Here is a 57131-nt window from a genome sequence, read left to right on the forward strand (position 1 = left end):
CGGGACCTCCCAAACCTCACATGTGGCACTACCATTGCACCCCCAAGGACCCTCGCAGGCCACAGGAGCCGCCAATGGCAACCCACGGACCTGTGAAACAGAAGGCCCCGGCCCCTCATCCTCCCGGCTGAAACTGGCCGTCCGGGATAAGGGCCGCCACCGCCGGGACCAGGTCCGGCAGCGCCAGTATGCGCGTCGGGGCGGCCGAATCACCTCAAAGCCGGCGCTGCAGGACCGCCCGGCGATAATGGACCGCTCCGGACGGGCAGGTAACCCGTCCCACTTCATATCGTCTAAGGCGCGGCCTGCGCCGGCGCGACCCCGCAAGCGCATCCCCGCAAGCGCGCCACCGGCCTGCGCAAAAACCCCGGATAATCCTGCAAATCCACGGGAGTAGGCTGAGGGTATGACACATGTCAACGATCCGGCAGTCATTGACCGGCTGATGCGGACCAAGGGCCGTTGGGCCATCGTGGGCCTCAGCACGAACGAGTGGCGCTCAGCGTACGAGGTATCCCTTTACATTCGCGACAAGATGGGCATGGACATCATCCCCATCAATCCGCGGGGTGAAGACGTGCACGGCGAAACTGGCTACAAATTCCTCGCGGACGTGCCGTTCGAGAAGCAGCCCATCGACGTTGTCGATTGTTTCGTGAATTCCGCTCGCGTAGGCGCGGTGGTGGACGAAGCGATCGCCGTCGGCGCGAAAGCCGTGTGGCTGCAACTCGGGGTCATCGATGAAGAAGCGGCGGCACGCGCCAAAGCTGCGGGCCTCGACGTCGTAATGAACGCTTGCCCGGCACAGGTCGGCTGGCGGATCGGGATCTAGCAGCGTCCTGCAGCGAGGCTTTGGCGCTAGTCTCGCTACATGGACGCTTCGACGCTTCGCGATATTTGCCTGAGTTTCCCGGGAACCTACGAAGACTTCCCTTTCGGTCCCGAGACGTCAGTGTTCAAGGTGCGGCCCAGTGGCGCATCGGGCGGGAAGATGTTCGCCGCGTCGGCCATGGATCCGGCGAACTGGTATGTAAGCCTCAAATGCGATCCCCTCTTGGCTGTCCAGTTGCGATCGGCACATCCGGAGATCACCGGGGCGTGGCACATGAACAAGACGCATTGGAACGGCGTTCGACTTGATGGCGGCTTGCCGGATGCGATGGTCCGGGACATGGTGGAGGATTCCTACGACCTGGTGGTGTCGTCATTGACGCGGAAACAGCAGGAACAATTGGGCTGGTCACGCCTCGCCCGGGAATGAAACGCTGAGCCTGTCTGCCGCTTCGGTTAGATTGTGAGTGCACAGACACCTTCCAACGCCTCGACGCAGTCAGGAGGAGCCAGATGCTGGAACAACAAACCCTTGATGAGCTGTGGGCTTTTGAAGATCCCGCGCTGTCCGAAGCCCGTTTCCGGGACGCTTTGACGGACCCGGCCTACGACTCCTTCGAACGCGCGGAGCTTGCCACCCAGCTTGGCCGGGCGATCGGCCTGCAGGGGCGTTTCGAGGAAGCGGACGCGCTCCTGGACAGTATCGACGCCGAAGAGGAGCCAACCGTCGCAGTGCGGATCCTCATTGAGCGGGGACGCCTGCTCAATTCCGCGGGCCACCCGGCCATGGCAGTCCCGCTTTTCGAGCAGGCAGCCGAGCTGGGGGACTTGCTCGGCGAGGCTTTCCTCGCCGTCGACGCCCTCCACATGCTCGCCATTTCGGACTCCGGCCACCAGGAATCGTGGACCCGCAGCGCGCTTGAGTACGCGTCCGCCGTCGACGATCCGCGCACCAAGCGGTGGATGGTTTCGCTGCACAACAACCTTGGGTGGGCGATGTACGACGACGGTCGCCGCACCGAGGCTTTGGTGGAGTTCCAGTTGGCTGAGCAGTGGGCGGAACGAGTGGGTACTGAACAACAGCGGCAGTGGGCGCGCGAAGCCGTCACGAAGTGCGCGGAAGCCTTGAATTTGCGCGGCTAGGAGCCTGAAAACACACCTCTGGCAGTGCCTCGTTGGCACATCACATTTTGACAAAAGTTGATTGAAACTGCCCTGAAATATTGCATTTCAATCATTCGTAGTGAAGTATGTCACACGAAGGGTGCGTCCTAGCGGCGGTGCCCGGACCGATTGATTGCCGGCAGAGACGCCGTCAGCGTCGGCACTACGAGTCTCTGGAGGGTTTTAGGATGAACATTCAGCAGCAGTCCTTCGCACGCCGTGGTTTCCTCCGCGGCGCGCTCGCCGCAGCAGTTCTTGTTCCCATCGCGGGATCGATGTCCTCTTGCGCGGGCGGTGGCGGCGGAACCACTACCGGCCCCACGGGAACGGTCTCCGACACGAACCCCTTCGGCATGGCTGACAAGTCCACGGTGGATGCTGTGATCTTCAAGGGCGGCTACGGAATCGACTACGTCGAGTTCGCGGGCAAGGGCTTCGAAAGCGCGCATTCCGGTTCGACGGCCAAGATTTCCCCGTCCACGGACATTGCCCAGGAACTGCAGCCGCGGTTCGTCGGCGGCAACCCGCCGGACCTGATCGACAACTCGGGCGCCAAGGCGATTGGTTTCAGCACCATCCTGTCCCAGCTTGAAGACCTCACGAGCGTCGTCAACGCCAAGAACCTCGAAGGCAAGGTCATCAAGGACACCTTGTATGGCGGCGTGCTGGCTCCGGGAACTTTCGACGGCAAGCTGGCTGCCTTGAACTACGTCCTCACCGTCTATGCAATGTGGTACTCCGACTCACTTCTCAAGGCGAACGGCTGGTCCGTGCCTAAGACGTGGGACGAGATGTACGCGCTCGGCGAGCAGGCCAAGGCAAAAGGCTTGTATCTTTTCGTGTGGGGCAAGGAAGCTGCCACGTATTATCAAGAGATGGCCATCGCCTCCGCAATCAAGGAAGGCGGGCAGGACGTCCGGCTAGGGCTCGAGAACCTCAAGGCGGATTCTTGGTCCCACCCGGCCATCCAGAGCGTCTTCACTGCCTTGGACAAGATCGTCAAAGCGGGTCATTTCAAGCCGGGTGGCTCCGGCACCCAGTTCACGGCAGCACAGGCGCAATGGAGCAACGCGCAACAGGCGGTGTTCTACCCGTCCGGCTCGTGGATCGAAAACGAGATGAAAGACCAGACGAAGTCCGGCTTCCAGATGACCGGAGCTCCCGTCCCTTCCGTGACTACCAGTCCCAAGCTGCCCTACACCTCGCTGCACAGCGCGGCTGGCGAGCCATACGTGGTTCCTTCCCAAGGCAAGAACGTGCCCGGTGGCAAGGAACTGCTCCGCATCATGTTGTCCAAGGACGCAGCCACCAACTTCGCCAAGACCAAGCTGGCCCCCACTATCGTGAAGGACACTGTCCCGGCCGATGGCTTCGGGTCCACCGCTCTGGTCTCGCAGACCAAGCTGCTCAGCGACGCCGCGGACAACATCTATACCTGGAACTTCATCGACCTCTATGGCACCAACAAGGACCAGTTGGTCGTGTGGAACACGTTCCTCGACGGAAAGTCGGACGTCGCCACGCTGACGTCGGACTTGCAGAAGATCACCGACAAGGTCCGCAACGACAGCTCGGTCAAGAAGATTGAAGTGAAGTGACTTTAGTGAAGCAAAAGACACTCCGGCTCGACGGCGGCCTTCCCGCCGTCGTCGTTCCGGACGCACCACCACTCGCCTCGAAGAGGCGGCGCAAGCCCCTGACGCTCGACAAAGTCAGTTTTTTCGCGGTATTCCTCGGAGTTCCGTTGGCCATCTACCTCTTGTTCGTGATCTGGCCATTCCTGCAGGCCTTCGCCTATTCCTTGACCGACTGGAGTGGATTCTCGCCCGATCAGAACTTCATCGGGCTGGAGAACTACCGGCGGATCTTCACGGACGATATCTTCATGAAGGCCATGGGGAACAACATCCTCCTGGTCATTTGCCTGCCGATCATCACCATCATCCTGAGCCTGGTCCTGGCGACGTTCGTCACCGTGGGCGGAAGCAGCAAAGGGCAGATCAAAGGCCTGCGGAACTCAAGCTTCTACCGCGTTGTCTCCTTCTTCCCGTACACCATCCCGGCGATCGCCATCGGCATCATGTGGGGCCAGATCTACGATCCCTCCGGCGGCCTCCTCAACGGCATTCTCACATCCCTCGGGTTTGACCAGTTCAAGTCCTACCCTTGGCTCGGCGACAAGAGCACCGCCATGATCGCCACCATGTTCGTGATCGTCTGGGGCTTCGTTGGTTTCTACATGGTGCTTTTCGTCGCGGGCATCAAGGGCATCCCGGCCGAGCTGTTCGAAGCGGCCAGGATCGACGGCGCCGGGCGTTTCCGTACCGCCGTCTCCATCACCATTCCCTTGATCAGGGACAACATCCAGACCGCCTACATCTACATGGGAATCCTCGCCTTGGACGCATTCGTCTACATGTCCGCACTCAATTCCGGCGGCGGCCCGGACAACTCCACCCTGGTAATGTCCCAACAGCTCTTCTTCACCGCTTTCAGCAAAGGCCAGTTCGGACTCGCCAGCGCCATGGGCGTCGTTCTCGCCATCACCACCCTGATCTTCTCCGGCCTCGTGTTCCTGGTTAACCGGCTCACGGGCGGCGGAAAGGATGTGTCCCTCTGATGACTACCAAGCTCGCCTCGCCTGAGATGAAGTCCTTGCACTTCAATCCCCGCAAACCCGCCACGACCCCTGGAGACAAAGTTGTGGGCGCGGTATCGCACACGGCTTTGACCATTTGGTCGCTCATCGTGATCCTGCCCTTGTTGTGGACCTTCATGTCCTCTTTCAAGACGTCCAGCGAGATCTTCGCTTCGCCGTTCGCCTTGCCCTCGCAATGGCGCTTCGACAACTATGTCAAAGCGTGGACCGAAGCCGGCATAGGAAGCTACTTCCTGAATTCCGTCATCGTGGTGGGCTCCGCGCTCGTGATCGTCATGGTGCTCGGTGCCATGTGCGCCTACGTCCTGGCCCGCTTCAAGTTCTTCGGCAGCCGGGCTGTCTACTACCTCATGCTGGCCGGCTTGACCTTCCCGATCTTCCTCGCCATGGTGCCGCTGTTCTTCGTCATGAAGAAGATCGGCCTGCTGAACACACTGCCTGGACTGACCCTGGTGTACGTGGGCTTCGCCCTTCCGTTCACCGTGTTCTTCCTCTTCTCCTTCTTCAAGTCCCTCCCGTACGAAATCGGCGAGGCTGCTTCCTTGGATGGAGCGGGCGAATGGCGGACGTTCTTCCAGGTCATGTTGCCCATGGCCAAGCCAGGACTCGCTTCCGTGGCCATCTTCAACTTCCTGGGCTTGTGGAACCAGTTCCTGATTCCGGTGGCCATCAACGCGGCCGGCCCGCGCGTCTTGTCGCAAGGGCTCGCGGCCTTCGCGGGGCAGATGGGCTATGCCGTGGACTTCGGTGCCTTGTTCGCGGCTGTCACCGTCACCGTGGTTCCGGTCCTCATCGTCTACGTGATCTTCCAGCGCCAGCTCCAGGGCTCGGTGTCGCAAGGCACTTCTAGATAGCACAAGCAAGCTAAATAAAAGCCCGACGGCGACTGCCCCCTTCCGGTGGGTGCCGCCGTCGGGCTCTTGCGTGTTAAAGCGGCGCTACAAGCGCTGGTATCGCGAGCGGAAGAGCGAAAAAATACCGTACGCGATCAGTCCGACGCCCACTCCCGCTAGCACCACCACGCCGAAGGGCTGGGCACGGAACGCTTTCAGGGCCGCGTCGAGGCCCCCTTGTTGGGAGGGGTCGTGGGCGAAGGTTGCAACCAAAATCAGCAAACCGACGGCCCCCAGGGCGACCCCCTTGGCGCAATAGCCCACCACCCCGAGCACGGTGAACGTATTACCGAGGGCCCCATGCGGCCGTCCGCGAAGGTTCTTTTCGTACTTCCGGGTGATTCCCAAGATCCCGTAGGTCACGGCGGCGCCGATCAGGGCCGCACCAATGACCACCAGGAGTACCGCGCCCACAGGGTTGGACATCAGTCCGGCGCTGACCGTCCGGGATTTTTCGCTGCTGTTGCTTGGGTGTCCTACCGCGAAACTGCCGAAGGTCACCGCGGCTACCGCGAACACCACTGCTTGGCCGGCTGCCCGAATCCTCTTTCCAAGTTTCTTGGAGGTACGGCTTCCGCTCCACCCCATCACGGCATCGCTCGCCATGTAGAGCGCCAGCGCCCCACAAGCTATCAAACCGGCCCACAACAGGACGCCGCCCACCGGCGTCGCCGCCATTTGGCCCACCGCGCCGCTCTGGTCGGCCTGCCCCGATTCGCCCAGCGCAATCCGAAGGGCGATGATCCCGATGAGCACATGGATGGTGCCCACAGCAACGAAGCCGGCCCGCGCGACCGCCCGGACGGCCGTGGATTCCCTGGCGTCGTCAACAGCATCGCCAACGGCATGGGCGCTGTCCGACGCGGCCTCCGAAATCTTGTCCGTACGATCCCCTTCGCCCACGGCTCTCCTTCGTTTGCCCCCATCTTGCCACCGTCCTTGACGGCTCCGTAAGGGCGGAATTCAAGCGCTCGCGGGCCCGACGGTTGATAATGGGCGAATGTGGATCGGGTGGATCGAATTCGACATCCTCCTCGGCGACGTACACAGCCTGAAGGAGAAACGTTCCTTCGTGCGGCCGCTCATCGCCGAGCTGAAAAGGCGCTTCGAGGTGTCAGCCGCGGAGGTTGGCGACCAGGACCAGTACCGCCGGGTCCGGCTCGGCGCAGGCCTTGTTGCAGCGGACCGGGCGCACCTCGTCGAGGTGCTCGACGCCGTCGAACGCTTCGTCGCCGCCCGCCCCGAACTGGAATTGCTCAGCGCCCGGCGTCGGGACCTCCACAGCGAAGACTAAAAAACACAACGCGGGGTCACTTACGGCCCATCCCGAGGGGATTTTTGGGCCGTAAGTGACCCCGCGTTGGGGTACGAGCGTTAGCCGAAGTACTTCGGCAGCGTGCCTTCGTAGGCTTCGTTGAGGGCATCCAGGGACAAGGTGTCCACGCCGTTGATCTCCAACGTTCCACCGGCTGCGTCCACGACGCCGATCCGGAGGTGCGCGAAGCCGCGGGCGGTGCACATGTCCTTGAAGCGGACTTCCTCGGAGCGCGGAACGGACACGATGGCCCGGGCCTGGGACTCAGAGAACAAAGCTGTGAAAAGGTCCACGCCGTCGCGCTCCAGGAGTTCCTCCAGCGCGATCCGGGCGCCGACGCCGTAGCGCAGCGAGGATTCCACCAGAGCCGCGGCGAGGCCGCCCTCGGAGAGGTCGTGAGCGGTGTCGATCATGCCGTCGCGCGAAGCGTTGATGAGGATCTCGCCCAGCTGGCGCTCCAGCGAAAGGTCAACCTTCGGCGGCAAGCCACCGAGGTGCCCACGCAGGTTGGACCATTCCGAACCGTCCAGCTCAGCGGCGGTGGTGCCGAGCAGGTAGATGGCCTGGCCGTCTTCCTTCCAGCCCGACGGCGTGCGGCGCGCGACGTCGTCGAGCTTGCCCAACACTGCCACAACGGGGGAGGGGTGGATCGGAACGGTGCCGGTCTGGTTGTACAGCGAAACGTTGCCGCCCGTGACCGGGACACCCAACACCATGCAGGCGTCCGAGAGACCGCGAATGGCCTCGGCGAGCTGCCACATGACGTCCGGGTCTTCGGGGGAACCGAAGTTCAGGCAGTCGCTGACGGCCATCGGCACCGCGCCGGAAGTGGCGACGTTGCGGTAAGCCTCCGCCAGTGCGAGCTGGGCGCCCTGGTAAGGATCGAGGTAGGTGTAGCGGCCGTTGGCATCGGTGGCCAAAGCAACGCCAAGGCCGGATTCCTCGTCAACGCGGACAACGCCGGCGTCGTCCGGGAACGCCATGGCAGTGTTGCCGCCGACGTAGCGGTCGTACTGCTTGGTGATCCAGGCCTTGCTGCACATGTTCGGCGAAGCAATGAGCTCGGTGACAGCGGCGGCAAGTTCCCCGGAGGTGGAAGGACGGCCGGCGTCCTGCACGGAACCCGTGAACGTGTCCGCCTGAACGGAGTCCTGCCAGGCGGGACGCGCGAACGGGCGGTCGTAGACCGGGCCGTCGTGGGCAACGGTACGCGGGTCGACGTCGACAATGACTTCGCCTTCCCACGTGATGATCAGGCGGCCGGAATCGGTCACCTCGCCGAGCCAGGAGTATTCCACGGCCCACTTGTCCATCACAGCTTCGAAAGCGGCGACGTTTTCGGGCGTGACCACGGCCATCATGCGTTCCTGCGACTCCGACATCAGGATTTCGCCCGGGGTCAGGGTGGGGTCGCGCAGCAGGACGGAGGTCAGTTCGACCTGCATGCCGCCGTCGCCGTTGGACGCGAGTTCGGACGTCGCGCAAGAGATACCCGCGGCACCGAGGTCCTGGATACCCTCAACCAGCGAACCCTTGAAGAGCTCCAGGCAGCACTCAATGAGCACCTTTTCGGCGAACGGGTCGCCCACCTGGACGGCGGGACGCTTGGACGGCTTGGTGTCGTCGAAGGACTCCGAGGCCAGCACCGAGGCGCCGCCAATGCCGTCGCCACCGGTGCGCGCACCGAAGAGGACCACCTTGTTGCCCTTGCCGGAAGCGTTCGCGAGGCGGATGTCCTCGTGGCGCATGACGCCGACTGCCAAGGCGTTGACCAGCGGGTTGCCCTGGTACACGGAATCGAAGACCATTTCGCCGCCGATGTTCGGCAGGCCGAGCGAGTTGCCGTAGCCACCGATGCCGGCCACGGCACCGTGCATGACGCGGGCGGTGTCCGGGTGGTCGATCGCACCGAAACGCAGCGGATCCATCACGGCAACCGGACGGGCGCCCATGGAGATGATGTCGCGGACAATGCCGCCGATGCCGGTCGCGGCGCCCTGGTAGGGCTCCACGAACGACGGCGAGTTGTGGGACTCGATCTTGAACGTCACGGCCCAGCCGTCGCCCAGGTTGGTCACACCGGCGTTTTCGCCGATGCCCACCAGCATGTCCTTCTTCATCTCGTCGGTCACCTTCTCGCCGAACTGGCGCAGGTGGTTCTTCGAGGACTTGTAGGAGCAGTGCTCGCTCCACATGACGGAGTACATGGCGAGTTCGGCGCCGGTGGGGCGACGGCCCAGGACCTTGATGATTTCCTCGAACTCGTTCTGCTTCAGGCCGAGTTCGGCCCAGGGGAGTTCGGTGTCCGGCGTCTTGGCTGCGTTCTCGACGGTGTCGATGTTGAACTTCTTGCCGACGGTTTCAGCTGAGGTGGTCACTGTGCGCCTCCCACGATCTTGTTCAGGACGGAGGTGAAGAAGCCCAGGCCATCAGTGCCGGCGTTGGTCTCCGGACCGAATCCGGGCTCCACCGCGTGCTCGGGGTGCGGCATGAGGCCCACCACGTTGCCCGCGGCGTTGGTGATGCCGGCGATGTCGCGGCGCGAACCGTTCGGGTTGAAGCCGACGTACCGGAACGCCACGCGGCCTTCCGCTTCCAGCGCGTCGAGGGTCTTCTCGTCCGCGATGTACTGGCCGTCCTGGTTCTTCAACGGAACGGTGATTTCCTGGCCGGCCTCGTAATCGGAGGTCCACAGGGTGGTGTTGTTCTCAACGCGCAGCACCTGGTCGCGGCAGAGGAACTTCAAATGGTCGTTCTTGATCATGGAACCGGGCAGCAGGTGCGATTCAGTCAGGATCTGGAAGCCGTTGCAGATGCCCAGGACAGGCAGCTTGGCGTCCGAGTTGGCGGCATCGATGATCTTGGACATCAGCGGAGCGAAGCGCGAGATCGCACCGGCGCGCAGGTAGTCGCCGTAGGAGAATCCACCCGGAATGACCACGGCGTCGACGTCGCCGAGTTCGGTATCGCCGTGCCACAGTGCGACGGCGGTGCCGCCTGCGAGGCGGACGGCACGGGCGGCGTCGCGGTCGTCAAGCGTGCCCGGGAAAGTGACGACGCCAATCTTGGCCCCGCTCAATTGGGGTTCGACGGCCACAGGGGCTCCGCCGATCAAGGGAAGTTCAGTCATGTCAGGCCTCGACGACCTCGACGTTGACGACGTCTTCGATTACCGGGTTGGACAGGAGGGTCTCCGCGGCTTCGCGGGCTTGGGCGAGGATGGCGTCGGTCACCTCACCGTCGACGGTCAGTTCGAAGCGCTTGCCTTGGCGGACTGCGCTAAAGCTGGTGAAGCCGAGCCGGGGCAGCGCACCCACGATGGCTTTCCCCTGCGGGTCCAGAATCTCGGGCTTGGGCATGACGTCGACGACGATCCGGGGCATCCGGTAACTCCTGTGCGTGAGCGTTGGTTGAACCTTGGTTAAAAGGCTGCCGCGGAGTGGTGCCGTCTCACGCCGGAACTGCTGTTAAACAAGGTTCAGCGACAGTGCTTAACAGCAGGGTTTACGGAATGGTTGGGCGCTCCGCGAGCTTGCAAGCCCATTCTACCGGCCATCACGCTACATACCCTATTTGGCGGGAGCCTGTGAAGAGGCCGCGCCGGTTCGGCGCAATTCGCGGCAGCCGCCCGCCGTCGTCGGGGTTTCAGCGCCCGACGGCGGTACTCGCCCAAGCGCCCGACGCCGGCTCTGGGCAGCGCCCGACGCCGGCTCTGGCCGGGGGTGCCTCCCGTCACTAAGATTGCCGCATGGCCGAGAACGCTAAGTCGATGGTGTTGCCCGTGGTGCTTGCCGCCGTGGTCGCGGGCGTGGGGAGGGCAGTCTTCCTCAGGATCATGGCGGAACGTGCCGCGAGGGAGAACCGGATCACCGTGACGCTCGACGAATCGACACTGGCCAGGATCAGCGAGGCATTGCGGGGGACCAAGCTATAGCGGCAGTGCGCTGATGTTCGCATTCGTCCAATACGGTACGGACAAATGCTCTAATCAGCCGGGTTAAAAGCGTTGCTGCGGGAGTAGTTTGGAAATTGCCGTGAAGGAAATTCCCCGTCCTGCAGGAGGAGCAATGACCGAACATGTAGCCGAAGTATCCGCGTGCAGCGTTGGCAGTTGCGGATTCAACCATGACGGCTGTACCGCTTTTGGAATCACGATCGGCGGAACCAGGGACCACGCATCCTGTGCAACGTTCATCGATACCACGCACATGGGCGGGCTGCCTAAAGTCCTGGCCCATGTAGGTGCTTGCCAACGCGAGGAATGCAAGCACAACAACAACCTGATGTGCGAGGCCCACGACGTCCGTGTCGGCCCCGGCGCCGAGGCTGCGGACTGCTTGACCTACGAACGCGCCTGAGTCCAAGACCGTATTTCTCAGGAAAACTCCGAAATATTCAGTACAAAACCAAGACGCTGGGCGCGTTCCCTTCCCGGGAACGCGCCCGGCGTCTTTTGGCCGGTATGGTGACAGCGCGCGACAAGTAATAGAACGCGAAAAGTGTCCTATGTCATATTCTGCTATCGATCTGTACGCTATGAATCGGCTGGACTTTACCGCATTAGAAGGTCTGTTAATCGGTTGCCAACCTGAATTTTGTTCCCGTCACGATCGCTACGACCGCCGGAAAGGTGCAATCACTCGTGAATTTGCAAGGAAAGAGCTTCATGGGAAGCGGGGGGCTTCGAAAAGCTGCGGCATTAGCCGTCGGGCTACCGGTCCTGCTCTCCTCCGTGGTCTTGGCTCCTGCCCAAGCCGCACCCTCGTCTGGATCGACGGTTGCCGGGATTGCCCGGAAAAGTTTGGACACCAAGACATACCAAGATGGCCGCTATGTAGTTGTCCTGGCAGAGAAGCCGGTGGCTACGTACGACGGCGGAACTCCCGGCTATGCGGCGACGAAGCCGGAAACCGGTAAGAAACTGGACGTCGGCAAGGCAGAAGTGAAGCAGTACCAGGCGCACTTGCAGCAGGGCCAGCAAGACGTGGCCAAGCAGCAAAACGTGAGCATCAAGCAGGACTATACGACTGCCATCAATGGCTTCAGCGCTTCCCTTACCGCAGCGCAGGCCACCAACCTGGCGAAGAACCCTAAGGTCCTCCTCGTTGCTCCGGACACGCAGTTCTCACCTGATTACTCCACTACCGACTTCCTCAAGCTGAGCGGTCCGAACGGTCTCTGGAACACCCAGTTCGGCGGCCAGGACCAGGCTGGCAAGGGCACGGTTGTCGGCGTCATCGACACCGGTTACACACCCGGCAGCAAGTACTTCGCAGGCGATCCCGTCCAGCCGCTGCAAGGCCAACCGCAAGTAGGCGTCCCTTACCGCACAAGTGACGGACAGATCGCCATGCTGAAGGCCAACGGCGACACCTTCGTTGGCGAGTGCCAGAAGGGCGTCGACACGGGGGCATCCTTTGACGGCAGTGCCTGCAACTCGAAGGTCCTCAGCGCCCACTACTTCCCTGATGCGTTCCTCGAGAGCGTCCCTCCGGCGCATCGGTTGCCGCAGGAACAGCTCTCACCGGTAGACGTGCAGAGCCACGGCACCCACACGGCAAGCACCGCTGCCGGTAACTCCGGCGTGGACGCCGTGGTTGACGGCCGTAGCTTCGGCACCACGAGCGGCATCGCACCGGCCGCCAAACTGTCGATCTACAAAATCTGCTGGGAAGACGATAATCCCAACTCCGGCGGTTGCTACGGCTCGTCCGCCATCGAGGCCATTGACCAGGCCATTGCCGACGGCGTTGACGTCCTGAACTACTCCATCTCCGGATCTACGGACACCACCACTGATCCCGTCTCGCTGGCGTTCCTTTCCGCGGCTTCCGCCGGCATCTTTGTCGCAGCCTCCGCCGGCAACTCGGGTCCGCAGGCCAGCACCGTCAACCACGGCGCGCCATGGATGACCACTGTCGCCGCGACGTCGTTCTCCCAGGAACTCCAGGGAACCGTCGAATTCTCCGACGGCAGTAAGTACCGCGGCGCCAGCATCATGAACCACCAGGTGATCGGGGCCGGCGTCGTACTTTCCGCGAACGTAGCCTCGGGCACCGGCAACGCGGCGCTGTGCGCGCCGGGGTCCTTGGACCCGGCGAAGATCGCCGGCAAGGTCGTGGTGTGTGACCGCGGCGTGGTTGACCGCGTGGCCAAGAGCGCCGAAGTGGCGCGGGGTGGCGGTGTCGGCATGATCCTGGTGAACCTCACCGATTCCTCGTTGGACACGGACAAGCATGCCGTCCCCACCGTGCACGTGAACCCGCCGGCCAGCCAGGCGATCAAGGACAAGGTGGCGGCGAACCCGACCATCACGGTTTCCTTGATTGACCACGACACCACGGGCCTTCCGCTCGAGGCACAGCCGCAGATCGCCGGATTCTCCTCGCGGGGTCCGCTCCTCGCCACCGATTCGGACCTGCTCAAGCCGGACATTTCCGCTCCGGGCGTTGCCGTGTTGGCCGGTGTCTCGCCCATTGGCAGCCAAGGTGACCAGTACGGATTCCTGTCCGGTACATCCATGGCTTCCCCGCACATCGCCGGTTTCGCGGCCTTGATCAAGTCGAAGAACCCCGATTGGTCTCCTGCGGCCGTCAAATCGGCCATGATGACCACTGCGAGCGATGTGAAGATGGCGGATGGAACCAAGAACCAGGACGTCTTCGCTACGGGTGCCGGGGAAATGAACCCGGCGAACGTGAATGACCCGGGCCTGATCTACGACGCAACAACCGAGGATTACCTCAAGTTCATCCAGGGGACCGGCGTCGACCTCGGCATTCCGGGCCTTGGCTCCACGTTGCCGCGCGACATGAACCTTCCCTCGTTCGCCCTCGGAAACCTGGCGGGCAAGATCGAAGTGACCCGCACGGTCACGGCCCTCACCCCGGGCCTGTACCGCGCAACCGCCACGGTCCCTGGCGTCGACGTCAAGGTCACCCCGTCCGTGCTCAACTTCAGCAAGGCCGGGCAGTCGAGGACCTTCACGGTGACTTTCGAAAACAAGACTGCCGCGCTGGGCGCGTTCGCTATGGGATCGCTGAAGTGGGAAGGCGCCGGCAAGTCGGTGGTCTCGCCCATCGCGGTCCGCCCGCAGTCCGTCGTGGCCTCGCAGAACGTCGCCTTCTCGACGCAGCAGTCGAACGGTTCCGCGGGTATCGACTTCGTCTCCGGTACCGATTCGTCGACTGCCGTGACGATAGATGGCCTCTCCAAGGCGGACTCGTCGCCCGCCCAGCTCGTTCCCGGGCCGGTCTCCATTACGAGTGACGCTTCGAACTTCGTCAAGACGGCAACTGTTCCCGCCGGGACGTCGTTCGCGAAGTTCGCGGTGATTTCTTCCGACCCCGCCGCCGACTTCGACCTCTACGTGTTGTCGCCGAGCGGTCAGTTGTTTACCGCGGCAACACCGAGCGCCAGCGAGTCCCTCTCGCTGGACAACCCGGAGCCGGGGGTATACACGATCATCGCGAACCTGTTCGCCAGCCCGAACAACCAGCCCACCAAGGCCAGCGTCGATGCCGCGATCCTTGGCCCGAACCAAGGCAATGCGACGGTCACGCCTAATCCGATCACCCTGAAGAACGGCAAGGACGGGACCCTGAAGTTCGCGTGGAAGGGCCTGACCCCGGGCTCGTACATCGGACGGTTGACGTTTGCCGGAACCAGCTCACCCACGTTCGTCTCGGTACTGGTTTCCGACGCCGGTTCCGTCTCGGTTGCTCCGCAGGACGACCAGGGCAGCGGGCACGGCAAGAAAGGCAAGCTCCGGGACGAAGGGGACGATCAGTCGAATAACGCCCAGTGACGAACTGATTGGTTGACGCGAAAGCAGGGCCGGCGGGATTCCCGCCGGCCCTGCTTTTCTGCTTTTGTGCGGGTCAGGTGTTTCCCGTGGAGCCGGCGACGCCACCCAGAAGTGCCGCCATGGTGTGCCAGCGGGCAATCTCGCAGCCATCGGTCCGGCTGAACCGGCTGTTGACCGCCCGCCCGCGGAACATGCCCCTGACGACGGCCACTTGTGGTCCGCCGTATTGCTGGGTGCAGATCCGGTCCGGGCGCGGTACCGGAAAGAAGATTTCCTCACCGAAGCGTTCGACGGCGGCCAGCGCGGAACGCGCGTCCGGAAGGGTCGAGCCCGGGGAGACTTCGCCGCCCGAGCCGCGCAGGACAAACTCGTAGTCGCCCGCGCCAGGTGCCTCCGTCAGCGTGATGGTGAGTTCGACGTCGTAATCTCCAGTGGTTTCGTGCGTATCTCCGGCCATGGGATCCCTTCGCTTCAGCTAGGCGGGGCGGGCCGATTCCAGGAGTGGCCGCACGTGGTCCAGGACCCGGGTCCGGAGTTCCTGGGCTTCTGCGGCGAAGGCCCGCTGGTACTCAACGTACTCCGCTTTGCCCTTCGGCGTCTCGATCTTGATGGCCGGATAGCCCCATTCTTCGAGGTCGTAGGGCGAGGCCTTCATGTCCATGGCACGGATCCGCCAGGACAGCTCGAAGCAGTCCATCATCAATTCGCTCGGGAGCGCCGGCGCCAGTTTGTAGGCCCACTTGTAGAGGTCCATGTTGGCGTGGAGGCAACCGGGCTGTTCCATGGTGCGCTGGTTCTCGCGCGTCGGCTCGAGCTCGTTGAGGGGGACCGCGTCAGGAGTGTAGAAGCGGAAGGCGTCGAAATGCGAGCAGCGGATCCGGTTCTCTTCCACCACAGCATCCGTGCCCTCCGAACCCAGCCGCAACTGGAGGTATTCGTGGCGGAGGTGGAACTTGTCCTGCCGGTAAACCATCGCCCATTCGTGCAATCCGAAACAGCCGAACTGGGCCGGTCGGGCGATAGTGCCGCCGAGGATGATTCCCGCGAAGCGGATGGCTTCGGTGCGCTCTGCCGCGAACTTGCGGCGATCGAAGGTGACCGCAACGGTTCCCGGAGGCAGGCCGACGTCGGCCAGCTCGCCGTCGTCGAGCGTCCGGTAGTACTTCCACCCGGCCCGCTCGGCCGCTTTCGGCCCTGAAAGAACGACGCCGTTGCCCGGGTGCCAGCGCAGCAGCTGGCCGGGCTTTTGGGTGTAGTAGGTGAAGAGGAAGTCCTCCACAGGGTGCTTCCGGCCCGCGGACCGGCGCTCCAGGTAGGGGCCCGCATACCGGTCAACGCGGGCATGATGGGCGGCTTCGAGCTTGATCCAACTCTCTTGCGGGAGGTGTGTGGGACTAGGAACCGGCACCACTGGATCCCAGGACATCGGCGGCGGCGGCCCAAGCGGCGATTTCACAGCCGTCGGTGAGTTTGTACGTGGAGTCGATGTTTACGCCGTCCACGGTTCCCGTGACAGTGGCCGTTTGGGGGCCGCCGTATCGCTGGTCGCACACTTGGTCGGCCGGGCGAGGGGTGCGCGTCAAGAGGCCGGGGTTCTTCTGGAGGGCCGCGCAGGCGGCGGCAGCCGTTGGATGGTGGCTCTCCGGCGCGGGTACGCCGCCCTTGCACACGAGGGTGTAGCTCAGGGCAGCCGCGGTTGCGGACGGCTTGACGATGATCGAGAGTTCAGCGTCGCCGCGGCCGGGCGTCGGCTGGGGGACCGAAGGCGTCGGCTTCGCGGTGGCTGACCCCGTGCCGCCGGGGCCGGACGGGCTGGGGCTTGTCGATGCGCTGCCGCTGGGAGACGGGCTGCTTCCCGGGCCGGGGGTGCACGCGGCAAGTCCGGCGACGGCGAGGACAGCCAGCACTATTCGCACACGCATGGGGATCTCCTTGATTTCTGCCAGTTTATCGCCCTTGGCTGGCTGCGTCCTTGCTGGCGTTTTGGATTGGGCCGGTGCCTTGGGTCGCCGCGATGAGGCCGGTCATCGCCCGGTGGAGTTCGGCCACCTCGTCCCGTGTGAGGTGGAGCCGTTCCATGATGGTTCCGGGGACGGCGGTGGCCTGCTGCCGGAGGGCGGCGCCGGCTTCCGTGAGGGTGATGGCGAGGGCGCGCTCGTTTCCGTGGATGCGTTTGCGCGTGATGAAACCAGCCTCCTCGAGCCGCTTCAAGAGCGGCGAAAGGGTGGCCGGTTCGTGCAGGAGGGCTTCGCTGATGTCCTTGAGGGTCCGCGGGCTGCGCTCCCAAAGGGCCAGCATGACCAGGTACTGCGGATGGGTCAGCCCCATCTTTTCCAGCACAGGCTTGTAGACACCAACGACGCTTCGCGAAGCGACCGTCAGCGCGAAGCACAATTGGCGCTCGAGCAGCAGGTCGTCATCAACATCGGCCATGGCTTCCTCCATTCCGGGCTTGTCGGGCAGGCTGAACTCGCCCAATAGTTAGCACACTAATTGTTAGTGTACTCTTAATCGACGAGATCCTTTTGAGAGAGGGCGGACCAGGTGGCCAAAGAGACCATGACCGAGAAATTCATGCGGGCAACGGGTAGGCTGCGGATTATTTTCGGACCTGCCCACAGCAGTTCCCTGGACCACGAAATGACCGAGGAAAACCGCCGTCTCCTCGTGCGCCGCCAGGCCGAAGCGCAGCAATGGGAAACCATTCGCCGCGCCGACGGCAGCACCTACGTGGTCCCGAAGGACCCGAACGACCAGTCCCTTCGCTAGCCTCTTATTCCGGGCCATTTCGGCCTTGCGGGCGTAAAATTGCCTCACTGAACCACACAGGTTCGGCCACACAACTGGACCTGGCAGCGGGGAAGGAGGTGGAAATTGTGGGACATGCACTCGATAACTTTATGAAGGTAACTGATCGACTGCGCTTCTGGTTCGGCCCGGCGACCCAAGGTGACGTAGAAGCGCCCGTAATCCACAAGCATGACGACTTCGAACACGCGTCGGAGGAAGACCTCGGTCACTTCGTGGTCGAATCCGATGACGAGGGCCGCCACTATGGAGTCCGGAAGGAAGGGACTTAGGCGGCCGCAGGAAACACGAAAGGACCGGAGCGCGAGCCCCGGTCCTTTTGCATGTAATCTCTGAGATCACGACGGCGGGTGGCCGCCGTCGTGATCTCCGCGGTGCGGCTAGCGGCCGGTGCCGCCGTAGACGGTAGCCTCGGCATCGCCGTCGAGCTCGAAAGCCTTGTGGATCGCGCGCACGGCGTCATCCAGCAGGTCCGCGTGGGTGACCACGGAGATGCGGATTTCCGAGGTGGAGATCATGTTGATGTTGATCCCGGCGTCGGAGAGCGCTTTGAAGAACGTGGCCGAAACGCCCGGGTGCGAACGCATGCCCGCGCCAATCAGGGACAGCTTGCCGACGTTCTCGTTGTACTCGATGCTTTCGAAGCCGATTTCAGGCTGCGCGTCACGGAGGGCAGCAAGGGCGTCGGCGCCTTCCACGATGGGGAGCGTGAAGGAGATATCCGTGCGGCCGGTGCCGTGGGTGGAGACGTTCTGAACGATCATGTCGATGTTCGAGTGCGCCTTCGCGATGACCTGGAAAATCGCGGCGGCCTTGCCGGGGATGTCCGGAACGCCGACAACCGTGACCTTGGCTTCGGAACGGTCGTGCGCAACGCCGGAGATGATTGGCTGCTCCAAGGCAACTCCCTCTTGAATCGTGATCTTGTCATCGGCGCCGGGCAGGACCCAGGTGCCTTCGTGCTGGCTGAATGAGGAGCGGACGTGCAGGGGCACACCGAAGCGGCGGGCGTACTCCACGCAGCGCAAGTGCAGGATCTTGGCGCCGGAGGCCGCCAGTTCCAGCATTTCCTCGCTGGAGATGCGGTCGATCTTCTGGGCGGTCGGAACAACCCGCGGGTCGGCGGTGAAGATACCGTCCACGTCCGTGTAGATTTCGCACACATCGGCGTCCAGCGCCGCGGCCAAAGCGACAGCCGTGGTGTCCGAACCGCCGCGGCCGAGCGTGGTGATTTCCTTGGTGGCGTGGCTCATGCCCTGGAAACCGGCGACGATGGCGATGTGTCCCTTGTCCAGCGCCGTGCGGATGCGGTGCGGGTCGACGTCGATAATGCGCGCCTTGCCGTGGATACCGTCAGTGATCATGCCGGCCTGCGAGCCCGTGAACGACTGGGCGGAAGCGCCGAACTTGTTTATGGCCATGGCGAGCAAGGCCATGGAAATACGCTCGCCCGCAGAGAGGAGCATGTCCATCTCACGGGCGGGGGCGGAATCAGTCACCTGGGCTGCGAGGTCCAGGAGTTCGTCGGTGGTGTCGCCCATTGCGGAAACCACCACGACAACCTCGTTGCCGGCTTTCTGCGCGTCCACCACACGGCGGGCAACACGCTTGATGCCTTCGGCGTCGGACACCGAGGAACCACCGAACTTCTGAACGATCAGCTGCGTGGTCTTGGCAGCCGGCGCGGTCAGGTCTTCGGTTTTCACATCGGTAGTGGGCAAACTCATGCGCGCACCCTCACTGCATCATTGGGAATCGTACGTTGCGTGCCCGGAAAACGGCACGACGACGTGGCTTATTGGGCCAGTTTATCGCCGGGCGCGGCGGGCCGTGGAATTGTGACCACATGGCGGCCATTGCGGGGGACACCCGCCGGTTCCATTTGGCGTACTATCAGGAAATACACAGCTTGGGGGCGCATAGGCCCGCAGGCGTTGCTTGTTCTTTGGGGGAAACAGGTGGGTAGGACATGTCCATAGCTACAACTTCGAACACTCCGAATCCAGGGGCCTTGAGCGGCGCCCTCGGTGTATCCGCGAAAGGTGTCTCGCGCCACTTCGGTGCGGTCCACGCCGTCGAGCACGTTGATTTCCGGGCGCCTGCAGGGAAGGTGACGGCGCTCATCGGACCCAACGGGGCCGGAAAGACCACGCTCCTCCTCATGCTCGCTTCCCTCCTGAAGCCAGACAGCGGAACCATCACGATCGACGGCCTCGATCCAGCCCAGGACAGGGCCGCGGTCCGGCTACGGATTGGCTGGATGCCGGACACCCTCGGAGTGTGGGAGTCACTGACTGCCCGCGAGATCCTGGTCCAGATGGCGCGCTTCTACCGGCTGCCTGCCGCCCGGATCCCGCAACGCGTCGCGGACCTCCTCGAACTCGTCCGGCTCGACACCCTGGCCGATCAACCGGCGCGCGTACTCTCCAGGGGGCAACAACAGCGGCTCAGCCTCGCCCGGGCCCTCGTCCACGACCCCTCCGTGCTCCTGCTCGACGAACCGGCCTCAGGGCTGGACCCCGGATCCCGGGTCGAGCTTCGCAAGCTGCTAAGGAGCCTCGCCGGCGAAGGTAAAGCCGTGGTGGTCTCCTCCCACGTCCTCAGTGAACTCGACGAAATCGCCGACGGCGCTGTGTTCGTCAACCAAGGCCGCACCGTAAAACAGCAGACCATCGAGGAAGCAGCCCTCGCAGGCCGGCGATACGCCGTCACGGCACTGGACAGCGAGGCCCTCATGGCGAAACTCCGCGAACTCGGCGTGGAATTCAGGGTGGAGGCAGGGCGCCGCCCGGCGGTCACACTGCTGTTAACGCACGACGCCGGTGCTGCCGCGCTCCTCAGCGAACTCGTCACCTCAGGTATCGGTGTCGTCTCGTTCGCTCCGGCCACCGGCGCCCTCGAAGAAACCTACATGAACCTTGAAACGGAGCAGCGATGAGCCACGTCACCGAAGCCACGCCCGGCCCCGCACGACCGCAGGGGACAGTGGGCGGCGGGAACGCCGTCGTCGGCTATCTTGGCGGGATCCGCGACGTCGTGGTCCTCGAAATGAAACAACGGCTGCGTTCTCGCGGCTGGTACATCATGCTGGGCATCTGGTTCGTGGTGATCGCCATCGTGACCTGGCTGACGTGGCTCGCTTGGAACGCCAGCATGGAATCTCGTCGCTCCTTCGGGGAACCGACGCAAGACGCGGCCGGGTCCATGGTTTTTGAAGTGGTGCTTGCCTTTGTGCTGCTGTTCGGGCTGTTGGTGGCGCCGGCGCTATCCGCGAACGCCATCAACGGAGACCGCGCGGGCGGCACCCTCGCCATCCTGCAGATCACTTTGCTGACACCGGGCCAGATCCTCTGGGGCAAGTTCTGCGCTGGATGGCTGGCTGCGCTCGCCTTTCTGGGGACAAGTGCCCCGTTCCTGGTCTTCGGCATGTTCCAAGGCGGGCTGACTCCCGGACACGTGCTGGTTTCCCTGCTGATGCTTGCAGTGGAGCTGGCTGCTATTTGCGGGCTCGGCGTCGGAATATCGGCGCTCGCGGGACGGCCCTTGTTCTCGATCGTGGTGACGTACCTGGTTGTTGCGGCGCTGGTGGTCGGATCGCTGATTTCGTTCGCGCTGGGGTCTCAACTCGCCCAGGGAACCGTGCTAGCCAATTCGCCGGTCTCCCACTCGGTTCCGTACGCGCCGCTAACCCCTGATGGCTCCGAGCCGGTTGTTCCGGTTACCCCGGTTGAACCGGGCTTCACGTGCGAGGGTCCGCTAGTTGAGCAACGCGCCTTCCGGACCGAACGAGTGGCGTGGATGCTGGCGTTGAACCCATACGTGGTGGTGGCCGATGCCATTCCGTACCCGGACCGCAGCGGAGCCGCTTTCTACTCAGTCGGACTGCTCGAAGGCATCAGCCAGTCCGCCAGGACTGCACTCGCGGGGCCGGAGCACAGTTACCAATGCGCGAACGGGGTGGTCCAGCCCCAATACCTCAAGCAGACCACGCCACTGTGGCCGTTGGGGCTCACCCTGCAGGTAGTCCTGACCAGTCTGCTGATGTGGCTTGGCTGGCGGGCACTGCGGACGCCGGCACGCGGATTGGCGAGGGGCACGCGGATCGCGTAGGGGTGGTTGGCCGCCGGGTTGGCTCAGGGCGTGGTTGCCGGGGCATGGCTGCCGGGCACGGGCTCGCCGGGGCGGCTGCCGGGCGCGCGTTGGCTGTAGCGCGTGCGCTACAGCGCGTTGCGGCGACCCTCGAAGGCCCTGCCCAGCGTCACTTCGTCCGCGTATTCCAGGTCCCCGCCGACGGGAAGACCGGAGGCCAGTCTCGTGACGGCGACTCCGATCGTCTTCAGCATGCGGGCTAGGTAAGTCGCCGTCGCTTCGCCTTCAAGGTTGGGGTCCGTGGCGATGATGATTTCCTGGATGGCGCCGTCGTTGAGCCGCGTCAGGAGTTCGCGGATACGCAATTGCTCCGGACCGACCCCTGCGATGGGATTGATGGCGCCGCCCAGGACGTGATATCGGCCGCGGAATGACCGCGTGCGCTCAACTGCCAAAACGTCCTTGGATTCCTCGACGACGCAAATCACGGACGGGTCGCGGCGCGGGTCGCGGCAGATGTTGCACAGTTCCTGCTCGGTGACGTTTCCGCAGACGGTGCAGAATTTCACGCGTTCCTTGACCGTGGTGATGGCCGCGACCAGCCGCTTCATGTCCTCGGGATCGGCCTCGAGGATGTGGAAGGCAAGCCGCTGGGCCGACTTGGGCCCGACGCCGGGAAGCCGGCCGAGCTCGTCGATCAGCTCTTGTACTGCGCCTTCGTACACTTCGTCCTCGCTTGTTCTGTTTCGACGCTCGCCCTATTCGCTCGGCGTCGCGTATTGGTGGCACTTCGATGAGGGCCGTCTGGGTTGTAACGGGTGCTGGTCTGTTTAGTTGGTACTGGGCGCTGGGGGAGCGGTGAGCCTAGCGGCGCATCAGGGGAGTGCCGTCCAGGGACCGTTCCTCCAGTAGCTTTCCGCCCAGAATACGCTCGACGGCGGCGCGCCCAAACACGCCCGATTCCTCGATGGTCTCGTCGTCGGCACTCGGGATGTCTTCCACCATGGTGCTGGCGCCGGCAGCCATCCGTGCAGGTGCTTTTTCGCGACCGGCCAGGGCCTCGGGGCTGTTCGATAGCCGCTGGTAGAGGCTCTGTTTCACGGCCGTGGGGGCAGCCGACTGTATGCCTGCGGGGGCTTGGGCCGGCACCGGGGCTGGCGCGGGTGCCGGCGCTGGAGCTTGGGTGGGCACCGGGGCTGGCGCGGGTACCGGCGCTGGAGCTTGGGTGGGCACCGGGGCTGGCGCGGGTGCTTGGGCGGGGGCTTGCGAAGGCGCCGCTGCTTGTTGGCTTGGAATCTGTGCCGCTGCTGGTTCATAAGCAGGGCTCGACGCAGACGGTGCAATGGAAGCGCGTTGGTTGGCAGAGTCGGCGGGTGCCCCCGACGCCAAAGTACCCACGTTCGATTCGGTGCCGACAACCCACGACCCGGGAGCATGCTCGACTGCCCTGGACCAAGGATCATCCGAGGTATCGGCTTTCTTCGAGTCGGACCCGCCTTGGGACTGGGTGACGGACGACGCGGACGGTTCGGTGGCTGCCGGCATGGCGCCGCGGTCCGAAGTCGCGGGCGCGGCCGAGTAGCTGGCGGCCTGCTGGCCGGACGGCGCCGGTGTGGCATAGCTGGATGCGGCCGGGGGCATCCAATCCATGGGCGGTTCCTCGTCGAGCGGCGGGGCATCTTCGTCGCGGGGAGGACCCCAGTCGTCGTCCGAGTAGGAGTAATCCGGGCTGGTTGCTGCGGCCGGGCCTCGGGAAGACGCCGGTGTCGACACTCCTGCGCTCGCCGGCGGAACTGCGGAAGCCTCGTGCGCCGGCGCAGGTGCGTTTGCCGGCACGGTTGGGGTTGCCTGCGCTTGATCCGGGACCGTGTACGAAGAAGAAGCCCTTTGCGTCGGCACATTGTGCCCCGGAGGTTGCTCGGTGGACGTTGCGTCCGCGAAGCCCGGAGCTGCCCCCGAGAGCGGGCTGCCGACAGAATCCTTGGCCGCATTGAAGTCACGCGTAGCCGGCGATGGACTGTTCGGCTGCTGGGCGGCGTTCGACTGGGCTGCGTTGTTTGACTGCTCGGCGTTGTCCTGCTGCGGCGTATTGTCCGGGCGGGGCGTGGCCAGGGCCGCGGCCTGCGAAGGCTGTGCCTCGTTTGCCTGCGCGGCTGTTGACACCGAGCTTTGGCGGCTCTGTGCCGACGGCTCGGCTGGTTCCGCAGGGCCGGAGTGGCCTTGCGTCGCCGAAGCGGGGTGCTGTTCCGCAGGCGCGAAACCTTGGCTTGTCGGGGTAGGGCCCGGGGTGGCGGGGGCGAGACCCCAAGCGGCGTCGACGTCGGACGACACGGTCTGGGAAGCGCCCTCGCTGGCGGAGGGCGCTGGTTCAGCCGGTGCTTTTGGGTTTGGTTCAGAGCTACCTGAGCTGTTGCCGCCGCCGACGACGGAGGTGATTTGGCAGTCGATGCCGATTGTCTTGTGGATGGCTTGCCGAAGGTTCTCAGCATGGTCCGCGCGACTGAATGCGCTAGCGAGGCCATCGGTGCTGAACGCCAGAGTCAGCTGGTGGCCATCGAATTTGGCAACCTGCGCATTGGCTCCGACCAAAGCCCACGTGCTGCGCTTGATCTTGGTCAGCGTCTGGAGGATCTCCGGCCAGGCACGGCGAACAACCTCGACGTCGCCGCCGACACCGGACGCCGCGGGAGCCTGCACGGGTGCAGGTTGCTGGACCGGTGCCTGCCGTTGTGCACGTGCGGGTTCTTGAGCCTGCGCTGGTTGTTGCATGCTTGTGGGTTGTTGCGCTGGTGTGGGGTTAGGTGCCCCGACCGACTGGGTGTGTTCCTGCCCGAGGGATGGCGGCGCTGACGGAACCCCTCCGGCGCCTTGCCCGGGGTCTTCCTTGGGCCAATCATTTGTGCTGACACGCGGCGGGGTCAGCTGTTCCCGCGCGGCGGCGGCCGGGGCGGACGGCGTCCCCGACATTGGCGCGGTCTCTGATGCGGGCTGTGCCTCGGAGACCGGCTGTGCTTGAGAAACCGGCTGTGCGTTGGAAACCGCATGCGCTTCGGAAGTCGGTTGGTGGCTGGAAACGGGAATTTCCACGGCGGACGGAGCCGAAGCGGGAGGTGCGGTGGGCGCGGGGCCGGCTGCCGCCGTCGTACGCTCTGCTGGCCGGTCCGCCGGAAGGGTGGCAACGTGCGGTGCCTCTGCTGCCGGGAGCGCCCCGGCGTAGTTGAGGCGGCGTTCGACGCGGTCGATCCGGGCCGCGATCCCGCGCTCCGTTTGCTCGGAACTGGGCAGCAGGATCCGGGCGCACAGAAGCTCAAGGTGCAGCCGCGGCGAGGTGGCGCCGGTCATTTCGGTGAGGGCGGTGTTGGTGACGTCGGCGGCGCGGGAGAGCTCGGCGGCCCCGAGGTTGCTGGCCTGGCTGCGCATGCGCGCGATTTGGTCCGCCGGCATGCCACGGAGGATGGCTTGGGCGCTCTCCGGCATGGCCTGCACGATGATGAGGTCGCGGAACCGCTCGAGGAGGTCCTCCACGAAGCGCCGGGGATCATGCCCCGTCTGGATGACGCGGTCCACAGCGCGGAACACGGTGGCAGAATCCGCGGCGGCGACTGCTTCCACGACGTCGTCAAGCAGCGAGGCGTGGGTGTACCCGAGCAGGGCGACCGCGAGCTCGTAATCCAGGCCGTTCGGTCCGGCACCCGCCATGAGCTGGTCCAGGACGGAGAGCGAGTCGCGAACCGAGCCGCCTCCGGCGCGGATGACAAGGGAGAGGACGCCGGGAGCAACCGGAACATTCTCCTGCTGGCAGAGGAGTTCCAGGTACTTCATGAGGGGCTCGGGCGGCACCAGGCGGAAGGGATAGTGGTGGGTGCGGGAGCGGATAGTCCCGATCACCTTGTCCGGCTCAGTGGTGGCGAAGATGAACTTGATGTGTTCCGGCGGTTCTTCGACGATTTTCAGCAGGGCGTTGAAGCCGGCCGAGGTGACCATGTGGGCTTCGTCGATGATGAAGATCTTGTAGCGGTCCCGAACCGGGGCAAACGTGGCGCGCTCGCGGAGATCGCGCGCATCATCCACGCCACCGTGGCTGGCGGCGTCGATCTCGATGACATCCAGGGAACCCGAGCCTCCGCGGGCCAGCTCAACGCAACTGTTGCACTTTCCGCATGGAGTGTCCGTGGGACCCTCCGCGCAGTTGAGGCAGCGGGCGAGGATGCGGGCCGAGGTGGTCTTACCGCAGCCGCGCGGTCCCGAAAAAAGGTAGGCGTGATTGACGCGGTTTTTGCGAAGTGCCGTCATGAGCGGCTCCGTGACATGTTCCTGCCCGATAACGTCCGCGAAAGAATCGGGCCGATACCTACGGTAAAGAGCAGTAGTAACAGTCACAGGGAAAAACCTACCTATAGGGACTGACATTTAAATAAGAGACCCCTCATGCACCCGCCAGAGCCCATCTACCCTTGCTACCTTCCGGTCCTGGGGGAGTTCAACAGGATGACGCCACATGAGGGGCCGACGACAAGCTTACCCGAAGTTACGGTGCCCTCCGAATCAGGGGACATGTCCATTCTTTGGGGTGTTCTTTGAGGTTGGGTGRGGGGGTGGGGGTGCGGTTGGTGAAGTTGGTTGGGTTGGCCCGGTTGAGTGGGGTGCTGTTGGCTGGGGTGGGTTTGGGTGCTGCTGGCTAGGGCGGTTGGTTGGGTTGGTCGTGGAGGTCCGACTTGTATTGCTCGGTCCAACTGACCCTTCGTCTTCGCACGTGGGCATGCCCAGTGCGGCCCTTCCCCAAGGAGCATGCTCATCGTGAGGGTCGAGGAGTGGACATAGTGGCCTTATGTCCACTCCTTGAGGGCAGCGGAGAGCATGTCCCGTCGCTAGCCAAGCCCGCTGTTAGCCGATGTCGCTGATGGACCGATGCCACGTGTTAGCCGATACCGCAACGGGCCTTGCGCTTCGGGGATGGATCAGCGCCAGCCGTTTACTGGCCAGGTCATGAACGCCGGTTCTTCGTAGGGATGGCTCGAGCGCAGCGCCCCAATAACGGCGTGGAGCATTTGCTCTTCAACCACGCACTCGATCCTGATCTCCGGCACCGTTTCACCGTGTCCCACGGTTCCAAGGAAGGGGTGTGCGCCGGGTAAAGGTGTGAATCGTCCGGTGCCCGCTGTGGTGAAGAAACAATGCGAATAGTCGCCGATTTTCCCGGCCCCGGCATCGCCGATCGCGGCCAAAAGGGCCTCGCTGTGAGAGTCGGGAACGTAGACCACAAGAGCATGAAGTTGGCTCATGGTTCCATCCTGCCAGTGGCCAGGAAAAACAGGTCAGCGGATTGTTTAAAAACAGGTCAAAGGATGGTTTTTGATCTCCATTGCCAAACTGCAAATCCCAGCGGACGATGGGTATGTACACCGATTGGGGCAATCTCAAGATTGTGAGCCGCTGGGCCTGGTTTCGGGGCTGGACCCAGCAGTTCAACGGTGTGCCGGAGGAATGGGCGCATTGGGGGCGTCCATTTTTACGTTAAAGGCCAAGAAGGTCCGGGTTGACGTCATGGATCGGTCGATTGGGCGATGCCGAAAATCTCGGGTACAGTGGAGTCTGCTTTTGATTCAGAAGCAATGGAGAATTCGCCTAGCGGCCTATGGCGCACGCCTGGAACGCGTGTTGGGTTAACGCCCTCGGGGGTTCAAATCCCCCATTCTCCGCGTTTTGGCCCCGGTCCTCGGACCGGGGCCTTTTGCGTTCCGGTGTACATCTTTCCTTGTGACTTGGGCTTGTTTCTGAAACCGGCGCTTGAAGCGAGGGGATGTGAAACAAGCGCCGCGAACTACCCTTACATCCGCTCCGCAGCAACCCGTTCCAGTACTTCACGGCAGGCACGGATTGCCGGATGGATGCGGCCGGCGGTGCGCGTCGACGTGAACACGGTCCGCTCTGGAAGTCCAGGCAGGTCCAGCAAGCGTACGGGCGCGACACCGCCAGCCCAGACGAGGTCCGGCAAGAGGCCGACTGCATTGCCGGACGAGATCAGGCGGATCTGGGCCTGGAGATCGGCGGTTTCATAACGTACATCAGGCTCGAAACCGGCGGAGCGGCAGGCTTGTTCGGCCCAGTGCCTCGACGCCGCGCCATGTGGTTCCATTACCCACGCCATCGAGGCTGTATCTGCGAGGGAAGAGATCGGTTTGCCGCCGAGATCAGTGCGCGGAGCAGCTAGCCGGATGGGATCCTTGGCCAGGATGGCGCGGTCGAGTCCGGGGTGGTGCGGCGCCGCATGGCCGGGGTATTGCTCGGCCACCACGATGTCGAAATCGCGTGCCCACGTTTCGTATAGGGCTGTCTCGGGTTCTCGCTGGGTCATTTCCACGCGGACCTCGGGATACTCGATCGACATGATGGTGAGGAAGTCCGGCATCAGTGCCAGTGCGGCGGTTTGGAAAACGGCCAGCCTGACCGTGCCCGTCACCGTGGTCAGCGACGCGGCCAGGTCCGTCTCTGCACGTTCCAGCGTCGCCAACAAGGCGGCCGCGTGCTCCGCGAGGATCTCGGCCTGTGGAGTGAGCTGCACCCGACGCCCGGATTTGCGAAGGAGCTTCACCCCGGCTTCCTTCTCCAGCAAAGTGAGCTGCTGCGAGACCGACGACGGGCTGTACTTCATCGCGTCCGCCACTTCGGCGAGGGTTCCCCTGATCTTCAACTCGTGCAGCAACCGCAGCCTGCGCACATCCAGCATTCCGGCCCCTCCAGAAGGATCGATTTTTCTAATGAATATTCTTAAGGAAAGATCACTTTTCCTAATCTGATTCTAGATCCATACTGATGGAAGCAAGGCTCTCTGCACCAAAAGGAATGAAGCGCATGAGTACATCAACCAGGGATTCAAGCATCGACGCAAAAGTCTCCCCGGACTCCGAACACCTCCAGGAACTGGCCCACGAAGCCATCCGCCTGGTCCGCCACTGGCTCACCGAAGCCTCGAAAGTGCCGGTGGACATTTCCGCCCAGCGACTCGCCGGAGTCCTGAAGGACCCGAACGGCCTGGACTTCACCGTGGGATTCGTCGACGGCGTCATCCGCCCTGAGGACCTGTCTGTCGCCGCCCGGAACCTCGCCAAGCTGGCGCCGAAGGTCCCGACCTTCCTGCCCTGGTACATGCGCGCAGCTGTGCGGACCGGCGGGATCATGGCTCCGGTGCTGCCGCAGGTAGTGATCCCGATCGCCCGAAAAGTGCTCCGTGACATGGTGGGGCACCTGATCGTGGATGCGACGGACGCCAAGCTCGGCCCGGCCATCGCCAAGATCAAGCAAAACGGCGTCCACCTGAACGTGAACCTCCTTGGCGAAGCAGTCCTGGGCGAACACGAAGCCAACCGCAGGCTCGAGGGGACCCTGAAGCTCCTGGCGCGTGACGACGTCGACTACGTCTCCATCAAGGAATCCTCCACGGTGGCGCCGCACTCGCTCTGGGCGTTCGACGAAGCCGTGGAGCACGTCGTGGAGAAGCTCACCCCGCTCTATGAGCTCGCCGCGTCGTTCCCGAAGCCCAAGTTCATCAACCTGGACATGGAGGAATACAAGGACCTCAGCCTCACCATGGCTGTGTTCACCCGGATCTTGGACAAGCCGGAGTTCAAGAACCTGGAGGCCGGCATCGTGCTTCAGGCCTACCTTCCCGACGCCTTGTCCGCCATGCAGGAATTGCAGGCCTGGGCCGCGGCCCGGCGGGCGAGCGGCGGCGCACCCATCAAGGTGCGCGTCGTAAAGGGCGCCAACCTTCCGATGGAACATGTCCAGTCCTCCATCCAAGGCTGGCCGCTCGCGACGTGGGGAACCAAGCAGGATTCGGACACCAACTACAAACGTGTCCTCAACTACGCTTTGACGCCGGAACACATTGACGGTGTCCGGATCGGCGTCGCCGGCCACAACCTTTTCGACGTCGCGCTCGCGTGGCTGCTCGCGAAGGAGCGCAACGTCACGGACGGCATCGAGTTCGAGATGCTCCTTGGCATGGCTACCGGCCAGGCGACAGCCGTCCGCAAGGACGTCGGCAGCCTTTTGCTGTACACGCCGGTTGTGCACCCGGGCGAGTTCGACGTCGCGATCGCCTACTTGATCCGCCGGCTTGAAGAAGGCGCGAGCCAGGACAACTTCATGTCCGCGGTCTTCGAACTCAGCCAGAACGAAGCGCTATTCGAACGCGAAAAGGAGCGCTTCCTTGCCTCCCTCGCGCAGTTGGACCACGCAGTCCCGGCGCCTAACCGCACGCAGGATCGCAGCAAGCCGGCGGCAGCGGCCCCGAACCAACGCTTCGCGAACACCCCGGACACGGACCCCGCTTTGCCCGCCAACCGGGCCTGGGGCCGCGCTATCCTTGATCGCGTCCCCGGATCCACGGCAGGCGACGTCATCGTGGAAGCCAGCAAAGTCCACGACTCCCTGGAACTCGAACGCATCATCACGGCTACTGTCGAAGCCGGCGAAAAATGGGGTGCCATGCCCGCCGCTGAGCGGGCCGCCATCCTGCACCGCGCCGGGGATGTCCTCGAATCCCGCAGGGCCGAGCTCCTCGAGGTCATGGCTTCGGAGACGGGCAAGACCATCGAGCAAGGCGACCCTGAAGTCAGCGAAGCAATCGACTTCGCGCACTTCTACGCCGAACGCGCCAAGGACCTGGAAACGGTCGACGGCGCCACGTTCGTCCCAGCCAAACTCACCGTTGTGACTCCGCCGTGGAACTTCCCGGTGGCGATTCCCGCGGGGTCCACGCTCGCGGCACTCGCGGCGGGTTCCGGCGTCGTGATCAAGCCTGCAAAGCAAGCCCGACGCTCCGGCTCCGTCATGGTCGAGGCACTGTGGGAAGCCGGGGTGCCTCGAGAGGTGCTGGCCTTGGTGCAGTTGGAGGAACGCGAGCTGGGGACGCAGCTGGTGTCGCACCCGAGCGTCGATCGCGTGATCCTCACGGGCGGTTACGAGACCGCGGAATTGTTCCGTTCGTTCCGGCAAGACCTGCCGCTGCTCGCGGAAACGTCTGGCAAGAACGCCATTATCGTGACGCCTCACGCGGACCTCGACCTGGCCGCGAAGGATGTAGTGAACTCGGCCTTCGGGCATGCCGGTCAAAAATGTTCCGCGGCATCGCTCGTAATCCTGGTGGGCTCAGTGGCTACCTCCGCGCGTTTCCACAACCAGCTGATCGACGCGACCCGCTCGCTCAAAGTGGGCTACCCCGAACAGGCCACCACCCAAATGGGCCCGATCATTGAACCGGCCAACGGCAAGCTCCTCAACGCGCTGACCACGCTCGGCGAGGGCGAAACCTGGGCAGTGAAACCCGAAAAGCTCGACGAAACCGGGCGCTTGTGGTCGCCCGGCATCCGTCACGGGGTCAAGCGCGGCTCGTACTTCCACCTGACCGAGTTCTTCGGTCCGGTCCTGGGCGTCATGACGGCAGCAACCCTGGAAGAAGCGATCGCCATCCAGAACGAGATCGAATACGGCCTCACCGCTGGGCTGCATTCGCTTGATTCCGCCGAAATGGGCGTCTGGCTGGACACCATCCAGGCCGGAAACCTGTACGTGAACCGAGGTATTACCGGCGCAATCGTGCAGCGCCAACCGTTCGGTGGCTGGAAGAAATCCGCTGTGGGCGCCGGAACCAAGGCCGGCGGTCCCAACTACCTGGTCGGTTTGGGTAGCTGGCTGCCGGGCGAACCCGGTGCCAAGCCCGGCGCCACGCTCAAGGGGAGTGCGGCATCAATCCTCGCTGCGGCCAAGGCCTCCGGTGTTGAGGCGCACGACGCCGACACACTGCAGAAAGCCCTCTTCAGCGATGCCGCGGCCTGGGCCACGGAATTCGGCACGCGCAAGGACGTCTCCGGCTTGACCGCCGAGCGCAACGTCTTTAGGTACCGCGCGGTTCCGGTCACGATCCGCCTGTCCGAGGGGGAGAAACTCGTGGACCTGCTTCGAGTCGTGGCAGCCGGGGCTGTGGCGGGGTCGGCACTCACGGTGTCCTCCGCCGTCGAACTCCCCGAAGCGGTTGTTGCGGCGTTCGCAGGACTGGGGGTTACCACCCGCATCCAGTCCGACGCCGAATGGCTGGCTTATGCCGCCGGGCTCGGCGGCGGCCGAATCAGGCTCATTGGTGGCGATAGCCGCGAGTTGAGTGCAGCAACCGACGGCCGTCCCGACGTCGCGATCTACCACGGTACGGTGACTCCGGCCGGCCGCATCGAGATGCTGCCGTTCCTGCACGAACAGGCGATCAGCATCACCGCCCACCGCTTCGGCACTCCGAACCACCTTTCGGATGCCCTGATCTAAGCCCTTCCACCTAGAGTTTGTGTACAGATCTTGACCCCTAAGGGCCATCTTTAAGGGCGTTATCTGTACACAAACTCCGGGGTCAGGCTTCGTAGCCGAGGCGCTTCAGGCGGTCGCGGGCGGATTGCTCGCTTGGGCCGACGCGGCCCAAAGACAAACGCACAAAGGCCAGCACGACCCGCGCCGCAAACACTGACGGCAGGGGGATCGGGCCAAAATGGGCCTTCTCCAACCCCAGCAACTCCCGGTAGCGCGGCTCAATGCTCGCGACCGCCGCCGCGAACAAGATCCGGTAACCGGGCAGCAAGGACGGCTTCAGCGGCGGATTCCTAATGAACTCGACCGTTTCCCTCAATCGATGGTCCGCACGAAGCTGCCCGGAGTCGAACCACTTATCCATCTCGGCCGACACTTCCGCGAGGCTCAACGGCGGATCCTCGACCCCCATAAGCCGACCGGCCTGCGCCCATTCGCGGATGTATGCGTCGGCACCTCCGGGGACCGCTCCGCCCCAGATCCGATGGGCGGCCGTGAATGAATCCGCATAAGCCACATGCACCCAGCGAAGAAGCTCCGGATCATTCGCCCAGTAGTCCCGCGTGTGGCCGTTGGTGTCCACGTAGCTGCCCTTGACGGAATCGTGGACCTTCCGCACAAAGTGGGTGGCTGTGTGGGCTGCGTCCATCGAGCCATACGTCACCGTGAAAATCCAACGAATCGTATTGGCCAGCCGGCCGAGCGGATCCCGCTTGAATCCCGAATGGTCGTAAACCCCCGCCAATGCGCCTGGGTGCAAGGACTGCATGAGGAGCACGCGGATCCCGGCGACCATCGTGGACATCGACCCGTGCACCGCCCAGACGGCCGAACCGGGAAGGTGATAGCCGGCGTCGTTCCCGTCCGCGAGGCGGAGCACCCAGTCAGGCGTGGACTGCGGATGACCCGTAAAAGTCATCCGCAGTTCGGTTTGCCACTTCTTGGTGAAGCCGACCATGAAGATATTGGACCTTGCTTCGGCGTTTGTGTACAGATGATGCCCTGTAAAAGCCGCTTTAAGGGTGTGATCTGTACACAAACTCCGGGGCGCGGGCGGGGTTAGGGAGGGTGAGGCTCCGGGTTAGGGGGTACGACGGCGGCGGGCCGGGGACGCTGCCACCAGCAGGGCGGCGATTGCCACCGCCGCGCTCAGGACCAGCCCGGGCCGGTATTGATCGAGCATTGCCGCGGCGCTGACCGTGCCACCGGACCCGCCAGCGTTGCCGCCGCTCACGATGGCGGTTGTCACGGCAAGGACCAAGGCAGCACCCACCTGCGTGCTGGTCTGGATAAGCCCGGCAGCCAGTCCTTGCTCCGAATCCCGGATGCCTGCGGTGGCCTGGACGTTGATGGACGGGAAGGCCAAAGCGAACCCGATGCCCAGGAGGATGACCGACGGCAGGATATCCAGCACGTAGTTCGGTGAGGTACCGACGCGCAGGAACAGGACGTACCCCAATCCCAGGGCGGTGAGTCCGGTGAGGATCAGCTTGGGCGCACCGAACTTGTCGATGAACCGGTCCGCGAACGGGGCACTGCTCGCAACCAGAAGGCCTGTGGGGAGCAAGGCCAACGCCATTGCCAGCGGAGACCAGCCGAGCACCGACTGCAGGAACATCGTCAGGATGAACTGGAAGCTCAAGTAGGACCCGAAGAGACCGATAGCGCTCAAATTGGCGCGGGCCACCCATCCTTCGCGCAGGATGCCGAAACGGATAAGCGGGTGCTTGACGCGGTTCTCGATGACGGCAAAGGTTGCCAGCACGGCTGCGGAGATGGCGAATCCGGCGATTGTTGCCACAGATCCCCAACCCTTTTCCGGAGCTGAAACCAGTGTGTATACGAGGCCGAGCATGCCGAGCGCGAGGGTGACGGCGCCCCAGATATCGTGCCCGCTGTTGTGCGCGGACGGCTTGTCCTTGGGGATAAACCTCATGCCAAGCAACACGACTGCCACCGCGATCGGCACCGAAACCAGGAAGGTCCAGCGCCAGCTCAGGCTGGTCATGAGTCCGCCCACCACGAGGCCGAGCGAGAACCCGCTGGCACCGAAGGTGGTGAAGATGGACAAGGCCTTGTTGCGCTCGCGGCCTTCGGCGAAGTTGGTGGTGATGATCGAGAACCCGGTGGGGGCCGTGAATGCGGCCGCCAGTCCCTTGACGAAGCGTGTTGCGATCAGGAGGGTGGGGTCATCCACCAGCCCGCCCAAGAGTGAGGCGGCGGCGAAGATTGTCAGTGCGATCAGGAAGATCCGACGCCGGCCCAGCAGGTCCGCGAGCCGGCCGCCGAGCAGGAGGAGGCTACCGTAGCCGAGGACGTAGGCGGAGACAATCCACTGCAGGGAATCGGTTCCGAGGTGCAGTTCGTGGCCGATGGAGGGGAGGGCGACCCCGACCATGGAGACATCGAGGCCATCCAGGGCCAGGACCGTGCAGACCACCATGAGGAGCAGCCACTGGGCACGGGTCCAGCGGACGGCTGCGTGAAGCTGTTCGGCAGATCTAGTGAGGGTGCTTGGTGAAGTCATGGCATCAATCTATATGACGCGTCATTCAATGACAAGGAATATGACTGGGAATCTTATGACGTGGACTTTAATTGGCCTGTCGACTAGAATGGGGCCATGGCAACAACGCAAGACCGCCAGCTGGTTGAGCAATGGCGCGGCATCCAGAACTCGTATTTCCGCACAGCGTCGGCCCTTGAGCGCGCCCTCGAAGCAAGGTTCCACATAGGCCTGAATGAGTTCGAAATCCTGGACCTCGTTGCTGAATGTGCCGATGCCGAGTGCCGCATGAAGGCCTTGGGCGAACGCACTCCCATGACCCAGAGCGCCGTTTCCAAGGTGGTGGACCGCCTTGAAAAGGCCGGGCTTGTTTCACGCCAGACCTGCACGGACGATCGCCGCTCGCTGTACCTCGAACTCACCGACGCCGGCCGTATCCTTCACGCGGATGCCGCCGTCGAGCACCGCTCGCTCCTGAAGGAAAACCTCGGCGAGTAGCCCGGCATGGCCTGACGAGTGTGGCCGCGAGGCGGCTAGGTAAAAAGTCGAGTGTTCCCATTCAACTTGGCTGTTGCCACAATGGGACGAGCGCGCCCGGATTGGGGAGGTGCGCCTGTCCCGGGAGTTGTTGTGGGTAAGCATCACGAGTCCGGCCAGGTTGTTGACCTGGTTCTTTCAAGAAAATTCCGTCGAGTCGTGTCGGCATGCTTTCTCGCTGTCATGGTGATGCTCGCATTCGGCTTCCAGGGGCCCGCTTCGGGCCGATCCGTAGATGGAACGTTGGCCGCCGATCCGTCGCTCGCCATGGGACAAGTCGGACCCGGCATGCTTCCTACGGACGGTGCCACGGGCAGTGCGGGCGTGCCGTCCAGCCAATCCGCTGCCCCGGTGCCGGCCAGTGGCGGCGCCACCGTCTCGTTTGAACGGTCCCCGGTGCAGACCCTGGACAAGAACGGCGTGGGCACGCTCAACGTTGCCTCCAGCTCCCTTGACCGACCCGGCGCCGGGAAGCTTTACGCCCCGCTTGTAACGCTGGTCCCAAGCTCGCCCTTCGGGCTGAGGATCGACCCCATTACCGGCTTGCCCGGCGAATTCCACTGGGGCCAGGACTTCGCCGCGGCCTGCGGAACGCTTGTCTACGCCGCCGACTCCGGAGTGGTCCGCGCTGTCGGCTGGCACCCCTGGGGCGGCGGCAACCGCGTGGAAATCGATCACGGCAACGGCCTGGTCACCACGTACAACCACCTACAGGGGATCGCCGTCACCAGGGGGGAATCGATACGGGTTGGCCAAGTGATCGCCCGGGTAGGAACCACCGGTTCTTCCACCGGCTGCCATCTGCACTTCGAAACAATCCTTAACGGCGTGTACACCAACCCGATGAACTGGACGTTCCTGCCGACAAAGCAAGTGGATCCGCTCGGCGACATTCCCATGGTCAGCTACCAGCCCGGTTCCGCAACAGCCACCTCGCCCGGATCAGTCTGGTCCGTCCCGGGGGCCATCCCCACCGATCCGGGTGCGGTGCCTGCACAACAAGCCGTGACCGGCGGGGTGCAGGAGGCAACAGTTGCGCCGCCGAGTGCGACGACGGCACCGCCTTCAGCAAGCACCAGCCCGACGGCGACTGCGAGCCCAAGTGCGACGCCGAAGCCGAGTACGACGGCGACCCCGTCGCCGACCGTGACTCCGACGCCAACCGTTACCCCAACGCCTACGGTGACGCCGACCCCCACCAATACGGCGACGCCCACCCCGAGCGCGACGACGGCCGAGCCCACCGTCACACCGAGCCCGACGCCAAGCGCGACCGAGGCAACAACATCCGGCCAACCGACGTCGCAAGCGCCCGTGGTCACGCAAGCGCCGGTAACCCAAGCTCCCGTGGTGACTGTCCCGATGCCAACCGTGACTCAAACGCAAGCGGTCCCGACCGCTCACGCCACTTCCAGCCCGACCATTTCCAGTCCGGCGCCGACTACGCCGGCGAGCCCACCGCCGGCGAGCCCATCACCGACCAGCTCGGCCACGACCGCTGCCAGCACGAAACCATCGACGCCGGGCGCGAAACCTTAGGCGAGGCCGTGCTTCCCCGCGCCACGTAGACTCGAAGATGGCAATGTGCCGAGTTCGACGTCGTAAGGAAGCGTTTCAATGTCCCCGCTCTACAGCATCCCGCTCACGTTCAATGACGGCTCCGAGGGTGATTTCGGCCGTTTCGAGGGGAAGGCCGTGCTGGTGGTCAACGTTGCGTCCGCCTGCGGTTACACTCGCCAATACGCGGGACTCGAAGACCTTTACCGGAAATATCACGACCAGGGGCTCGAGATCCTCGGAGTGCCGTGCAACCAGTTCGGCGGCCAGGAGCAGGGTTCCGACGCCGAAATCGCCGAGTTCTGCCAGCGCAACTTCGGGGTGTCGTTCCCGCTGACGAGCAAGACCAACGTCCTCGGCAAGGAGCAGCATCCGCTGTATGCCGAAATGACGCGCACGGAAGACGGTTCCGCGCCGCAAAGAGTGAAGTGGAACTTCGAGAAATTCCTCGTGAGCCGCGAAGGAGAGGTGCTCGCCCGCTTCCCGTCCGCCGTCGAGCCCGATTCCGAAGAGTTGATCGGCGCGATCGAAACCGCCCTCGAAGGGGCGAGCAACTAAAGCGCTCGGCACTATAGCCGCGTGCTCGATCCCCGAATGATGAAGCGGCCGTCGGTTCCGGCTTGCCCGGACGCGGGTTCTCCGCCCAATTGCTTGACGAGGGCGGCGACGGCGGCCCTCGCCAAGACCTCGGGTTCGAGGTCCACTGCGCTGATGGGGGGAACGCTGTTGCGGGTCTGCTCGGAGTCCGAGCCTGCGACGAGGAGCATGTCGTCAGGGGTTCCGACGCCGGATTCCGCCAAGCGGGCCATAAGCCCGGCCGCGTGTCGGCCGGTAAGGCAGTATACGGCGTCGGGCCTGTCCGCCATGCCGAGGAGTTCTTCGCCGATCGCCCTTCCGCCGGCGGTGCCGCTAGTCTCCCGCTGGGCCAGGATGAGGGGTTCCTGGCCGCGCTCCGAACACCATTCCCGGTAGCTGGCTTCCGAACTGATGTTCCAGGAGTTGCGGTCTGTCCCGACGGCGATCGCCACCCGCCGTGCACCGTTTTCCTCGAGGTGGTGGAGGACTTGGCGGGTGATTTTGGCGGTGTTGGGCTCAATCCACGCGTCGTAGGAGGGCCGGCCGAGATCCTTGCCGACTGTGAGCAGTGGGATTCCTTCAGTTTGGAGGAGGTCGATGACGGGATCGTTTTCCACGGGTTCGGTGATGATGAACCCGTCGGCCGCCAATGCGACGCTCGGGGTTTCGGGCAGGGTGGGATCGCTGAGGAGCATGAGTCCGTAGCCGTGTTCCAGGGCGCTGAGCGAAGCGGCGCCGGCGAAGCGCAGGAAGTAGTCGACGCCTTCGGGCTGGAACGATTCGAGGGTGTCCAGCGGACGGAGCACCAGGGCGAGGATGCCCAGGCGATTGCTCCGGAGGCCGCTCGCGACGGCGTTGGGACGGTAGCGTAGCCGCCTCGCCGTATCGATGACCCGCGCCCGCGTGGATTCGGCGACGATCCCCTTTCCGCTCAACGCGTGGGAAACCGTGGTCACGGAAACTCCCGCTTCCCGGGCTACCTCGCGGATGGTGGAGCGTCCAATTCGCTGCGTCATAGCTGCAAGGGTAAGCCTTCCAAACGCTTCACCGAAATCGTTTTGTTTATTTTCCCGGAACTCTTGCCCAAAACGTTTTGGGTGATTACCGTCACTTCCACGACCAGCCGATGGGGCGGCTCTTACCCAAAGAATTACGGGAGAACCTTTGAACAAGAAAATCATCAGTGCGGGAGCCGCTGGCCTGTTGCTCCTCCTCACCGGATGCCACGGCGGCGCGGCCGCAAAAGCCCCGGATCCGAGCAACCAGAAGGACCTGCTCGTCACCACCCCGGCACCCACAACCAACCTCGACAAGATCGTGTGGAACAACAACTTCGGCGAACCGCCGTCGATCGATCCCATCAAGAGCGCCGACTATCCCGCGAGCGGAGTAGTTTCCAACCTCTGCGAGAGCCTCTTCCAGATCCAGCCGGATTTCTCCATCAAGCCGAACCTGGCCAAGAGTGTCAAGAACATCGACAACACCACCTACGTCTACCAACTCCAGGAGGGAGTGACCTTCTGGGACGGCCAGCCCATGACCGCGGATGACGTCGTCTTCAGCCTCAAACGGCACCTCGATCCCAACGAAATCAGCTACTGGGCCTCCGACGTCACCGCCAACATTGCCGCCGTCGAGAAGACCGGACCGAACGAGGTGACCGTCAAGCTCAAGAGCCCCGACGCCACCTTCGACAACCAGCTCGCGACGCCGGTGGGGGCCGTCGTCGAGCAGGCGCAGCGCGAAAAGGCCGGTGCCGACTACGGAAACCCGGGAGCCGGCGTCATGTGCACGGGACCCTACTCGGTGGGCGAATGGAAGCAAGGCGTCTCCATCACCCTTGACCGTTACGACGGGTACTGGAACACAGCGAAGAAGGCCAAGACCAAGCAGGTCGAAATCCAATTCATCACCGACCCCAGCTCGATCGCCAACGCGCTCGCCACGGGTGCCATCGACGGAAGCTACGACGTTCCCCTCAGCGCCATCAACCAGCTCTCAAGCTCCACCAACGGCCAGCTCTACTACGGCAAATCCCTGCAAAACATGGCCATCATCAGCACCGGCACGGGAACCCTCGGCGATCCGGCCGTCCGCAAGGCGCTCACCCTAGCGACCGACCGCGAAGCGATCGCCAAGACCGTCTTCGAAGGGACGTCGACGGCGGCACAATCGCTGGTGCCGAACGGCGGCTGGAACTACGGTGCCCAGATTTTCGCCGATGCCCGCAAGGACCTTCCGCCCACCACCCCCAACATCGACGAAGCGAAGAAAGTCCTGAAAGAGGCCAAAGTCGACTTGAACAAGCCCATCAAGATCGTCTACCCGATTGACCGGACGTTCTACGCCGACATCATCTCGGAATTCGCCAACGCCGGGGCAAAGCTTGGGCTCAAGATCGAGCCGAGCGGCGTGCCGGGTGCGCAATTCGGCGCGTTCTTCTCCGACCCGAAAGCCCGCGCGGGAGCCGACGCCTTCGTCACCACGAACTACATGAATGTGGCCGACCCCCTCATCCACCTCGGCGCGATCGCCGGACCGAAGGGCATGCAGAACTACTCCGGGTTCTCCGATCCGCAGATCACCGAACTGCTGGCCAAGGCCAAGGCGACCTCGGACGATGACGCCCGGGCAAAACTCACCGCCCAAGTCGAAGCCCTGGTGATGGACAAGGAACCCTGGCTTCCCGTCGTCGACAGCTCAACGCGGCTCTTCATGAGCAAGCGCGTCACGGGCGTTCCCGCCTCGTTCGTCTACCTCTACTACCCCTGGGCTGCCGATCTCGGCGGCACCGGCAAATAGGACGAAAACGTGAGATTCCTTGCCCGAAGGCTCAGCGCGCTCGTGGGAGTGCTCCTTGCCTCAAGCATGATCGTGTTCGGCGCCCTGTACCTGGCGCCGGGCAGCCCCGAGCAATTCCTGGTCCAGGGACGAACTGTGAGCCCCGAAGTCCTCGCGGCGATCCGAAGCCAGTACTCCCTGGACGACCCCCTGCCGATCCGCTATTGGAAGTGGCTCAGTGGGCTTTTCACGAGTGACCTTGGCCGCTCGTTGCTCACGCAGCAAGACGTCGGAGCCCTCATCGCGAGCCGGATTCCCACAACCCTCTCGCTCGCGGCATTTGCGGCCGTGCTCATCATCGCCTTCGGGGTTGGCCTCGGCATCCTGGCCGGAACCCGTGGCGGCTTCGCCGAGCGCATCGTGATTTTCGCGTCGAACCTGGGAATTGCCGTGCCCACGTTCTTCGCGGCCCTTGTCCTCATGTCGGTCCTCAGCGTCGGATTGGGATGGTTCCCGGTGTTCGGAGCGGGCGACGGCGTCGTCGACCGGATCTGGCACCTCACCCTCCCGGCCCTTGCGTTGTCGCTGCCCGCCATCGCCGTGGTCGCCAGGATCACGCGCACGGCGATTGTCGACGAGAGCGAATCCGAGCACGTCCTCATCGCGGTCGCGCGCGGTTTGCCGAAACGGATCATCCTCTGGCGGCATACCGTCCGGAACTCGCTGCTCCCTGTTAGCACGGCTGTAGGCATGCAGATTGCCGGACTGATCGCCGGTGCGTTCGTTGTCGAATACGCGTTCACCCTGGACGGGATCGGCGCCTTGTTGGTCAATTCGGTCCAACGCAAGGACTTCGCCGTCGTGCAAGCGATCGCCCTCATCATGGTGGTGGCTTTCGGCGTGGTCAACCTCCTGGTCGACCTGCTCTACGCCATCATCGACCCCCGCGTCCGCTTGGAGAAAGGCCGGTCATGACTTCAAACGAATCAGCAGTCCTGGGCACCCAACCGGCGGCAACGCCCCAACGGTTGCCCGCCGCCGCCGGACGCCTCACCTCGCTGCGCCGCCGACTCGGTTGGGTGGGCATCGCCTGTGCCGGGATCGTCGCCGTCGTGGTCCTCGCCGCCCTGGCCGGCCAATTCCTGGTGCCGTACGACCCAACCGTCGGGTCAGTGACACAACGACACCTCGGCTACAGCGCCGAACATCTGCTGGGAACCGACCAAGCCGGGCGCGACATCTTCTCCCGGTTGCTCGCGGGGGCCAGGACGAGCCTCATCGGGCCGCTCATCGTGGTGATCACGACGGCGGTAGCCGGCTCAGCACTGGCGCTCGCCGCTGTGTGGTTCGGCGGGAAGACGGACGCCTTCATTGGCCGCGTGCTTGATGTGCTGTTCGCTTTCCCGAGCCTGCTGCTCGCGATCCTTGGCGTTGCGATCTTCGGGCCCGGAATCGTGACAGCGTCCATCGCGCTCGCCGTGGCGTATGTTCCTTACAGTGCCCGGGTGATCCGCAGCGTGGCACTCCGGGAACGGAACCTGCCGTACGTGAAAGCCGCCGAACTCCAAGGTATCAACGGGCTCACCATCACCCTCCGCCACGTGCTGCCGAACGTGTGGACGCAGATCCTCACCGGATCCACCATCAATTTCGGCTACGCGATCGTGGATCTGGCGGCACTGTCTTTCCTGGGCCTCGGCATCCAGCCACCGGCGGCGGACTGGGGCCTCATGATCTCGAACGGCCAGGAATCCCTGCAGCAAGGCTTCCCGGAACAGAGCCTCTACGCGGGCTTGTGCATCGTGGTGACGGTCGCGGCGATGGCGTACATCGGCGAACGGCTGGGTGGCCGGGCCGCGGCCGGAAGGAGCAAACAATGATCGATATCGACAACCTCGAACTCAGCATCACGGATCCGGAATCCGGCACTGTGAAACCGGTGCTCAAGGGAATTTCGCTCTCAATCCAACGCGGTGAGGCCGTGGGCTTGGTGGGCGAATCGGGCAGCGGAAAGTCCATGACGCTCCGTTGCATCCTCGGGATCGAACCGCGCAACTCCACGGTCAGTGGCGACATCGTGTTCGACGGCGAGAACCTCCGAGCCCTGCCGGCGGAGCGCATGCGCCGGCTTCGCGCCGACAAAATCGCGCTCATTTCACAGAACCCGCACGCCGCCCTCAACCCGGTCCTTCCGATCGAGACCTACTTGCTCGAAGGAATGGCCGATGCCCATCGCCGCAACGCCCAGGCCACCCGTGCCCGGGCCGCCGACATGCTTGAGCAAGTGGGAATCCGCAGCGTGGACCGCGTACTGAAGGCGTTCCCGCACCAATTGTCAGGGGGCATGCTCCAGCGTGTGGTGATTGCCGGCGCGATCTCCGGGAAGCCAGGGTTGCTGTTGGCGGACGAGCCGACGACGGCCCTAGACGTGACCACCCAAGCCGAAGTCGCGGCCATCCTCGACGAGAAACGCCGAGACCTCGGGATGTCCATGATCTTCGTAACGCACGACCTCGACCTCGCGGCCGCCGTCTCGGACAGGCTCGCCGTCATGAGGCACGGCGAAATCGTGGAAATCGGGACCCCGGAGCAGATCCGCGACAGCCCGCAGCATCCATACACCCGGATGCTGATGAGTATCCGTCCGACGCTCAGTGGCACCCCCGCAGGGGGAACAGCGTACGACGGCGGCAGCACCGCCGTCGGGATCCCCACCGGCGGCGGGACTGCAGTCGCGCGAGTCTCCGCCGCGGGAAACTCCGCCTCGAGCGTCGCCGCCGAAACCCAGATCGGGAGCACCCTCTGATGGCCAACATCATCGAAGTAGCAGGACTCAACAAGACCTTCCGGATGAGCAGCAAACACGAACCTGTCCGCGCCCTCGACGACGTGGCCGTCAGCGTACGGGAGGGAAGTTGCATGGCAGTGGTGGGCGAATCCGGCTCGGGGAAGACGACGCTGGCCCGGGTGCTGGTTGGCCTGGAGACCAAGGATTCGGGCGAGGTGGCGATCGGGGGCAATCCTGTGACGGCGTCGCTCAAACGGAAGGAGCAACGAAGCCGGGCGCGCGCCATCCAGATGGTTTTCCAGGACCCGAACGGTTCCCTGAACCGCCGCCTGCCCGTGGGGAGTGCGGTGGACGAGGTCCTTCGCGCGCATTTCCCGCTCACCGCCGTGCAACGTAGGGAACGTGTGGCGGAACTTTTCGCGAGCGTCGGCCTCAACGAGGGACATGCGCAATCTTTGCCGTCCGCGCTGTCCGGCGGCCAGAAGCAGCGCGTGGCGATCGCACGGGCCTTCGCCGCGGAGCCCAAAATCATCGTCCTGGACGAAGCGGTTTCGGCCCTCGACGTTTCCGTGCAGGCCCAAGTGCTCGAACTCCTGCACGAGCTGCGGCGGGACAAGGGCCTGACGTACCTCTTCATCACCCACGACCTGTCCGTGGTCCGCAACATCGCCGACGACGTGATCGTGATGCGGCGCGGACAAGTCCTCGAACGGGGGCCGGTGGGCGACGTGCTCGACCGGCCCCTGACCGCCTACACCCGACTCCTCCTGGAGTGCGCGCCGAAACCCGGCTGGAAACCGAGGCGCGGAGTCATAGAACACCTCAATTCAGAGATCGCGAGCTAGTAATCCATGAACCAGAAAATCGACACCCGACGAACCATCATCGCCGTCGACTCCCACAGTCCTTTCGAAAGGGGTACCCAGCGCAGTGAGGCGCTCGGGGAGGAACTCCCTGGCGGGATCGCGCTGTACGGGAAGCTGTTCCGCACGGTCGGAGTCAAGGAAGAAACCGTGCGCGCGGACGCCGAGCGGATCATCGACGCCGTTGCGGACTGGTCTCCCACGCTGGTCGACGAGATGCGCGGCGTTGCTGCCGGGGCCGGCGTCGAGCCCTGGCAGGTGGCCGCCCTCAACGCCCGGACCGAGATCCTTTCGCAAGCTCTTGGTACCCGGCCCGGGGAATGTTCGACCATTGGCAGGGTGGCCGACCACGTCTTCGGCGTCCAAACCTGGGACTGGCATGAGGAACTCGACCCCCATTGGCACCTTCAAAGTGTCGCAGGGACAAAACGCTCGTTTGTGGGGCTGACGGAGCACGGCATGCTCAGCAAGATCGGAATGAACGACGCCGGGGTGTCAGTGTTCCTCAACATCCTGGGACACCGGGACGACCACCCGAGCGGCGTACCCATTCACCTGCTCACTGCGGAAATACTCGCCAACGCGTCGTCGGTAGAAGAAGGAGTGGACATTGTGCGGTCAGCCCGCGTGACGACGTCCAGCGCGTTGACCATCATGGATGAATTCCGTGCCGTCACTGTCGAAATCAGCCCGGATTCGGTGGTCGTCATCCAGCCCGAGGACGGTACGCTGGCCCACACCAACCACTTCCTCGACGAGCTGCTCGGAGCCGGCGAGAAGCCCGGCCTTTACGATCCCGATTCCCAAGACCGCTTGGCGTTGGTGCATTCCCGGCTTCGGAGGTATCCGGTATCGACCGGGGTGGACGACATCCTGCCCTTTCTCTATTCCGACCCCGGGCAGCCAGGAATCTGCTGCGTCCCGAAGCCCGACGCGACATTCGGCAACCGCTGGGCAACCCTCGCGACCGTCACGATGGAAAACCGCAAGCGCGAAATGCGAGTGGCCAACGGGACCCCGATCGACGCCCGGACCGAGGAGTGGATGGTCATGACGCCGGGCAGGTGAGCGGGGTCGGCCGGATGGGCTCGATAGGTGAGCGGGCGTCGGCCGGATCGGCTCGATAGGTGAGCGGGGGTCGGTGGGGGAGCGGCTGGCTAGCGGCGCGGTGCTCCGGCGTATCCGGCCCCGGCTTTGACCCTGCGATCCTGTGTTTTCCGTTGCGGAATGTAGATACCGGCTTCGGCCAGCCTGCGTTTGGTCTCTTCAGGGCTGACGTACTCGCCGACGGTCGGGGAGCTGCCCAACGGAACCACCGAATGCACGATCGTTTCCTCGTAGACGTGCACCAGGTTGTAGCCTTGGGCGCCGTCCCGTCCCCGCGTGCCGCCCCGCTGGACGTTCAGGTCTTGCGTGTAGCAGGTCGCGGAAGCCACCGATACCGGGATGCCGGCGAACGTGGCCGTCGTCGAATAGTGCAGGTGGCCGCCCAGGATCGAGCGGACATCGGTATCGCGTACGACGTCGGCCAGTGCGGTTTGGTCGCGCAGCTCCACCAACACTGCGAGGTCGAGGACGCTCGGAACCGGAGGGTGGTGAAGGGCGAGGATGGTGCCTTCGGGCGCCGGGGTACCCAGTTCCGCAGCCAACCAGTCGAGCTGTTCCTCGCTGAGTTCGCCGTGATGGAATCCGGGAACGGTGGTGTCCAAGGTAATGATCCGCAGGCCGTTGAGGAAGTATCTGTGGTCGACGGGTGCGTCATTGTCCACTTGGCCGTACAGGCCGGCCCGGAAGTTGCCGCGGTCGTCGTGGTTGCCCATTGCCCAAATGACGTGCGCACCGATTGCGCGGCAAGCAGGCTCGACGATCTCCTTCAGCTTGGCGTAAGCGTCGGGTTCGCCTTGGTCGGCCAGGTCGCCGGTGAAGATCACGGCTTCGGGGCGGACCCGCGACGCGCGGATTTCCTCGAAAAGTTGTCGCAGCTTGGCTTCGCTGTCCACGGCACCGTAAAGCGGTTCCGGGCCACCCAACAGATGGGGGTCGCTCACGTGCAGAAGGACGTGGTTCGGCCGAGGATGTTCAGCCTCGATGAGCTCCATTGCTACCTTCGGGTCGGTAGGAGACGGCGCCTCCAGTGTCTGCCCCAATAAACCCCATACAACCAGACAGAAGGCTAACGCGGGGTAACTTACCGACGGAAAGTTGGATAATTACTTGCCAAACATGAGCGGGTATCGGGGCCTATTTCTCCCACGGGGCCTTGATCGGGAAGTACTTTTCGAGGAAGTCCGTGACGAGCCGTTCGCGTTCGTCTGCCTCGACCTCGGGGAAGCTGCCGTCGTTGAGGCAGAAGAAATCCATGTTGCGCTTGGACAACAGGCTGGGCAGGTAGTGGAGCCCGGACCACCACGTGGTGTCCACGTACTTGACCCTGGCCGCCGTCTGCGTCACGGCCCGTCCCGTCAGCAACGAGTAGTAGTGGTAGAACGAGTTGGTCACGGAGATGTTGTCTGCGGCGCGGAACCGGCTGGCCGCGGTCTTGGCGAATTCCGCCGGGAATTCCCGCTCCATTTCGTCGATCACGCTGCGACGCAAAGGAGCCGCCGTGTGCTCCAGGTGGCGGGTGGTGATTCGCCCGAACCGCTCCCACAGCAGTTTCCGGTTGACACGCGCGGCGTTCTCGAAGCCGCTGCGTTCGGCGTCGTTCTCCCCGAGGCCGATCCGCGTGTTGGCCTCGATGAATTTGGTGATCCCGCCCGGAGTGAAGAACATGTCCGGTGCTACAGGCCGCCCAAAGAACATGTCGTCATTCGAATACAAGAAATGCTCCGAAAGGCCGTCGATGTGGTGCAGTTGGCATTCCACGGCCTGGGAATTGTGGGTGGGCAGGACTGACGGATCTTTGAAGAATTCCTCGCTCCGCACGATCCTGACGCTCGGGTGGTCCGCGAGCCAATTCGGCACGGGGGAGTCGGTGGCGATGTAGATGCGGCGGATCCACGGCGCGTACATATATACGGAACGCAGCGCGTACTTGAGTTCGTTGATTTGCCGGAACCGGGCCTCGTTGTCATCACCCGATCCCACGACGACGTCCTTCATCTGAGCGCGCCGGGCAGCGATGTATGCGGGATCGTTGCCGTCCACCCACGAAAAGACGATGTCGACGTCGTAATCGATATCGCTCGCGTGGTCGGCGAACATGTTCTCGATGGTCGGCCAGCTCAACCCATGGCGTTCCACAGTGCCGCGCACGGCGTCCTGCCGCAGCATGGTCCGCCGGGTCAGTGAGTTTTCCACCGGCAACACGAGCTGTTCGCCGTCGAACTCCCACAATTCCAGCTGCACGCCCAAGGAAGGACCGTACGTCAGCCCGCCACCGGGTTCCACGCGCGGACGGAAGAGCCGGAAAATGCGGGCTTTCCGGTTGTTCGACAGCTCGCCATCAGCCACAAGCAGCGTGGCCTTTTTGCGGGTGTCGACGGCCATGCAATAGAACGGTTCGTTCCGGAACGCGGTGACCAACGCCTGGCGCAGCTTCTTCCGGACCTTCCAGTCCACGGCGATCACGGGCCGGTGATCGTTGCCGCGGACCAGGATGAAGTCGAGGCCAGCCGCGTCCAACGCCGCGCGGACAAGCAGAAGGTCCTCCACCATTGCTTGTTGCGGCGTCCGGTTCCTGTTCACGAGGGTGTAGCGCCTGCGGTGACGGACGACGTCGGTACGGTGCTTAAGGCGCGCATCGGCGGCTGGCGACGTCGGCTCGGGAACGACCGTATCGTCGTCGGAGGCCGGGCTGCCGAAGTAGATCGCTTGCTGGTCCATGGCGTTGATTGCTGCCTCCAAAACTCGTAGTGGAGCGTGGACTGGCGTGGGCTCAGCCCACCAGGGCTTCGCGCCAGCTGCGCAGGAAGGCGCCTCCGGCGTCGTCGTGGATGGTTTCCTCGCCGAAGCCGAGGTCGGCCGCGGTCAGGATGTCGTACGGTTTGGTCGGCACACCGTCCGCCGGGCGGACATCGATGTGCTGGACGACGTGGTCGTTGTAGTGGAGCCAATCGGCCATGGCGTAGTCGGTGCGTGAATCTCCCACGGTACGCCAAGCCTTCGGGGTGATGCCTTGGGCGGCGAGGAGTTCCACCGCGCGGCTGGCGCCGAGGTCCTTGCCGAGCCGGATGGACTCGATGTCCGTGGAGATGATGGTGGGGTCGAGGCGGTAGTCAGCGGCGTCGTCGGAACCCGGTTCGTGGCGGTCCACGAGCGCGGCGGCGAGGCCGTGCCGGGCCAAGAGCTCCAAGGCGTCGGCATCGAAGAGCTTCTGCTCGGCCAGGTAGTCTTCGCTGGTCACGTCCAACTGCTGCTCGACGGACACCATGGCCCGCTTGGTTTCGTCGAAGAACATGTGCGTTGCGTAGTCTTCGGCAACCATCCGGCGGATGTCGTCTCCGTAAGCCTTCGGCACGGCGAGCTCGTGGTCCACATGGATGGGGCCCGCGCCGACCGACGTGTAGCTGAACCAGACAGCGCCTTTTTCGCAAATCGCGTGGACCACGGTTCCCGCCGGCATACCCGCCGCGATCATGGGGGCCATGACCTGCTCACGGATGAACGCGTCCGAGCGGCCGGTGTTGAAAATGACTGGAATGCCCGCGGAGGCCAACTTGACAAGGTCCGCGATGATTTCCGGCTTCACGTCCCGGGTCACGGGACTCGCGACAGGACCGTCGACGTCGAGGAGCAGGGCGAGGGCGGGAGCAGCCGGGTGTGTGGCGGCCGGAGTGTCAACAGTCATGATTCCATTCTGTCAGTCCGGCGCCGCGCCGGCCGGGTGTGACGAACGACGGCGGCAGTCGCCTTGGGAGCCAACGGTTACCTTTTGGCCACAACCTTGGAGGGCGGCTTCTTGAAAGTTCCCTTGGACGCCTGACTTCTCTAGGCTGGCACAGTGATCTTCAAAGCTGTGGGCGAGGGACGCCCGTACCCTGACCATGGTTATGCCACGCCAAAAGACTGGGCCTCGCTGCCGCCGCGCCCGGTCCGGCTCGACGAACTCGTCACCACCAAACGCACTTTGGACCTCGAGGCTTTGCTGGCCGAGGATTCCACCTTTTTCGGCGATCTTTTCCCGCACGTCGTCCAATACCAGGGAGTCCTTTACCTCGAGGACGGGCTCCACCGGGCCGTGCGCTCCGCGCTCCACCAACGCAGCGCAATTCATGCCCGAGTGCTGGTGATAGATGGTTAACGAGACAATCCCGGAAGAGCAGGTAGAGGTGCCCGAGAACGGCAACCCGAGGAAGCAACCGAAGCGTCCCAAAGACATGACGCAGCTCCACGGGCATCATGTTGTCAGCGGTTCGGAATTGCGCGCCACGTTCACGGATATGCCCGGACCGGAAGGCCACCCCGGGTGGTTACGCCGCCGGCTCCTGCACGGAATTGTCCTGGTATTGCTGGTTGGAGTGATCGCCGCCGGGATCGTGGGCGCGATCGCCGTCATGAACGGTACCATCCGCCTTCCCTCGGCTGCCATCACCCAGACGCCGGCCACGCTTTGCCCCACCACCGTTTTCGATTACACGCCCAACAACAAGGTGAGCGTCAACGTCTTCAATGCCACGGGGAGGGCAGGCCTCGCGAAAAGCGTCGCGGACCAGTTGACCGCCCGGGGATACAAGGTGCTCGGCGTCGACAACACGACGACGAGCTACACCGGCACGGCCGTGGTTGTGTCCGGATCCAGCGGGCAGGCCGCGGCGTTCAATATCCAGCGGAACATCGCCGGGACCGACTACTACCAGGACCAGCGCTCCAACGCGTCCGTAGACATCATTCTCGCGCCGGGGTTCTCAACGCTGGTCGACGCAGGACTTGTGGACAACACCCCTGGCAAGCTGAGTTGTCCCCGCGAAGACCAGCGGATCGCGGACAACTCGAAGCAACCGATCGTCCCGACGTCGAAGTAGCCCTGAACACGAAGTAGCCCGGCGGGACCGTCAGCTGACGCGCGCGGGCCGGCCGTCGTCGTCGAACCTTGCTCCCGCGCCCAACTGGATGAAACGCACCGTCTGGACCAACCGCTCCTCCAACTCTTCCGCTTCCGCCCCGTTTCCGCGGGCGGCGCTGGACGAAAGCGTTCCGTGGATGAGGCGCGCGAGTTGTTCCACGTCGGTGGACGGAAGATAGCCTGACGCGATGCCGTCGCGCAGGATGTCCTGGAGCAGCAGGTTGAGTTCGCCCACGTGGTCGGCGAGCTTCGCGAAGGACGACGGCGAGAGGACGGCCGCCATCGCGGGCCCGGGCGGCAAATGGCGGCGGCTGAGGTCCTCCACCTGGGCGCGGACGTAGAGGGCCAGGCGGTCGACCGGATTCTCCAAGGCAGCGAGGGAATCGCGGAGGTCGTCAAGGAAGCGCTCGGTCTCGTCCAACGCGTACGCGATCAGGAGTTGCTCCATGTCCGCGTAGTAGTTGTACACGGCCGTCCGTCCGACCCCGGCATGGCGCGCGACGTCGGTCATGGTCAGGCCCGGCAAGCCGTGCGTGAAGAGCAACTCGCCAAAGGCGGTCAGGATCCGGCGTCGGGTCTCAGCGCGTTGCGCCGCATTGCTCGCGGCCGTAATCCTAGGCATACAGACACTTTACAGTGATCTGTCAGCAAAGAGGGGTTGGGTGAGGCGGAGCTTTGCATCGCGGTTCTTTGAGGATTCTCCAATTATCCGCGTCAGCATTATGGACCTAATCAGGAGAGGGGAACATCATGAAATCAGACGCGGGAATTTAGACTTCCTGAGCGGCTGGAGGCGGTCCCGCACAGTGGAGGTGTTTGGGCATGCCCGGTGAATCGGTGTCAGTGGAGCCTCCGACATCAAGCAGTTTTGCGCAGGCCGGTGATCGTTTCCTCACGACCTATTACGAGTATGTGGACCCGGAGGACCTGCTGCCCTATTCCAGTGAAACTTTGGACGGCCGGGCACGGCATCATCTTTCGCTCGCCTCGACGCTGCCTCCGGGAACGTCAAAGGTAGATGTAGTAATAGAACCGAACTGCAGCGTGGTGTTCGTCGTGGCTGCGGGCGCACTGCAAGTGGTCCGGCCCGTCACCGCGGAGCTAAACCGCCAAGGCGCCCCCGTCCGGCTGCTCGTCCATCCTTCCTTTGATGTCGTTCGGGATCCCACAACCCACGAGCTGCGTGAGCTTCGCCCTGCGGCGCAGCGCACGGGGACTGCATCCGCGCTACCGGATTCAACGTCCAGCACGGAAACATGGCTTGCGATTGAAATCGGGAGGCTGCTGGGATCATTGAACGCTGCGGACTTGATCGCGAATATCGAGAAGATACTTGGTGACGTCCGTGCAGTTACGGAAGACTCGCCGGCCTTGAAGGGGCAAGTGGCGGACGTCCTCGATTCCCTCGCCGGCTTCCCGCATAATTGCGTGCCAACAGTCCAGCAGCTTAACGAGTTCATGGCATGGCTAGACGGCGGGAATTTCATCTTATTGGGATACTGCGAATACGGCTTGACGGCAATTGAAGATGGACCGGATCTTCGTCTTCGCCCAGGTAGCGTCCTTGGTCTATTGCGTAGACAGAACCTACCGACCTCCGGTGGGTCTGCCCTGAGGGGATCGCGGGTACTCGCGCTGTACACCTCCGACCTCCGATCGTTAATAACGGAGTCCATTTACTTGGACGACATCCGTCTGCCGATGTTCGACGCCTCCGGAGTTGTTATCGGGGAACGCCGGTTTGTGGGTGTGTTCGCGCCGGGGAGGGCGGATCAGCCATTGGCGCAGATTCCGGTGATCCGGGACAAAATCGCCAGGCTGCGCGACAGGCTCGGTTTCGCCTCCGGATCAGCCGAGGAGGGGAAGATGCTGGCCGGGCTGGAGTCGTTCCCGATCGAGGAGCTTTTCCACATCGACGAGGACGAGCTGACCCGGCTGGCTGCCGACATTCTGCGGATCCATCAAGGTCATGAGACGAAGCTGCTGCTACGCTTCGACGACTTCGAACCGTTCATGACTGCCCTGGTATTTCTCCCGCGCCAACGCCTCAACGCAGCCGTTCGGCTCAGGATTGAACAGGAGCTCCAAGAAGCATCGAAGGCCTCGTCGATGGAGTTTGAGGTCCGTCTCACCGAATCGTACATGGCGCGCATCTTCTTCCGAGCACTTCTTCCGGCCGGCGCCAGGCCAGAGTCCGTCGATGCGGCCGCGCTTGAGCGGACGCTCATCAATGCCACCCGGACGTGGGCCGAAGGGCTGGACGAGGCTTTGCGCGATCGGATGCCCCCCGAACAAGCAGCAAGGCTGTCCGCGCTCTGGGGTGATGCTTTCCCGCCCAGTTACCGGGCAGACTTCGGGGTCCAAGATGCCGTTGATCACATCGGAGTGTTTGAACAATACGATCTGGAGGGCACTGGCGGTCGGCCCCTGGACCACCCTGTTCTGACCGTCCGGGCCAATGGTGGAGCCGCCGATGTCCCGGCTGAGGACACCCGGATACGGCTCTATCTCACCGCTGCCCGGAGCCTGTCGCAGATCCTGCCGCTGCTTCACAACCTGGGCCTCCAGGTACGCGACCAGCGTCCCTTCGAAATTCTGAGGGGCAACACCGTGCCGCTGTTTCTGTATGACCTGGGCGTGACATACCCGGCAGGGGTCGACCCGGTTGCAACGGGCTCCCTGCTCGCGGATGCGTTCGGTGCTGCCATGGTCGGGGACACGGAGTCCGACCGCTTCGACGCGCTCGTCCTGCAGGAAGGTACCGGGTGGCGGCAGGTCGTGATCCTTCGCAGTTATGCCAAGTACCTGCAGCAACTGGGAACGACCAACTCGTATGAGTTCGTCGCGGATACTTTCCTGGCCAATGCGACCGCGACCCGAGCCCTGCTGGGCCTCTTCCGTGCCCGCTTCTACCCCGGTATCGGCATCTCCGAGCGGCTGCGGGATACGAGGGCCGCCCGCGCAGCGGTGGCCGAGGCGATCGACGCTGTCGCGTCCTTGGACGCGGACCGGCTGCTGCGGACGTTCCTGAACCTGATCGAGGCGACGACGCGGACCAATTTCTACCGCGACCGTCCGTACCTGAGCTTCAAGCTCCAGCCCTCCCGGCTTCCCGGCGCCCCGCACCCACGTCCGAAGTTCGAGATCTGGGTGTATTCGCCCCGGGTCGAGGGCGTGCACCTTCGCTTTGGGCCCGTGGCCCGCGGAGGGATCAGATGGTCGGACCGGCGGGAGGATTTCCGCACCGAAGTCCTCGGGCTCGCGAAAGTTCAGATCGTGAAGAATTCCGTGATCGTCCCAACAGGTGCGAAAGGCGGCTTCTACCCGAAGCGGCTTCCCAACCCGGGCACCGACCGCGCGGCATGGCTTGCCGAAGGGATCGAGAGCTACAAGGACTTCCTCCGCGGGCTCCTGGACCTCACAGACAACCTCGTCCAGCCCGACGTCGCAGACTCCCGTGACACTGGCGGCATACGAGGCTCGGTGGGTCAGGTCGTCCCACCGCCCCTAGTGGTGCGGCATGACGACGATGACTACTACCTTGTGGTGGCCGCCGACAAGGGCACCGCGGCGTTTTCCGACACTGCCAATGAGGTGTCCAAGGAATACGGGTACTGGCTCGGCGACGCGTTCGCGTCGGGCGGCTCCGTGGGCTACGACCACAAACAGATGGGCATCACCGCCCGCGGTGCCTGGGCCTCCGCAGAACAGCACTTGGGCGAACTCGGCATCGACCCCGAGTCCCAGGAGTTCACGGTTGTCGGCATCGGCGACATGAGCGGGGACGTGTTCGGCAACGGGATGCTCCTCTCACCGCACATCCGCCTCGTGGCCGCCTTCGATCACCGGCATATCTTCCTTGACCCCACTCCCGACGCCGAATCTTCCTTGGAGGAACGCCGCCGCCTATTCAATCTGCCCCGCTCGTCATGGGCCGACTACGATCCAGGGCTGATCAGCCCCGGCGGCGGGGTGTACCCGCGCACCGCCAAGTCGATTGCCATCGACCCTGAGCTGTATCCGGTTTTGGGGTTGCTTCCGAGGACGACGGCGATGTCCCCGCCCGAGCTCATCCAGGCAATCCTGCGCGCCCCGGTGGACCTCATTTTCAACGGCGGGATCGGAACCTATGTGAAAGCTTCCAGTGAAACCAACACCGAGGTGGGCGATAAAGCCAACGATGCGATCCGGATCAACGCCACCGAGCTGCGGGCGAGGACCGTTGTAGAAGGCGGAAACCTCGGGATGACGCAGCGGGGGCGCGTGGAGGCTGCGTTGAACGGTGTTCTGCTGAACACCGACGCCGTCGACAACTCTGCCGGTGTGGACTGCTCCGACCACGAGGTCAACATGAAGATCTTCATTGACCGCATGATCGCGGCCGGCAAGATGGACGCCGGCGAACGGGCCGGCTTCCTCCACTCGCTCACCGATGACGTTGCACGCCTTGTGCTGAAGAACAACCGGGACCAGAACGTCCTGCTCCTGAATGACCGTGCCCTGGTCCTGAACTGGAGCCCGGGCTTCGATGTCAACTGGAGCGCAGGTTTCGAACGGACTCTGGACTGGTTGGACAAGGCGACTGACTTGGACCGAAGTCTTGAGGCGCTGCCTACAACCGAGGAACTGCGTGCGCGGGCCGCGGACGGAAGGGGGATCACGTCCCCCGAGCTGTCCGTGCTGGCCGCCTACGCCAAGATCGCCCTCGCGAAGGAACTCAACAACAGCGACGTCGTCGATGACCCGTGGTTCGATCGGGTTCTTCGTAGCTACTTCCCGCCGAAGATCGTGGACCGGTTCGGAGCCGAACTGGAAACTCACCCGCTGCGTCGGCAGATCATCTGCACTGTGCTCGCCAACGACATTATCAACCTCGGGGGAATCACCTTCGCTTTCCGGGCCATCGAGGAGACCACCGGAAGCGCAGCGGCTCTCGCGCGGGCTTTTGTGGCGGTGCGGGAGGCCTTCGACCTTCACTGGATCACGGACTGGATGTCCGCCCTTCCGCCCGAGGTTTCGGCCGCCCATGCGGCGGAACTGTCCTTGTATGTGCGCAGGATGCTGGATCGGGGGACGCGCTGGTACTTGACTCATGACCATCGGGATCAACCGGTGGAACAGGCGCTTGCCAGGATCACTCCGGCCATGGATCTGCGGCAGAACCGCAAGTCGGTTTATCTGCGCGGCGATGATATTGACCTCGGGCAGGACCTGTTGACGCGATGGGAAGCCATAAGTATTCCACCGGATATGGCGCTGCGCGCGTTCGGGGCGGTCCTGAGCTTCACGCTGCTGGATGTCTCACTAATCGCCGAGAAGGTCCATGAACCAATTGAGCGCATCGCTGATCTTTACTCCGCCGCGTTCCAGCGCATCGGGGCTCTCAGGTTGCTTCTGAGAATTACCGACCTGCCCGTGAGCAACCGGTGGGAGACGCTTTCACGGGCGGCCCTGCGGGATGACGTTTACTCGGCTGTCGCGGATATGACGCTCTTGGTCCTCCGGACAACAGACAGCGGCGGTTCTGGGCCGACCAGTTCCACGGAGCGGATTGTGGCGTGGGAACGTGGACACCAAGAGCAGCTCGCACGGATCAAAGACACGTTCGCTGAAGTCACACAGCCCGGTCCGGTCGATATCCATTCGATTTCGGTCGCGCTCAAGCTGCTAAGAAGCCTCGTGCGCACGTAGCACCTGGCGTTCGCGAACCTTAAAGGCTCAGCGGCCGAGGGCCGTGGGTGAGAGTGCTCGCGGTCCGGTAGCGTTCGAGGACTTCCGGGGTGGCCGCTTCGTTGATCGTCGTTGTCCCGGCTCGGGGCCATTCGGGCAGACGGCCGAAGAGTACACCGGCGGCCTGGCGTGCCGCACCGTCTGCAACGTATTCCCCTGGTGGAGGGACCGCTATTGGTAGCCCGAAGATCCCCGCTGCCGCTTGTTGGACGGCGGCGGAGCGTGCGGCTCCACCGACCAGGATCGTGTTCCGGCCTGTGACGCCCAGGGAGGTGAGCGCGTCCAGACAGTCAGCAAGGGAGCAGACGATTCCTTCGACGGCGGCGCGGGCCATGTTGGCTCGGTTGTAGTTTTCGAGCCTCATGCCGTGAAGGCTGGCTGTTGCTTCCGGCAAGTTGGGGGTCCGCTCACCGTCGAAGTACAGCACCAAGGTCAGGCCTCCAGCCCCGACAGGGGGCTGAGAGGGCGAGCTCCGTCAGCTGTGGGAGGGTGACGGACAGGAGCTCGGCGGTGGAGTCCAGGACCCGTGAAGCGTTGAGGGTGCTGACGAGGGGCAGATAGTTTCCTATTGCGTCCGCGAAGCCGGCGACAAGACCGGAACTATCGGAAACGGGGTGCTCGGAGACGGCAAATACCGTGCCTGATGTGCCGATCGAGACGACGACGTCGCCCACGGAGGCTCCGACGCCGAGTGCGGCGCCGGCGTTGTCTCCGGCGCGCCCCGCCGTCGGGGTCTCCTGCTCCGGCTTCTTTAACGAGCGCGGCGGCTGCCGCTGCGGAGCGGGTGTCGTTCCACAGGAGGGCGGGACGGATGACTGATCCATTGCCGTCGAGGCACACCATGCCGTGTTGCTGTCCGGCGATGGAAACCGCGGCGACGTCCTCGAGGCCGCCCGCGGCGGTGATGGCTTCTTGGAGGGCTTCCCACCACTTGTCGGGGTGGATCTCGGTGCCTGGAGGGTGGGGAGCCGAGCCGGAGCGGACGAGGGCTCCGGTCTCGGCTTCCCGAACGACGACCTTGCACGATTGGGTGGAGCTGTCGACTCCGGCAACGAGGGTCATGCCAGCCCTTGCGGCGCCGGGGGCCGGCAAATGAGGAGCTCACCGTGGCCTGTGACCGGTATGGGACCGGCGCTGTGGGGTGCGATCGCGGTGGATCCTGCGGACAGGGGGGTTCCGGCCGCGGTGACGTGCCCTTCAACGGTGAGGATGACCGCGAAACCTGGGTCCAAGGCTTGGGGGCCGTCGACTAATACCTTCTCGACGCGGAAGTATTCGTCCGCGGCGGGAGGCAGCACGGATCCCGGTTTTGTCGATCTGGCGATCAGTGCCGCGAGTTCCTCCTTGGCCAGCCCGCGGTGGGTGACGGCTTCGAGCGCCAGATCGAAGCCCAGACCAAGGTGTCCGTCGCGGAGCCCGTCCAGTTCGAAGTCCCGCCATTCCAAGAGGATGGACAGATCTTCCGGTTCCTGGACCTCGAGCAGGAAGACACCTTCGCCGATGGCGTGGAGTTGGCCCGGCGGAACGAAGACAACGTCTCCGGGTGAGACGTCCACGGGGTTCAGGAGGGCGAGCAGAGCCTCGGCATCCTGCCGATCGAGCAGGCCTCTGAGTTCAAGCGGCGACACGTCGTGGTGAAGCCCGAGATACACGGTTCCTCCGCTGAGGATGTACCACGCCTCGGCTTTGCCGTGTGCGTGTCCCAAGTGCTTCGAAGCGAATTGGCCGTCCGGGTGTGCATGGACTGGCAGGCGCTGACCCGCGTCGAGAAGCTTGACCAAAAGTTTCGTGTCGGCTCCGTAGGCGGCGACATGGTCCGTGCCGAGCCATGCGTCCGGATTCTGCTCGATTGCGGCTGGCATGGTGA

General features: G+C 63.8%; 48 protein-coding genes, 1 tRNA gene, 1 other RNA gene and 1 pseudogene (1 of these 51 running past the window's edge). 28 read left to right on the forward strand and 23 right to left on the reverse strand.

All coding sequences use genetic code 11. The annotated features are described in order from the left end of the window. Positions 1 to 406: 406 nt before the first annotated feature. From E1809_RS18365 to E1809_RS18390, 6 genes are all read left to right on the forward strand, one after another. On the forward strand, positions 407 to 832 hold the full coding sequence (locus tag E1809_RS18365) for a CoA-binding protein (RefSeq protein ID WP_133205687.1): 426 nt from the start codon (positions 407 to 409) through the stop codon (positions 830 to 832). A 39-nt stretch (positions 833 to 871) separates the two neighbouring features. Next, positions 872 to 1261 carry an MmcQ/YjbR family DNA-binding protein gene (locus tag E1809_RS18370; protein WP_133205688.1) on the forward strand — a complete coding sequence of 130 codons (390 nt, stop codon included), beginning with the start codon at positions 872 to 874 and terminating at the stop codon, positions 1259 to 1261. A gap of 83 nt (positions 1262 to 1344) precedes the next feature. Then, a complete protein-coding gene (locus tag E1809_RS18375; RefSeq protein ID WP_133205689.1) occupies positions 1345 to 1974 on the forward strand; it encodes a hypothetical protein in 630 nt (209 codons plus the stop codon). A gap of 209 nt (positions 1975 to 2183) precedes the next feature. Further along, positions 2184 to 3593 (forward strand): N-acetylglucosamine/diacetylchitobiose ABC transporter substrate-binding protein, encoded by a 1410-nt coding sequence (gene ngcE, locus E1809_RS18380; protein WP_133205690.1) that lies wholly within the window; start codon positions 2184 to 2186, stop codon positions 3591 to 3593. Beyond that, on the forward strand, positions 3590 to 4615 hold the full coding sequence (locus E1809_RS18385; protein WP_205754250.1) for a carbohydrate ABC transporter permease: 1026 nt from the start codon (positions 3590 to 3592) through the stop codon (positions 4613 to 4615). The genes ngcE and E1809_RS18385 overlap by 4 nt, the downstream gene beginning before the upstream one ends. After that, positions 4615 to 5508, forward strand: coding sequence for a carbohydrate ABC transporter permease (locus E1809_RS18390; protein WP_133205691.1), 894 nt, complete (start codon positions 4615 to 4617; stop codon positions 5506 to 5508). Before E1809_RS18385 ends, E1809_RS18390 begins: the two co-directional genes overlap by 1 nt. An 84-nt stretch (positions 5509 to 5592) precedes the next feature. On the opposite strand, the gene E1809_RS18395 is transcribed toward E1809_RS18390, so the two are convergent. Further along, on the reverse strand, positions 5593 to 6450 hold the full coding sequence (locus tag E1809_RS18395; protein ID WP_133205692.1) for a DUF1206 domain-containing protein: 858 nt from the start codon (positions 6448 to 6450) through the stop codon (positions 5593 to 5595). Positions 6451 to 6547: 97 nt separating this feature from the next. Between E1809_RS18395 and E1809_RS18400 the strand changes: the two genes are divergently transcribed. Beyond that, positions 6548 to 6841 carry a DUF503 domain-containing protein gene (locus E1809_RS18400; RefSeq protein WP_133205693.1) on the forward strand — a complete coding sequence of 98 codons (294 nt, stop codon included), beginning with the start codon at positions 6548 to 6550 and terminating at the stop codon, positions 6839 to 6841. 80 nt (positions 6842 to 6921) lie between these two features. On the opposite strand, the gene purL is transcribed toward E1809_RS18400, so the two are convergent. The 3 genes from purL to purS are packed head-to-tail and all read right to left on the reverse strand — an operon-like array spanning position 6922 to position 10245. Then, on the reverse strand, positions 6922 to 9240 hold the full coding sequence (gene purL, locus E1809_RS18405; protein WP_133205694.1) for a phosphoribosylformylglycinamidine synthase subunit PurL: 2319 nt from the start codon (positions 9238 to 9240) through the stop codon (positions 6922 to 6924). Then, positions 9237 to 9992, reverse strand: a complete 756-nt coding sequence (gene purQ / locus E1809_RS18410; RefSeq protein WP_133205695.1) for a phosphoribosylformylglycinamidine synthase subunit PurQ — start codon at positions 9990 to 9992, stop codon at positions 9237 to 9239. Before purQ ends, purL begins: the two co-directional genes overlap by 4 nt. Before the next feature lies 1 nt (position 9993). Then, positions 9994 to 10245, reverse strand: a complete 252-nt coding sequence (gene purS, locus E1809_RS18415) for a phosphoribosylformylglycinamidine synthase subunit PurS (protein WP_028265707.1) — start codon at positions 10243 to 10245, stop codon at positions 9994 to 9996. Between the two features lie 365 nt (positions 10246 to 10610). Between purS and E1809_RS18420 the strand changes: the two genes are divergently transcribed. The 3 genes from E1809_RS18420 (at position 10611) to E1809_RS18430 (ending at position 14669) form a co-directional block, all read left to right on the forward strand. Next, complete coding sequence (locus E1809_RS18420) at positions 10611 to 10796, forward strand: hypothetical protein (protein ID WP_133205696.1); 186 nt, start codon at positions 10611 to 10613, stop codon at positions 10794 to 10796. 133 nt (positions 10797 to 10929) lie between these two features. Continuing rightward, positions 10930 to 11220: a DUF1540 domain-containing protein gene (locus E1809_RS18425; protein ID WP_133205697.1), complete on the forward strand. Its 291-nt coding sequence runs from the start codon at positions 10930 to 10932 to the stop codon at positions 11218 to 11220. Positions 11221 to 11528: 308 nt separating this feature from the next. Continuing rightward, positions 11529 to 14669, forward strand: a complete 3141-nt coding sequence (locus E1809_RS18430) for a S8 family peptidase (RefSeq protein WP_133205698.1) — start codon at positions 11529 to 11531, stop codon at positions 14667 to 14669. 73 nt (positions 14670 to 14742) lie between these two features. Here the strand turns inward: E1809_RS18430 and E1809_RS18435 are convergent, their stop codons facing one another. Genes E1809_RS18435 through E1809_RS18450 form a run of 4 tightly spaced genes read right to left on the reverse strand, consistent with a single transcriptional unit; the run spans position 14743 to position 17102 of the window. Next, positions 14743 to 15126, reverse strand: a complete 384-nt coding sequence (locus E1809_RS18435; protein ID WP_133205699.1) for a serine protease inhibitor — start codon at positions 15124 to 15126, stop codon at positions 14743 to 14745. Between the two features lie 18 nt (positions 15127 to 15144). Beyond that, positions 15145 to 16095: a 3-methyladenine DNA glycosylase gene (locus tag E1809_RS18440; protein ID WP_374102703.1), complete on the reverse strand. Its 951-nt coding sequence runs from the start codon at positions 16093 to 16095 to the stop codon at positions 15145 to 15147. Then, on the reverse strand, positions 16064 to 16591 hold the full coding sequence (locus E1809_RS18445) for an SSI family serine proteinase inhibitor (protein ID WP_133205701.1): 528 nt from the start codon (positions 16589 to 16591) through the stop codon (positions 16064 to 16066). The genes E1809_RS18440 and E1809_RS18445 overlap by 32 nt, the downstream gene beginning before the upstream one ends. Positions 16592 to 16616: 25 nt before the next feature. After that, complete coding sequence (locus E1809_RS18450; RefSeq protein ID WP_235835678.1) at positions 16617 to 17102, reverse strand: MarR family winged helix-turn-helix transcriptional regulator; 486 nt, start codon at positions 17100 to 17102, stop codon at positions 16617 to 16619. A gap of 126 nt (positions 17103 to 17228) precedes the next feature. On the opposite strand from E1809_RS18450, the gene E1809_RS18455 reads away from it, so the two are divergent. Next, positions 17229 to 17438, forward strand: a complete 210-nt coding sequence (locus E1809_RS18455; protein ID WP_235835679.1) for a hypothetical protein — start codon at positions 17229 to 17231, stop codon at positions 17436 to 17438. A gap of 131 nt (positions 17439 to 17569) precedes the next feature. Beyond that, positions 17570 to 17749: a hypothetical protein gene (locus tag E1809_RS18460; RefSeq protein ID WP_133205703.1), complete on the forward strand. Its 180-nt coding sequence runs from the start codon at positions 17570 to 17572 to the stop codon at positions 17747 to 17749. 108 nt (positions 17750 to 17857) lie between these two features. Here E1809_RS18460 and E1809_RS18465 read toward each other — a convergent pair whose 3' ends face one another. After that, positions 17858 to 19204: an aspartate kinase gene (locus E1809_RS18465; RefSeq protein ID WP_133205704.1), complete on the reverse strand. Its 1347-nt coding sequence runs from the start codon at positions 19202 to 19204 to the stop codon at positions 17858 to 17860. 242 nt (positions 19205 to 19446) lie between these two features. Here E1809_RS18465 and E1809_RS18470 point away from each other — a divergent pair, with 242 nt between their 5' ends. Together E1809_RS18470 and E1809_RS18475 are read left to right on the forward strand one after the other, a co-directional pair. Continuing rightward, entirely contained in the window at positions 19447 to 20415 is a 969-nt protein-coding gene (locus tag E1809_RS18470) for an ABC transporter ATP-binding protein (RefSeq protein WP_133205705.1), read from the forward strand. After that, positions 20412 to 21587 carry an ABC transporter permease gene (locus E1809_RS18475; protein WP_133205706.1) on the forward strand — a complete coding sequence of 392 codons (1176 nt, stop codon included), beginning with the start codon at positions 20412 to 20414 and terminating at the stop codon, positions 21585 to 21587. The genes E1809_RS18470 and E1809_RS18475 overlap by 4 nt, the downstream gene beginning before the upstream one ends. Before the next feature lie 107 nt (positions 21588 to 21694). On the opposite strand, the gene recR is transcribed toward E1809_RS18475, so the two are convergent. From recR to E1809_RS18495, 4 genes are all read right to left on the reverse strand, one after another. Then, on the reverse strand, positions 21695 to 22291 hold the full coding sequence (gene recR / locus E1809_RS18480) for a recombination mediator RecR (protein ID WP_133205707.1): 597 nt from the start codon (positions 22289 to 22291) through the stop codon (positions 21695 to 21697). A gap of 139 nt (positions 22292 to 22430) precedes the next feature. Beyond that, positions 22431 to 25976: a DNA polymerase III subunit gamma and tau gene (locus tag E1809_RS18485; RefSeq protein ID WP_133205708.1), complete on the reverse strand. Its 3546-nt coding sequence runs from the start codon at positions 25974 to 25976 to the stop codon at positions 22431 to 22433. A gap of 4 nt (positions 25977 to 25980) precedes the next feature. Beyond that, positions 25981 to 26077, reverse strand: an RNA gene (gene ffs / locus E1809_RS18490) — signal recognition particle sRNA small type. Between the two features lie 447 nt (positions 26078 to 26524). Further along, positions 26525 to 26848 carry a hypothetical protein gene (locus E1809_RS18495; protein WP_133205709.1) on the reverse strand — a complete coding sequence of 108 codons (324 nt, stop codon included), beginning with the start codon at positions 26846 to 26848 and terminating at the stop codon, positions 26525 to 26527. 332 nt (positions 26849 to 27180) lie between these two features. Here E1809_RS18495 and E1809_RS18500 point away from each other — a divergent pair. Further along, positions 27181 to 27265, forward strand: a tRNA-Ser gene (locus E1809_RS18500). Positions 27266 to 27393: 128 nt separating this feature from the next. On the opposite strand, the gene E1809_RS18505 is transcribed toward E1809_RS18500, so the two are convergent. Continuing rightward, entirely contained in the window at positions 27394 to 28293 is a 900-nt protein-coding gene (locus E1809_RS18505) for a LysR family transcriptional regulator (RefSeq protein ID WP_133205710.1), read from the reverse strand. Between the two features lie 125 nt (positions 28294 to 28418). Here E1809_RS18505 and E1809_RS18510 point away from each other — a divergent pair, with 125 nt between their 5' ends. Then, entirely contained in the window at positions 28419 to 31886 is a 3468-nt protein-coding gene (locus E1809_RS18510) for a bifunctional proline dehydrogenase/L-glutamate gamma-semialdehyde dehydrogenase (protein ID WP_133205711.1), read from the forward strand. 82 nt (positions 31887 to 31968) lie between these two features. Here the strand turns inward: E1809_RS18510 and E1809_RS18515 are convergent, their stop codons facing one another. Both E1809_RS18515 and E1809_RS18520 read right to left on the reverse strand, forming a co-directional pair. Beyond that, positions 31969 to 32880, reverse strand: a complete 912-nt coding sequence (locus E1809_RS18515) for an oxygenase MpaB family protein (RefSeq protein ID WP_133205712.1) — start codon at positions 32878 to 32880, stop codon at positions 31969 to 31971. A 123-nt stretch (positions 32881 to 33003) separates the two neighbouring features. Continuing rightward, on the reverse strand, positions 33004 to 34449 hold the full coding sequence (locus E1809_RS18520) for an MFS transporter (RefSeq protein ID WP_133205713.1): 1446 nt from the start codon (positions 34447 to 34449) through the stop codon (positions 33004 to 33006). Between the two features lie 96 nt (positions 34450 to 34545). On the opposite strand from E1809_RS18520, the gene E1809_RS18525 reads away from it, so the two are divergent. From E1809_RS18525 to E1809_RS18535, 3 genes are all read left to right on the forward strand, one after another. Continuing rightward, positions 34546 to 34926 carry a MarR family winged helix-turn-helix transcriptional regulator gene (locus tag E1809_RS18525; protein ID WP_133205714.1) on the forward strand — a complete coding sequence of 127 codons (381 nt, stop codon included), beginning with the start codon at positions 34546 to 34548 and terminating at the stop codon, positions 34924 to 34926. Positions 34927 to 35124: 198 nt separating this feature from the next. Then, entirely contained in the window at positions 35125 to 36504 is a 1380-nt protein-coding gene (locus tag E1809_RS27780) for a peptidoglycan DD-metalloendopeptidase family protein (protein WP_268908718.1), read from the forward strand. A gap of 78 nt (positions 36505 to 36582) precedes the next feature. Beyond that, positions 36583 to 37080 (forward strand): glutathione peroxidase, encoded by a 498-nt coding sequence (locus E1809_RS18535; RefSeq protein WP_133205715.1) that lies wholly within the window; start codon positions 36583 to 36585, stop codon positions 37078 to 37080. An 11-nt stretch (positions 37081 to 37091) separates the two neighbouring features. Here E1809_RS18535 and E1809_RS18540 read toward each other — a convergent pair whose 3' ends face one another. Beyond that, positions 37092 to 38114, reverse strand: coding sequence for a LacI family DNA-binding transcriptional regulator (locus E1809_RS18540; protein WP_133205716.1), 1023 nt, complete (start codon positions 38112 to 38114; stop codon positions 37092 to 37094). Between the two features lie 148 nt (positions 38115 to 38262). Between E1809_RS18540 and E1809_RS18545 the strand changes: the two genes are divergently transcribed. Genes E1809_RS18545 through E1809_RS18570 form a run of 6 tightly spaced genes read left to right on the forward strand, consistent with a single transcriptional unit; the run spans position 38263 to position 44598 of the window. After that, a complete protein-coding gene (locus E1809_RS18545; protein ID WP_235835680.1) occupies positions 38263 to 39900 on the forward strand; it encodes an ABC transporter substrate-binding protein in 1638 nt (545 codons plus the stop codon). Between the two features lie 9 nt (positions 39901 to 39909). Beyond that, the gene (locus E1809_RS18550) at positions 39910 to 40854 is read left to right on the forward strand and encodes an ABC transporter permease (RefSeq protein WP_133205717.1); all 945 of its coding nucleotides are present in this window, start codon (positions 39910 to 39912) and stop codon (positions 40852 to 40854) included. Continuing rightward, positions 40851 to 41759: an ABC transporter permease gene (locus tag E1809_RS18555; protein WP_133205718.1), complete on the forward strand. Its 909-nt coding sequence runs from the start codon at positions 40851 to 40853 to the stop codon at positions 41757 to 41759. Before E1809_RS18550 ends, E1809_RS18555 begins: the two co-directional genes overlap by 4 nt. Continuing rightward, complete coding sequence (locus tag E1809_RS18560) at positions 41756 to 42685, forward strand: ABC transporter ATP-binding protein (RefSeq protein WP_133205719.1); 930 nt, start codon at positions 41756 to 41758, stop codon at positions 42683 to 42685. Before E1809_RS18555 ends, E1809_RS18560 begins: the two co-directional genes overlap by 4 nt. Then, entirely contained in the window at positions 42685 to 43512 is an 828-nt protein-coding gene (locus E1809_RS18565) for an ABC transporter ATP-binding protein (protein ID WP_133205720.1), read from the forward strand. The genes E1809_RS18560 and E1809_RS18565 overlap by 1 nt, the downstream gene beginning before the upstream one ends. A gap of 6 nt (positions 43513 to 43518) precedes the next feature. After that, the gene (locus E1809_RS18570) at positions 43519 to 44598 is read left to right on the forward strand and encodes a C45 family autoproteolytic acyltransferase/hydolase (RefSeq protein ID WP_133205721.1); all 1080 of its coding nucleotides are present in this window, start codon (positions 43519 to 43521) and stop codon (positions 44596 to 44598) included. An 89-nt stretch (positions 44599 to 44687) separates the two neighbouring features. Here the strand turns inward: E1809_RS18570 and E1809_RS18575 are convergent, their stop codons facing one another. The 3 genes from E1809_RS18575 to E1809_RS18585 all read right to left on the reverse strand — a co-directional run bounded on the left by E1809_RS18575 (position 44688) and on the right by E1809_RS18585 (position 48319). After that, positions 44688 to 45629 (reverse strand): phosphodiesterase, encoded by a 942-nt coding sequence (locus tag E1809_RS18575; RefSeq protein ID WP_133205722.1) that lies wholly within the window; start codon positions 45627 to 45629, stop codon positions 44688 to 44690. Between the two features lie 142 nt (positions 45630 to 45771). Beyond that, on the reverse strand, positions 45772 to 47355 hold the full coding sequence (locus E1809_RS18580; protein ID WP_165962387.1) for a stealth family protein: 1584 nt from the start codon (positions 47353 to 47355) through the stop codon (positions 45772 to 45774). Positions 47356 to 47407: 52 nt separating this feature from the next. Next, positions 47408 to 48319: a Cof-type HAD-IIB family hydrolase gene (locus E1809_RS18585; protein WP_133205723.1), complete on the reverse strand. Its 912-nt coding sequence runs from the start codon at positions 48317 to 48319 to the stop codon at positions 47408 to 47410. Positions 48320 to 48472: 153 nt separating this feature from the next. Between E1809_RS18585 and E1809_RS18590 the strand changes: the two genes are divergently transcribed. After that, positions 48473 to 48772, forward strand: coding sequence for a type II toxin-antitoxin system VapB family antitoxin (locus tag E1809_RS18590; protein ID WP_133205724.1), 300 nt, complete (start codon positions 48473 to 48475; stop codon positions 48770 to 48772). Positions 48773 to 48848: 76 nt separating this feature from the next. Beyond that, complete coding sequence (locus E1809_RS18595) at positions 48849 to 49493, forward strand: LytR C-terminal domain-containing protein (protein ID WP_133205769.1); 645 nt, start codon at positions 48849 to 48851, stop codon at positions 49491 to 49493. Positions 49494 to 49523: 30 nt separating this feature from the next. Here E1809_RS18595 and E1809_RS18600 read toward each other — a convergent pair whose 3' ends face one another. Beyond that, positions 49524 to 50156: a TetR/AcrR family transcriptional regulator gene (locus E1809_RS18600; protein WP_133205725.1), complete on the reverse strand. Its 633-nt coding sequence runs from the start codon at positions 50154 to 50156 to the stop codon at positions 49524 to 49526. Between the two features lie 200 nt (positions 50157 to 50356). Here E1809_RS18600 and E1809_RS18605 point away from each other — a divergent pair, with 200 nt between their 5' ends. After that, positions 50357 to 55225, forward strand: a complete 4869-nt coding sequence (locus tag E1809_RS18605) for an NAD-glutamate dehydrogenase (RefSeq protein WP_133205726.1) — start codon at positions 50357 to 50359, stop codon at positions 55223 to 55225. Between the two features lie 19 nt (positions 55226 to 55244). On the opposite strand, the pseudogene E1809_RS18610 reads toward E1809_RS18605, so the two are convergent. Continuing rightward, positions 55245 to 56326: pseudogene (locus E1809_RS18610) on the reverse strand (FGGY-family carbohydrate kinase). Then, a protein-coding gene (locus E1809_RS18615) for a class I mannose-6-phosphate isomerase (RefSeq protein WP_133205727.1) crosses the window boundary here: on the reverse strand, positions 56323 to 57131 show its 3' portion. 181 nt of this gene lie beyond the right edge of the window; 809 of the gene's 990 nt are visible here — the last part of the coding sequence; its start codon lies beyond the right edge, outside the window; it ends in the stop codon at positions 56323 to 56325. The pseudogene E1809_RS18610 and the gene E1809_RS18615 overlap by 4 nt, the downstream one beginning before the upstream one ends.

This window comes from Arthrobacter terricola (assembly GCF_004354015.1).
Taxonomy (GTDB): Bacteria; Actinomycetota; Actinomycetes; order Actinomycetales; family Micrococcaceae; genus Arthrobacter; species Arthrobacter terricola.

Excerpts from the sequence above, each read along its gene's own strand:
- E1809_RS18585 (WP_133205723.1), bottom strand. The coding sequence starts at position 48,319 with ATGACTGTTGACACTCCGGCCGCCACACACCCGGCTGCTCCCGCCCTC.
- E1809_RS18600 (WP_133205725.1), bottom strand. The coding sequence starts at position 50,156 with ATGCCTAGGATTACGGCCGCGAGCAATGCGGCGCAACGCGCTGAGACC.
- E1809_RS18595 (WP_133205769.1), top strand. The coding sequence starts at position 48,849 with ATGACGCAGCTCCACGGGCATCATGTTGTCAGCGGTTCGGAATTGCGC.
- E1809_RS18400 (WP_133205693.1), top strand. The coding sequence starts at position 6,548 with ATGTGGATCGGGTGGATCGAATTCGACATCCTCCTCGGCGACGTACAC.
- E1809_RS18375 (WP_133205689.1), top strand. The coding sequence starts at position 1,345 with ATGCTGGAACAACAAACCCTTGATGAGCTGTGGGCTTTTGAAGATCCC.
- E1809_RS18580 (WP_165962387.1), bottom strand. The coding sequence starts at position 47,355 with ATGGACCAGCAAGCGATCTACTTCGGCAGCCCGGCCTCCGACGACGAT.
- ngcE (WP_133205690.1), top strand. The coding sequence starts at position 2,184 with ATGAACATTCAGCAGCAGTCCTTCGCACGCCGTGGTTTCCTCCGCGGC.
- E1809_RS18515 (WP_133205712.1), bottom strand. The coding sequence starts at position 32,880 with ATGGTCGGCTTCACCAAGAAGTGGCAAACCGAACTGCGGATGACTTTT.
- E1809_RS18365 (WP_133205687.1), top strand. The coding sequence starts at position 407 with ATGACACATGTCAACGATCCGGCAGTCATTGACCGGCTGATGCGGACC.
- E1809_RS18565 (WP_133205720.1), top strand. The coding sequence starts at position 42,685 with ATGGCCAACATCATCGAAGTAGCAGGACTCAACAAGACCTTCCGGATG.
- E1809_RS18495 (WP_133205709.1), bottom strand. The coding sequence starts at position 26,848 with ATGAGCCAACTTCATGCTCTTGTGGTCTACGTTCCCGACTCTCACAGC.
- E1809_RS18605 (WP_133205726.1), top strand. The coding sequence starts at position 50,357 with ATGCCCGGTGAATCGGTGTCAGTGGAGCCTCCGACATCAAGCAGTTTT.
- E1809_RS18510 (WP_133205711.1), top strand. The coding sequence starts at position 28,419 with ATGAGTACATCAACCAGGGATTCAAGCATCGACGCAAAAGTCTCCCCG.
- E1809_RS18465 (WP_133205704.1), bottom strand. The coding sequence starts at position 19,204 with ATGAGTTTGCCCACTACCGATGTGAAAACCGAAGACCTGACCGCGCCG.
- E1809_RS18450 (WP_235835678.1), bottom strand. The coding sequence starts at position 17,102 with ATGGCCGATGTTGATGACGACCTGCTGCTCGAGCGCCAATTGTGCTTC.
- E1809_RS18540 (WP_133205716.1), bottom strand. The coding sequence starts at position 38,114 with ATGACGCAGCGAATTGGACGCTCCACCATCCGCGAGGTAGCCCGGGAA.
- E1809_RS18575 (WP_133205722.1), bottom strand. The coding sequence starts at position 45,629 with ATGGAGCTCATCGAGGCTGAACATCCTCGGCCGAACCACGTCCTTCTG.
- E1809_RS18370 (WP_133205688.1), top strand. The coding sequence starts at position 872 with ATGGACGCTTCGACGCTTCGCGATATTTGCCTGAGTTTCCCGGGAACC.
- E1809_RS18440 (WP_374102703.1), bottom strand. The coding sequence starts at position 16,095 with ATGTCCTGGGATCCAGTGGTGCCGGTTCCTAGTCCCACACACCTCCCG.
- E1809_RS18485 (WP_133205708.1), bottom strand. The coding sequence starts at position 25,976 with ATGTCAGTCCCTATAGGTAGGTTTTTCCCTGTGACTGTTACTACTGCT.
- E1809_RS18445 (WP_133205701.1), bottom strand. The coding sequence starts at position 16,591 with ATGCGTGTGCGAATAGTGCTGGCTGTCCTCGCCGTCGCCGGACTTGCC.
- E1809_RS18475 (WP_133205706.1), top strand. The coding sequence starts at position 20,412 with ATGAGCCACGTCACCGAAGCCACGCCCGGCCCCGCACGACCGCAGGGG.
- E1809_RS18525 (WP_133205714.1), top strand. The coding sequence starts at position 34,546 with ATGGCAACAACGCAAGACCGCCAGCTGGTTGAGCAATGGCGCGGCATC.
- E1809_RS18520 (WP_133205713.1), bottom strand. The coding sequence starts at position 34,449 with ATGACTTCACCAAGCACCCTCACTAGATCTGCCGAACAGCTTCACGCA.
- purQ (WP_133205695.1), bottom strand. The coding sequence starts at position 9,992 with ATGACTGAACTTCCCTTGATCGGCGGAGCCCCTGTGGCCGTCGAACCC.
- E1809_RS18425 (WP_133205697.1), top strand. The coding sequence starts at position 10,930 with ATGACCGAACATGTAGCCGAAGTATCCGCGTGCAGCGTTGGCAGTTGC.
- E1809_RS18435 (WP_133205699.1), bottom strand. The coding sequence starts at position 15,126 with ATGGCCGGAGATACGCACGAAACCACTGGAGATTACGACGTCGAACTC.
- E1809_RS18555 (WP_133205718.1), top strand. The coding sequence starts at position 40,851 with ATGACTTCAAACGAATCAGCAGTCCTGGGCACCCAACCGGCGGCAACG.
- E1809_RS18390 (WP_133205691.1), top strand. The coding sequence starts at position 4,615 with ATGACTACCAAGCTCGCCTCGCCTGAGATGAAGTCCTTGCACTTCAAT.
- E1809_RS18505 (WP_133205710.1), bottom strand. The coding sequence starts at position 28,293 with ATGCTGGATGTGCGCAGGCTGCGGTTGCTGCACGAGTTGAAGATCAGG.
- E1809_RS18570 (WP_133205721.1), top strand. The coding sequence starts at position 43,519 with ATGAACCAGAAAATCGACACCCGACGAACCATCATCGCCGTCGACTCC.
- E1809_RS18420 (WP_133205696.1), top strand. The coding sequence starts at position 10,611 with ATGGCCGAGAACGCTAAGTCGATGGTGTTGCCCGTGGTGCTTGCCGCC.
- E1809_RS18470 (WP_133205705.1), top strand. The coding sequence starts at position 19,447 with ATGTCCATAGCTACAACTTCGAACACTCCGAATCCAGGGGCCTTGAGC.
- purS (WP_028265707.1), bottom strand. The coding sequence starts at position 10,245 with ATGCCCCGGATCGTCGTCGACGTCATGCCCAAGCCCGAGATTCTGGAC.
- E1809_RS18535 (WP_133205715.1), top strand. The coding sequence starts at position 36,583 with ATGTCCCCGCTCTACAGCATCCCGCTCACGTTCAATGACGGCTCCGAG.
- E1809_RS18430 (WP_133205698.1), top strand. The coding sequence starts at position 11,529 with ATGGGAAGCGGGGGGCTTCGAAAAGCTGCGGCATTAGCCGTCGGGCTA.
- E1809_RS18560 (WP_133205719.1), top strand. The coding sequence starts at position 41,756 with ATGATCGATATCGACAACCTCGAACTCAGCATCACGGATCCGGAATCC.
- E1809_RS18460 (WP_133205703.1), top strand. The coding sequence starts at position 17,570 with ATGAAGGTAACTGATCGACTGCGCTTCTGGTTCGGCCCGGCGACCCAA.
- E1809_RS18455 (WP_235835679.1), top strand. The coding sequence starts at position 17,229 with ATGACCGAGAAATTCATGCGGGCAACGGGTAGGCTGCGGATTATTTTC.